Source organism: Castellaniella defragrans (assembly GCF_014203015.1).
Lineage (GTDB): Bacteria > Pseudomonadota > Gammaproteobacteria > Burkholderiales > Burkholderiaceae_B > Castellaniella > Castellaniella defragrans.
The window spans coordinates 112,254-162,475 of the sequence record NZ_JACHIB010000010.1 but is presented as its reverse complement, the minus strand read 5'-3'; the positions used below and the strand labels follow the sequence as shown (position 1 = coordinate 162,475).

The following is a 50,222-nucleotide window of genomic DNA, read 5'->3' as shown; positions in this document are numbered from 1 at the left end:
TCCACACACCGCTGATCCCTACTGCTTCATCGCCGGGGCAGCCTGCGCACCCAAAAATCGCTTCAGCAGGTTTGCTGAAGAAATCTTCGGGCTAGCTCGGCCGCTTCGCTTTTGATGTACTGCGCCTCATGCGACCCGCCTGCGAGGGGGGGCGGAGACATCCCAGCGAGGAGACCATGAGCAACCGCTACTCGATTTTCAGCCTGATCCGCAACGGGCTGAGCCATCATGAAAACTGGGGCCGGGCATGGCACAGCCCGGAGCCCAGGAAGGAATACGACGTCGTCATCGTCGGCGCCGGGGGCCACGGGCTGGCCACCGCGTACTACCTGGCCAAGGTCCACGGCGTGCGCAACGTGGCCGTGCTGGAAAAGGGCTGGCTGGGCGGCGGCAACACCGCGCGCAACACGACCATCGTGCGCTCCAACTATCTCTGGGACGAGTCCGCGCAGCTCTACGAGAAGGCCATGCAGCTCTGGGAAGGCCTGTCCCAGGACCTGAACTACAACGTCATGTTCAGCCAGCGCGGGGTCATGAACCTGGCCCACACCCTGCAGGAAGTGCGCGACACCCAGCGGCGCATCAACGCCAACCGCTACAACGGCGTGGACGGCGAATGGCTGACCCCGGCGCAGATCAAGACCATCGTCCCCAACATCAACCTGGACAGCCGCTATCCCGTGCTGGGCGGCTCGTTCCAGCGGCGCGGCGGCGTGGCGCGCCACGACGCCGTGGCCTGGGGCTTCGCCCGCGCCGCCGACCGGCTGGGCGTGCACATCATCCAGAACTGCCCCGTCACCAACATCCGCAGGAAGGACGGCGCGGTCGAGGGCGTGGACACCGGCAAGGGCTTCATCAAGGCGAAGAAGGTCGCCGTGGTGGTGGCCGGCCATTCCAGCGTGCTGGCCGACATGGCCGGCATCCGCCTGCCGATCGAAAGCCATCCGCTGCAGGCGCTGGTGTCCGAGCCGGTCAAGCCCTGCATCCACACCGTCATCATGTCCAACGCCGTGCACGCCTACATCAGCCAGTCCGACAAAGGCGACCTGGTGATCGGCGCCGGCATCGACCAGTACCTGGGCTACGGCCAGCGCGGCAGCTTCCAGAGCATCGAGCACACGCTGCAGGCCATCGTCGAGATGTTCCCCTCGCTCAGCCGCGTGCGCATGAACCGCCAGTGGGGCGGGATCGTCGACGTCTCGCCCGACGCCTGCCCGATCATCAGCAAGACCGGCATCAAGGGCCTGTATTTCAACTGCGGCTGGGGCACGGGCGGCTTCAAGGCGACGCCGGGCTCGGGCTGGGTGTTCGCCCACACGGTGGCGCATGACGAGCCGCATCCTCTGAACAAGGCCTTTTCCATCGACCGCTTCTACAGCGGCCACCTGATCGACGAGCACGGCGCCGCGGCCGTGGCCCACTGAGGAGACATCATGCTGCAGATCCAATGCCCCTGGTGCGGCGAGCGCGCCGAGAGCGAATTCAGCTATGGCGGCGAGGCCGGCATCGTCCGGCCCGTGGACAACGAATCGATGGACGACCGGCAATGGGGCGACTACGTCTTCATGCGCCGCAACACCTGCGGGCCGTTCCGCGAACAGTGGGTGCACGCCCACGGCTGCCGCCGCTGGTTCATCGCCGAGCGCGACACGCGTTCCTATGAATTCCAGCGCTACGAAACCTTCGGCCAGAACCAGGAGACGACATGAACCAGCCCTGCCGTCTGCCCCAGGGGGGGCGAGTGCGCCGCGGCGTCCCGGTGAATTTCACCTTCAATGGCAAGGCCTACGCGGGCTTCGAGGGCGACACCCTGGCCTCGGCGCTGCTCGCCAACGGCGTGCACTTCGTGGCGCGCAGCTTCAAGTACCACCGCCCGCGCGGCATCCTCACCGCCGGCGTCGAGGAGCCGAACGCCATCGTGCAGCTGGAAAGCGGCCCCTACACCGTGCCCAACGCGCGCGCCACCGAGGTCGAGCTCTACGAGGGCCTGCGCGCCACCAGCGTGAACGCCAAGCCCGACATCGAGCACGACCGCATGGCCGTCATGCAGCGGTTCGCGCGCTTCATTCCGGCCGGCTTCTACTACAAGACCTTCATGTGGCCGCGCAGCTGGTGGGGCAAGTACGAGGAACGCATCCGCGACGCCGCCGGCCTGGGCTCGGTGCCCGACACCCCGGACCCCGACCGCTACGAGAAGCGCTACGCCCATTGCGACGTGCTGGTCGTGGGCGCCGGGCCGGCGGGCCTGGCCGCGGCCTGCGCGGCCGCGCGCAGCGGCGCGCGCGTCATGCTGGTGGACGACCGCGGCGAGGCCGGCGGCAGCCTGCTGTGGACCGAGGAGATCATCGACGGCAAGCCGGCGGCCGAATGGGTGGCCGGGCGCGTGGCCGAGCTGTCCGCGCTGCCGGACGCGCGGGTGCTGATGCGCACGACCGCCTTCGGCTACCAGGACCACAACCTGGTCACCGCCTGCGAGCGGCTGCACGACCACCTGCCGATCCGGCAGCGCGCCGGCACGCGCGAGCGCGTCTGGAAGATCCGCGCGCGCCACGTCGTGCTGGCCACCGGCGCCCACGAGCGTCCGCTGGTCTTCGGCAACAACGACCTCCCCGGCATCATGCTGGCCGGCGCCGTGTCCGCCTGCCTCCATCGCTACGGCGTGCTGCCCGGCCGCCGCGCCGTGGTGTTCACCAACAACGACAGCGCCTACCAGTGCGCGATCGACCTCAAGCGCCAGGGCGCCGAGGTCACCGTCGTCGATCCGCGCGTGGCGAGCGAGGGCACCCTGCCGGGCGAGGCGGTCCGGCTGGGGATTCCCGTGATCCACCAGGCCGTGGTCGCCGAGGCGCGCGGCGGCAGGCACGTCGCCGGCGTGCGGCTGCGCGGCCTGGGCGCGCGCCTGCCCGAAGGCGCGGACACGCTCGCCTGCGACCTGCTGGCCGTGTCCGGCGGCTGGAACCCGGTGGTCCACCTGTACGCGCAGTCGCGCGGCAAGCCGCGCTGGTGCGAGGAGCGGGCGTGCTTCGTGCCCGGCGAGCCGGCCCAGCCGCAAGGCAGCGCCGGCGCGGCCAACGGCGACTTCGGCCTGCAGGAGGCGCTGGACGGCGGCGTGCGGGCCGGCCTGGCGGCGGTCGCGGGGCTCGCCTCGGTCCGGCCGGCCGAGGCGCCGGCCTGGTCGGCGCGGCCCGTCCGGTCTTCCCCCCTGATGCCCCTGTGGTCGGTCGACAAGGGCGAACGGGCCAGCCGCGGCCCCAAGCAGTTCATCGACTACCAGAACGACGTCTCGGTGTCCGACATCCTGCTCGCGGTGCGCGAGGGCTACCATTCGGTGGAGCACGTCAAGCGCTACACGGCGATGGGCTTCGGCACCGACCAGGGCAAGCTGGGCAACATCAACGGCATGGCGGTGCTGGCCGAGGCGCTCGGGCAGAGCATCCCCGAGACCGGCACCACCACCTTCCGTCCCAACTACACGCCGGTGAGCTTCGGTGCCATCGCCGGGCGCGAGCTGGGCGACTGCTTCGATCCGGTCCGCAAGACCTGCCTGCACGACTGGAACGTGGAGCACGGCGCGGTGTTCGAGGACGTGGGCAACTGGAAGCGCGCCCACTACTATCCGAAGCCGGGCGAGGACATGCACGCCGCCGTGCGGCGCGAATGCCTGGCGGTGCGCAACGCCGTCGGCCTGCTGGACTACAGCACGCTGGGCAAGATCGACGTGCGCGGCCCCGACGCGGTGGAATTCCTCAACCGCCTGTACGTCAATTCCTGGACCAAGCTGCAGCCCGGCCGCTGCCGCTACGGCCTGCTGCTCGACGAGAACGGCATGGTCATGGACGACGGCGTCAGCATCCGGCTGGCCGAGGATCATTTCCTGCTCACCACCACCACCAGCGGCGCCGCGCGCATCATGAGCTGGATGGAGCGCTGGCTGCAGACGGAATGGCCCGACCTGCGGGTCTACCTGACCTCGGTGACCGACCAGTACGCCGTCGCCACCGTGACCGGGCCGCAGGCGCGCAAGGTGCTGAGCGCCGTGTGCGACGGCATCGATTTCGGCAACGAGGCCTTCCCCTTCATGAGCTTCAGGGAAGGCACCATCGACGGCGTGTTCGCCCGCGTGCTGCGGGTCAGCTTCTCCGGCGAACTGTCGTACGAAATCTACACGCCGGCCAACATGGGCCGCCACGTCGCCGAGCGGCTGATGCGGGCCGGCGAGCCCTATGGCATCACGCCCTACGGCACCGAGACCATGCACGTGCTGCGCGGCGAGAAGGGCTACATCATCGTCGGCCAGGATACCGACGGTTCCGTCACGCCCATGGACCTGGGCATGGGCGGGATGGTCGCCAGGAACAAGGACTGCCTGGGCAAGCGTTCGCTCATGCGCAGCCATACGAACGGCGCCGGACGCAAGCAGTTCGTCGGCCTGCTGGCCGACGACCCGGCCTGCGTCCTGCCCGAAGGCGGCCAGATCCTGCAGGGTCCCACCCAGGCCGCCATCGCGCCCATGTTCGGCCACGTGACGTCCAGCTACATGAGCCCGGTCCTGGGCCGCTCGATCGCCCTGGCCCTGCTGAAGGACGGCCAGGAGCGGATGGGCCAGTCCGTCACCGTCGCCACCGCCGACGGCCGCTTCATGCCGGCGCGCGTCTGCAGTCCCGTGTTCTATGACCCCGAAGGAGCCCGTCAGAATGTCGAGTGAAACCCTCCAACAGCAGACCCCGCTGGCGGGCCTGTACGCCGACTTCGGCCAGCCGCTGCGGCACGGCTCCGCCGGGCAGGTCCTTTTGAACGAACTGCCCCTGGTCGGCCTGGCGAACCTGCGCGCCGATCCCGGCTCCGGCGCGATCCTGGACGCCTTGCGTTCCGGCCTGGGGCTGGATCTGCCGCTCGTGCCCAACACCGTGGCGCAGGGCCGGGATGCGATGGCGCTGTGGCTGGGCCCCGACGAATGGCTGCTGCGGGCGCCATCCGGCGCCCCGGCCGACCTGGCCGCGCACGTGGAGGCCGCCCTGGCGGGCCACTGGTTCGCCGTCACCGACCAGACCAGCGGCCATTCCGTGGTGCGGCTGCGCGGGCCCGGCGCGCGCGACGTGCTGAACGCGGGCTGCCCGCTGGACCTGCATCCCCGCGTCCTCACGCTCGGCCAGTGCGCCCAGTCCCATTTCTTCAAGGCGAGCGTGCTGCTGCGCCCGCTGGACGGACATGGGGACGGCTGGGAGCTGATCGTGCGCCGCAGTTTCGCCGACTACGTCGTGCGCATGCTGCTGGATGCGATGCGGGGGTAAATCCTGGCCTCCGGGGAGTCTCTCGCGGGCTCTCCGATCTCGCCAGGGCGGGAAATGTCACGCGTCGCGCCGCAGCTCGAATGAGTCGAACAGCGCCGCCAGCGTGTCGGCGACCGCCGCGCCGGGCCAGTCGCGCAGGGATGGGCCGCGGACGTTGAGGGCCTCGTCCGCGCAGCCCTGCGGACGGAACACCTGCACCGCGTAGCGCCGCACCCCCATGTCCGCCAGCCGCCGCCCCAGCGCCAGCAGGCCGTCGGCGTCGATCAGGTCGGGGTGGGCGGTGGTGCGGCACTCGAAGGCGGCGCCGCCGTCGAGCAGCGCCCGCAGGCTGGCCAGGGCGGGCGCGCCGCTGCCGGCCACCCGGGTGACCCGGGCGTAGTCGTCGAAATCCGCCTTGATGTCCAGGCCGACCCAGTCCACGTCGGGCAGTACCTGCGCCAGGCGGCGCGGGTGGGTGCCGCCGGTGTGCAGGCCGATCTGGTAGCCCATCGCCCGCACCTGGGCGATGGCCGCGCCCAGGCCCGGATCCATGGTGGGCTCCCCGCCGCTGAAGACCACGCCGTCGATCAGCCCCACCCGCCGCCGCAGGAAGGCCAGGATGTCGTCCCAGTCCAGCGGACTGCCGGCCGTGCGCGGCTGCAGGTGCGGGTTGTGGCAATAGCCGCAGCGCCAGGGGCAGCCCTGCACGAAGACCACGGCCGCCAGCCGGCCGGGGAAGTCCGTGGCGGTGAAGGGGACGAGCCCGCCGGCCTTCAGGCGCGGGGCGGGGCCGCGCCCGGCCCGGATGCGGACCGGGACGCGGGCGTGCGGCGGGGGAAGGAGATCGGCGTGCATGTCGGGCGGGGGCGTCCTGCGGCGGGGAGTGCGGTGTGCCTGCCTCAGGCGGCCTGCCGGACGGGCGCCTGGCCGGTGCGCCGTTCGACGAAGAAGCGGCGTTCGTGGAATTCGCCCTTCTTGCCGATGTTGAAGGACGACATGGGACGGTGGTAGCCCATGACGCGGGTCCAGATTTCGCAGGGCTGGCGTTCGGCGTCGTTCAGGGTGACGGGGGTCGGGTTCATGGAATGCTCCTGTTGAGGGTGGGTGAAAAAAAGGGCAATCGGCGCGTGGCGGATCAGGCCGCCGCCACCTGCGCGGCCGCATCGGCCGCAGCCGCGGCCGGCGCATCAGCCGTGGCCGCCCGCCGCTTGCGGGCGATCAGCTCGTCGTCGCAGTGCGGGCAGAAGTCGTGCCGGCCCGGCAGGTAGCCGTGCCTGGGGCAGATGGAAAACGTCGGCGTGACCGTGATGTAGGGCAGCGAGAAGCGGCCGAGCGTGCGGCGCACCAGCTCGCGGCAGGCGTCGGCCGAGGACAGCGGCTCGGTCATGTACAGATGCAGCACGGTGCCGCCGGTGTACTTGCGCTGCAGTTCGTCCTGGCGCTCCAGGGCCTCGAAGGGGTCGTCGGTGAAGCCCACCGGCAATTGCGACGAGTTGGTGTAGTAGGGCATGTCCGGCGTGCCGGCCTGCAGGATGTCCGGCCAGCGGGCGCGGTCTTCCTTGGCGAACCGGTAGGTCGTGCCCTCGGCCGGAGTGGCCTCCAGGTTGTACATGTGGCCGGTGGCCTCCTGGAATTCGACCATGCGGGCGCGCACGTGATCCAGCAGGCGCACGGCGAAGGCGTGGCCCCAGGGGCTCGTCAGGTCGTGCGCGTCCGCGGTGAAATTGCGGATCATCTCGTTGATGCCGTTGACCCCCAGCGTGGAGAAGTGGTTGCGCAGGGTGCCCAGGTAACGGCGCGTGTAGGGGAACAGGCCGTTGTCCATGTGCTCCTGGATCACGCGGCGCTTGATCTCCAGGCTGTCGCGGCCCAGTTCCAGCAGTTCGTCCAGGCGGGCCATCAGGCCGGCCTCGTCGCCGGCATGCAGGTAGCCCAGGCGCGCGCAGTTGATCGTCACCACCCCCAGCGATCCGGTCTGCTCGGCCGAGCCGAACAGGCCGTTGCCGCGCTTGAGCAGCTCGCGCAGGTCCAGCTGCAGGCGGCAGCACATGGAGCGGATCATGTTCGGCTTGAGTTCCGAATTGATGAAGTTCTGGAAGTAGGGCAAGCCGTACTTGGCGGTCATCTCGAACAGCCGTTCGGCGTTGGGGCTGTGCCAGTCGAAGTCGGGCGTGATGTTGTAGGTGGGGATGGGGAAGGTGAAGGCGCGCCCGCGCGCGTCGCCGGCCATCATGACCTCGATGTAGGCGCGGTTGATCATGTCCATCTCGGCCTGCAGCTCGCCGTAGGCGAAGGGCATTTCCTCGCCGCCGATCACCGGCACCTGCTCGCGCAGGTCCTCCGGGCAGACCCAGTCGAAGGTCAGGTTGGTGAACGGCGTCTGGGTGCCCCAGCGCGAGGGCACGTTCAGGTTGAAGATCATTTCCTGGATGCACTGGCGCACCTGGCCGTAGTCCATGGCGTCCTTGCGGACGAAGGGCGCCATGTAGGTGTCGAAGGAGCTGAAGGCCTGCGCGCCGGCCCATTCGTTCTGCAGCGTGCCCAGGAAGTTGACGATCTGCCCCACGGCGCTGGACATGTGGTGCGGCGGGCCGGACTCGATCTTGCCGGGCACGCCGTTCAGGCCTTCGTTCAGCAGGGTGCGCAGCGACCAGCCGGCGCAATAGCCCGACAGCATGTCCAGGTCGTGGATGTGCAGGTCGCCCTGGCGGTGCGCCTGGCCGACGGTCTCGGGGTAGACGTGGCTGAGCCAGTAGTTGGCGATCAGCTTGCCCGAGGTGTTCAGGATCAGGCCGCCCAGCGAATACCCCTGGTTGGCGTTGGCGTTGACGCGCCAGTCCTGCTGGCGCAGGTATTCGTCGATGGAGCGGATCACGTCCACGTGCGGGACGGGGCGGGCGGCCCGGGCGTGGGCCGCACTCTGGATCGGGGTGGGGTTCATCCTGGATATCTCTATATATTGTGTACAGACGAATCGTAAACACAATATATGGTGGTATCAAGGCATCCGGCGTCTTTTTTTGATAGGCTTGATGAAAGTCAAGAACAGCAGGCCCGGGCGCGGGGCCGTGCGCGCGCCCGGGCCGGGCATGCTCCGGCCGGGGCCGGGTCGTTCAGGTCTTCCTGCGGGTCCCGCCGCCGAGCGCCGCCTTCGACAGCCGGTCCAGCAGCAGCGCCACCGCCACGATCGCCAGGCCCGCGCGCAGCCCCAGGCCCATCTCCATGCGCGTCAGGCCGCGGGTGACCTCGGCGCCCAGGCCGCCCGAGCCGACCAGGCCGGCCAGCACCACCATCGCCAGCGACAGCAGGATGCACTGGTTCAGGCCCACCAGCAGCGTGGGCATGGCGGCCGGGACCTCGATCTTGAACAGCACGGTGCGCGGCGGCGCGCCCAGCGCCTGGCCGAGTTCCAGCAGGTCCCCGGGGATCTGATCGAACGCCAGCGTGGTCAGCCGCAGCATCGGCGGGATGCCGTAGACGATGGTGGCGATGATGGCCGGGACGCTGCCCAGGCTGAAGAGGATCACGGCCGGGATCAGGTACACCCAGGGCGGCACGGTCTGCATGATGTCCAGGATGGGACGCAGCACGGCCGCGAGGCGCGGGTGGCGGGACGCCAGCACGCCCAGCGGGAAGGCGATCGCCACCGACAGGGCGACGGCGACCGAGACCAGGGTGATCGTCTGCATGGCTTCCTGCCACAGGCCCACGCCCCAGCAGAAGCCCAGCGCCAGGGCCGTGACGGCGGCCGGCCGCCGGCCCAGGGTCCACAGGGCCAGTCCCGCGGCCGCGAGGATCAGGCCCCAGGGCGGCAGGATCAGCAGCAGCGCCGTGGCGCCGTCCAGGACGGCCTGGATGACGTCGCTGATGAAGGCGAAGAGCGGATGCCAGTGGGTGTTCAGCCAGTCCACCGCCGGGGTCAGGAAGGCGCCGGGCGAGAAGTGGGTCGGGGTCGGGTTCATGCCTTTCTCCTTCTGGAGCCGGAGCGGCCGGCGCTCTGGCTGAGCCGGTCCAGGATCATGGTCAGAATGACGATGGCGATGGCCGCGTCGATGGACTTGGCGATGTCGAGCTTGCGGATCGCGTCGTAGATGGTCTGGCCCAGTCCGCCCGACCCGACGATGCCGGCGATGACGACCATGCCGAAGGCCATCATCAGGCTCTGGTTGATGCCGGCCATGATGCTGGGCAGGGCGAAGGGCAGCCGGATCTTGGCGAACATCTGCCAGCGGGTCATGCCGGTGGCCATGCCCAGTTCAATGTATTCGACGGGCGCCATCCGCATGCCCAGCGCGGCCAGGCGGAAGGCCGGCGGGACCGCGACGACCAGGGTGGAGACCAGCGCGGTCGCGGGCCCGTAGCCCAGCAGCGCGATCCCGGGCAGCAGGTAGATGTACGGCGGCAGGGTCTGCAGCAGGTCCAGCACGGGGGTGGCCAGGCGGTCCAGCGCCGGGACGTAGCCGCTCAGGATGCCGGCCGGAATGGCGATTGCCAGGGCCAGCAGCGTGGCGGCGATCACCAGGGCCAGCGTGCCGATGGTCTCGGGCCAGAGATTCATCAGCTCGCAGACCGCCAGGGCGGCGGCGGCCAGGGCGCCGAAGCGCCAGCCGACCAGGCGCCAGCCCAGCAGGCCGATGGCGAGCGCCACGACGTAGGACGGCGCCAGGCCCAGCAGCCACAGGATGGCGCCGTAGAAGCCTTCCAGGCCGCCCTGGATCGCGGCGAAGACCTGGCTGGAGCTGTCCGTCAGGTGGGCCAGGGCCTCGTCCATCCAGCCGTCGAACGCGGCGATGGGATCGGTATCGTTCATGGTGTGAACCCTCCTGGTCCGGCGTCAGTGCGCCGCGGGGCGGCCGGCCTGGTCGCCCTGGATGCCCCTGAGCAGGTCGCGGGGCGATACGACGCCGACGGGGCCGCCGTCGTCCATGATCGCAACCGATTCCAGGCCGGTCCGGGTGGACAGGGCGATCAGTTCGGCGATGTCGGCTTCGGCCGCGGCGCGCGGCAGCGCGTCGAGGGCGACGTCCGGGTGCGCGGCGCGGAACTCGGCGACCGTGCCCATGATCGAGCGGGCCTTGACCAGATTCAGGCGCGAGATGCCGGCCACGAATTCCGCCACGTAGTCGTCGGCCGGATTGCGGACGATTTCCTCGGCGGTCCCGACCTGGATCAGGACGCCGTCCTTCATGATGGCGATGCGGTCGCCGATGCGGATCGCCTCGTCCAGGTCGTGCGTGATGAAGGCGGCCGATTTGCCCAGCTGCTTGGTCAGCGTGCGGAATTCGTCCTGCAGTTGGCGCCGGATCAGCGGGTCGAGCGCGCTGAACGGCTCGTCCATCAGGATGATCTCGGGGTCGGCCGCGATGGCGCGCGCCAGCCCGACGCGCTGCTGCATGCCGCCGGACAGCTCGTCGGGGTAGTGGTTCTGCCAGTCGGCCAGGCCCACCTTTTCCAGCGCCTCGGCCGCGATCCGGTTGCGTTCTTCCTTCGCCACCCCCTGGACCTCCAGCCCGAAGGCGGTGTTCTCCAGCACGGTGCGGTGGGGCAGCAGGGCCACGCTCTGGAACACCATGCCGATGTGGTGGGCGCGCATGTCGCGCAAGGCGGCCGCGTCCAGGGTGGCCAGGTCCTTGCCCTTGACCAGTACGCGGCCCTGGGTGGGCGCGATGAGCCGGTTGAGCAGGCGGATCAGCGTCGATTTGCCGCTGCCCGACAGGCCCATGATGCAGAAGATCTCGCCGCGCCTGACCTGCAGGCTCACGCCCGAGACGCCGACCATGCAGCCGAATTTCTGCAGGATGTCCCGTTTGGACAGGCCCTGTCCGGTGATCGCCTTCATCGCTTCGGGCGCTTTTTCGCCGAATATCTTCCAGACCGACTGGCAGTCGACCAGGATTTCATCGGCCTGGGTGTGGGGTGTCGTCATGCGATGCTCCGGGTGCGCGGATGGCGCGCACGTGGGGGGTCTTTCATCCCTGTTCCCGGGCCCGTTTCCGCCGGACGGCGGCGGGGCCCGGGCGCGGTCGTCTCAGTACTTCTTCATGTTTTCCCAGCGCTTGACGCGGTCGGCGTTTTTGGCGATCCAGGCATCGCTCGCCTGCTGCACCGTCTGGCCGTCGTTCATGCCGACGTTGATCTCGGCGATGGCGCTCAGGGGAATGTAGATGCCCGCCAGCGCCTCGCGCGCGCCCGGATGTTCCTGGGCGAAGCCCTTCTTGCCGATCCAGTAGTAGCCCTGCGGCCCGGGGAAGACTTCCTTGGGATCCTTGAGGAACTTCATGTCGTACTTCATCATCATCCAGGTCGGATCCCACAGCGTCACGGCGATCCATTCCTTGCGGTCGACCGCGGATTTCAGCGCCGCGGTCATGCCGGCCGTGCTGCCGTCGATCAGCTTGTACTTCAGGTCGTAGGCCTTGACGGCCTTGGCGGCGTCGCTCATCAGCCCCGAGCCGGGCTCGATGCCGACGATCTTGCCGCCGAACCGGTCGACGTGCTCGTTGAGCTGTTCCATGGAATCGATCGTCACGTATTTCGGCACGGCGACCGCCTGGTACAGCCCGAAGGAGACGGGTGAGAGCTTTTCCAGCCGGTTCTTGTTGCGGTTCCAGTAGTCCTGGCCGGCGTAGTTGATCTGCGAGGCCATGATCTGCACGTCGCCCTTGACCAGCGCGGCGTAGGCGATGCCCCATTCGGAGAACTCGGTCACCTTGACCTCGTAGCCCGCGTCCTCCAGCACGTGCTTGGTGACGTAGGTGATGGGGGTCAGGTCTTCCCATGACATCGTCCCCATGGTGATGGTCTCCTTGGCCGCGTGGGCGGTGGAGGCCATGGCGCCGGCCATCGCGGCGGCGCAGAGCAGTTTCCTGAAAATGTTCATGTCGTGTCTCCTGGTTTCATTATGGTAGGGTCGGTTTGCTGCGGTTGGCTGCGGTTTGCTGCGACTTGCCGCGGTTTGCTTCGGCTTGCCGCGGTGTCCTGCGATTGCTGCGGTTTGCCTCGGCTTGCCGCGGTATCCGGGGCGCAGGCCGCCCCGGTGTGCGTCGCCGGGAGTTCAGCCCTCCCGGCCGGCGCGCAATTGATGCCATCGGATGACGGAATGGATGCCCAGCCAGGCGATGGGTTCGGGCGGCAGGCGCGCCGGGGGCGGCTGCCGCCGGAATTGCCGCAGGGATTCGCTGTCGGTGCCGGTGGCCAGCTCCGCGGCCATCATCCCGGCCAGGGTGCTCTTGACCGTGCCCAGGCCGTTCTCGCAGCAGGCGGAATAGAGCCCGGGCTCGATTTCCCCGAAGGCGGGCACGTGGTTCGTGCTCAGGCACAGCGCCCCCGCCCAGCTGAATTCCATCGGGACGCCCTTCAGCGCGGGAAAGCGCTCGTCGAAGGAGCGCCGTTCCTGGGCGGCGATCCGCGCCACCTGCCGTTCGGAGACCCGGATGTCCGGGTTGTAGGTGAAGTGCGTCCGCACCACGATGCGCGATTGCCCGCCGTGGCTGATCTTGCGCAGCGTGGCGCCCATGGGGTCGGCGGGCAGCAGGGCCCAGCGCTCGGCGCCGGCGCCGCCCGGGAATGCGGCCGTCATGGAGGCGTAGGTGTAGACGTGGATCAGGCGGCGGCGGAAATGCCCGAAGCTCTCGACGTGGCCGTTGACGGCCAGGATGACCCGCGGCGCCTGCACGCTGCCCCGCGTCGAGACTGCTTCCCAGACCGCGCCCTTGCGGCCGAGCGAGAGCACGGGCGAGTTCTCGAACAGGTCCACTTCGCCCGCCAGGCCCGCGGCCAGGCGGCGGATGTAGTCGGCCGGCTGGATCATCACCGCGCCCGGCGTGCGCACGCCCCCCAGGTAGTAGTCGGAGCCGGTGATCTCGCGCATCTGCGCGGCGTCCAGGGTTTCGCTGGGCTCGCCGATCTGCCGCAGCGAGCGGGCGAAATCGCGGTTCAGCCTCAGCCCCCGCTCCGTGGCGGCGGCGTTGATCTTGCCCGAGGGATCGAAGGTCGTGGCGGGCATGCCGTATTCTTCCGCGATCCCGGCGGCGAAGGCGATGGCCATGCGGTTCTGGCTGATTTCCAGCAGGCTGGAGGCCGCGCCGCCGACGGAATAATTGCCCGACGTCAGGTTGTGGGGCACGTCGATCATGAAGCCGGAATTGCGCCCGGCCGCGCCGATGGCGACCTCCTGCGCGTCGAGCACGACGATCCTGTCCTGGGGGCGCAGCTGGCGCAGCCGCCGCGCCGCCGACAGGCCGCCGAAGCCGGCGCCGACGATCAGCCAGTCGGCCGACTGGCCGCCCTCCAGGGCGCGCGCCGGGAACCGTCGGGGCGCCAGGGCCTCCCAGCCCGAGACGCCGGTCTCGACCGGCTGGCGGCGGATGGTGCGGGCGCTCATCGCGCGGCCTCCGCGGGCGCCGAGGTGTCGATCCAGATGGTCTTCAGCTCGGTGTACTGGTCGTGCGCCCAGATCGACTTGTCGCGGCCGCCGAAGCCGGATTCCTTGTGGCCGCCGAAGGGCGTGGTGACGTCCCCTTCGCCGAAGCAGTTCACCGTCACGATGCCGGCGCGGATGGCGCGCGCCAGCCGGATGGCGTGGCGCAGGCTGCCGGTATGGACGGAGGCCGCCAGGCCGTAGTGCGTGTCGTTGGCCAGGGCGATGGCCTCCTCGATCGTGTCGAAGGTCGTCACGGCCAGGACCGGCCCGAAGATTTCCTCGCGGAACAGGGGGCTGTCGCGGCCGACGTCGACGATCACGGTGGGCTCGATGTAGATGCCGCCGTGCGCGGCCCCGCCCGCCGCCACCGCCAGCGACTCCGCCCGGGCCCGCGCCAGGAACGACTGCACCTTCTCGAAGTGCGCCGGGCTGACCAGGGCGCCCATGCGGTTCGCGGGGTCCAGCGGATCGCCCATCTTCCATTCGCGCATGGCGCGCAGGACGCGCCGCAGCAGTTCGTCCTTGATGGACGCATGGACGATCAGGCGCGAGGTGGCCGAGCAGTTCTCGCCCATGTTCCAGAACGCGCCGTTGACGACGTGTTCCGCGACGCGGTCCAGGTCCTCGGTGTCGGCGAGCACGACGGCGGGGTTCTTGCCGCCGCATTCCAGCACGACGCGCTTGAGGTTGGAATCGGCGGCGTAGCGCAGGAAGCGGCGGCCGGTGGCGGTCGAGCCGGTGAAGCTGACCATGGCGATGTCCGGATGCAGGCCGATGGGCGCGCCCGCGTCCTGGCCGCTGCCGGTCACGACGTTGAAGACGCCGGGCGGGATGCCCGCCCGGCTGGCGAGTTCCGCCACGCGCAGGGTGGTCATGGAGGTCTGCTCCGCCGGCTTGACGATGACCGAGCAGCCGGCCGCGAGGGCGGGACCGATCTTCCAGGCCAGCATCAGCAGGGGGAAATTCCACGGCAGGACCAGGCCGACCACGCCGATGGGCTCGCGCGCGACGAGGGCCAGGGCGTCCGCGCCCACCGGCGCCGTGTGGTCGTAGATCTTGTCGATCAGCTCGGCGTGCCAGCGGATCGTGCGCAGGGTTTCGGGCAGATCCACGGCATGGCATTCGCCCACCGGCTTGCCGCTGTCCAGGCTTTCCAGGACGGCCAGCTCGTGCCAGTGCGCTTCCATCAGGTCGGCCAGCGCCAGCAGGACGGCCTTGCGCTCGGCCGGCGCGCGCAGGCGCCAGCGGCCGTCCTCGAAGGCTTCCCGGGCCGCGGCGGCGGCCAGGTCCACGTCGGCGGCGTCGCAGGCCGCCAGGTGGGCGAGGACCGCGCCGGTCGCCGGATTGACCGTGGGAAAGGTGCGGCCGCAGACCGCGGGCCGGTAGCGGCCGTCGATGTAGGCCTCGCGGGGAAAATCCAGCGTCCCGGCGAGCCGCGCGTATTCGGCGGCGGTCAGCGCATCAGGCATGGCCGGCTCCCGCGACGATGGCGGCGATCTCGCGCCGGAGTTCGGCGACGATGGCCTGGAAGCGGGCCTTTTCCGCTTCGTCCAGGGGCTGCAGCGGCGCGCGCGCCGGGCCGGCCGCCAGCCCGTTCAGTTCGCAGCCGTACTTGATCGACTGCACGAACTTGCCCGCGTCCAGGAAGTTCATGAAGGGCATCATGGCCCCCATGATCCTGCGGCCCCTGGCGAAGTCGTTGTCCAGCACGCAGGCCCGGTACAGGGCCAGGTGCTCGCGCGCCAGGAAGTTGGAGCCGGCGCAGACCCAGCTGCGCGCGCCCCAGGCGAAGAATTCCAGCGCCTGGTCGTCCCAGCCGCAGGACATCTCGATCTGCGGGAATTCCCCGGCCAGCAGGTGGACGCGGTTGATGTCGCCCGAGCTTTCCTTGATCGCCACGACGTTCTTCGAGCGCGTGACGCGGTTCAGGTAGTCGAGGCCCATGTGCACGCCCATGCGGCCCGGGTAGTTGTAGAGCATGATGGGCAGGCCCGCGGCCCGGTCGATCGCCAGCGCATGGTCGGCATTTTCCGCTTCCAGGGGCAGGGCGTAGGGCGGCGAGCCCACCAGGATCGCGTCCGCGCCCAGGGCGCGGGCGGCCTGGGCGTATTCGATGGATTCCTCGGTGCGCGTGGCGCCCGTGCCGACCACCAGCGGCACGCGGGTGCCGATGACTTCCTTGGCGTAGGTGGCCAGGTCGATCCGCTCCCGGCCCGTCTGCGCGTAGTACTCGCCGGTGGAGCCGGCGACGACGATGCCGTGCACGCCGGCCTCGATCAGGGATTCGAGCAGTTCGGCGAACGCCGCCTTGTCGATCCGGCCGTCGGCCTCGTGGGGGGTGATGGCGGGGGTGTAGATGCCTTCAAACATGCGCTTGCTCCTAGGTCGACAGGGTTTCCGCACGTTCGTGCGGCAGATGCGGATCGAGCCCGGCGGGCGTGATGAACATTTCCATGTTCTGGCGCGACAGTTCCCAGTGCTCGAAGGTGATGCGGACGATGGCGTCCTCGTCGTGCGCCGCGAGGGCGTCGATGAACTGATCGTGGTGCCCGGCGGCCAGCCGCTGGCGTTCGGCCATGTCTCCGTCGTGCGACAGGTAGAACGTATGGCCGATGCGGGCGTGGTCCACCAGCAGGCGGTTCAGGCTGGCCTGCAGATAGATGTTCCCCGACATCTCGCCCATGATTTCGTGGAAGCGGTTGTTCTTCAGGACCAGGGCGGCCATGTCGCCCGATTCCCCGGCCTGGCGGAACTGCTCCTGCGTGTCCCGCAGCAGGGCGAGCTGGGCCGGCCTGAAATGGCGCGCCGCCAGGCGGCCGGTCGCGGCGTAGATCATCGGGGCGGCCAGGAAGAAATGCCGCAGCGTGGCGTGGTTCATGGGCGCGACGCGCGCGCCGGCGTTTTCGCGGATGTAGGCGTAGCCCTCGCCGCTCAGGCGGCGGAAGACCTCGCGCACGGGGGTGCGCGACAGGCCGTAGCGGCGGCACAGATCGAGCTCGTCCAGGTCTTCGTCGGGACCCAGCTGCAGCGTGAGGATCTGGTGCTTGAGGTCTTCGTAGAGCCTGGCTTTGCGATTGCCCTTGCCTGGCGTCGCCGCGGATCCGGGCTCCCGGGAACGGGAATTCTCCATGGCTTGTCTCGTTCGTATTTATTGTGTATTCAATTTGTATTTTATTATAGTTAAAAAAGAATTCTGGTCAAATACATTTTTTGAGGTGTGCGGGCGCGCGGCCGCGGACCTCGATGGATGCGGCAAGGGAAGGGCGGAGAGGGACGGCCGGAGACGGAAGCCGTAGCCAAGCCGGGCGAGCCGGAGATGCGGCGAGCGCGGGGCCGGGAAGGACGGAGGGGATGGCCCGATGCGGGAAGCGGATCAGGCCGGACGGACCGAAGACGCGGCGAGCGCGGGGGCCGCACGGGGGTGCGGCGGGGGACGGCCCGATGCGGGAGACGACCCGGGCCGGGAGGATCAGAGCGACTGCGGCGGTTCCGGCTTCAGGCCCGGCGGCATGATGAACAGTTCCATGTGCTCGCGCGAGAGTTCCATGTGCTCGTAGGACAGCCGCGCGATGGCGTCCTCGTCGCGCGCGACGAGCGCGTCGATGAACTGGTCGTGATGGTCGATGGACGCCTGGCGGCGCCGAGCCGTGTCCTCGTCGTGCGGCTGGTAGAAGGTGCGGCCGATGCGCGCGTGATCGATCAGCAGGCGGTTCAGGCTGGTCTGCAGGTACACGTTGCCGGACATCTCGCCCATGATCTCGTGAAAGCGGTTGTTCTTCAGGACCATCGCCTGGATGTCGCCAGCCTGGGCCGCCTGGCGCAGCTGCGCCTGCGTCTCCTTCAGCTCGGCCAGCTGGCGGGCGGTGAAATGGCGCGCCGCCAATCGGCCCACCGCCGCGTAGATCATCGGCGCCACCAGGAAGAAGTGCCGCAGCGTCGAATGGTTCATCGGCGAGACGCGCGCGCCGCGGTTCTCGCGGATGTCCACGTAGCCTTCGCCGCTCAGGCGGCGGAAGACCTCGCGCACGGGGGTGCGCGACAGGCCGTAGCGTTCGCAGAGCGCGACTTCGTCCAGATCCTCGTCCGGGCCCAGCTCCATCGTCAGGATCTGGTGCTTGAGGTCTTCAAACAGCTGCGCCTTGGCGCTCTTCGCGGATTTCGCCTGGGTCATGTCGGGTATCCGGCGGCCGGTGGCGGCGGCTGCCGCCCGGGCGCGCATCCGGAGGTATGCGATGAATATCGGGCGTCATTGTAAGCCGGACTTCCGTGCGGGCTCTCCGGCCGGGCTCGCCGCGCCCGGACCGGGCAAGATCCTGACACACATGCGCCCGTTCCGCGCCTGTTCGGGCGTGGGCAAACCCGCTATCGTGTGACGCATGGGCATGGATTCGATGGAGGAACGGAAATGCGCTGGTTCGGATGGCTGCTGGCGGCCTGGACGGGGATCGTCCCGGCCGGCGTCCTGGCGGCGGGGGTGGCGACCGTGCAGGCGGGCGACCGGACCCTGACGGTGTCCTTCGACGGGACGGACGCGCGGGTCGATGTCTCGGGCGTGGACCAGGGCTATCTGCTGATGCGCGGCGGCAAGCTGTATTCCGTCCTGCAGGCGGGCGGCCGGCCGCTGGTCATGGAAGGCGACGCCGCGGCCCGGCTGCTCGGGGCCCGTGCCCTGCAGGTGGCGCCCGACATGATCCGCACGCTGAGCCGGATCGAGCCGACCGGCGCGCGCAAGACGGTGGCCGGCCGGGTGGGCGCCGTCTACGCCGTGTCCTACCGCGACGAGCAGGGGCGCGCGCGTTCCGGGCAGGGCGTCCTGGGCGGCCAGCCCGAGGTGCGGGAATTGACCCGCGCCCTGGGGCGGATGGCCGTCCTGCTGCAGACCTCCGCCGGGCAGTTGCCCGACGGCGCGCGGCAGGTGCTGGATGCGCTGGAAGCCCGCAACCTGGGCCTGCTGGCCTACGAAAACCAGTTCCGCGTGCAGCGGCTGGCCGCCACGGCGCCCGCGCCGGGCAGCCTGGAGCTGCCGGCGCAGCCGGCGCAACTGCCGCCGGAACTGGGCCAGTTGCTGCAGGGGCTGCGCCGGCCGTGACCGGGCCCGCGGAATGACGAAAGCCACCCCTCGCGGGTGGCTTTTTTGCGGCGCCTCATGCCGGATGCCGGGCGCATTGCGACGTTTCATGCGGGGCGCATCGTGGCGTTTCATGCCGGGCGGCGCGCAGGCATGGAAAAGGCCGCCCTTCGAGGCGGCCTGCGGCCTGGCGTTTGTGGCCTGCGCACCGGATGCCCGGGACGCGGCCGGCGTGCTCAGGGCACGATGTGAAAATCGATGACGATTTCGCCGGGATTGCGGGCCAGGTACTCGAACTGGATGTTTTCGCCGAAGTGGTTTTTCAGCTGCTGCAGCAGCGGCAGGGGATCGTGGTCGTTGCAGAAGCGCATGGTTTCCCCCGGCTGCAGCGCCGACAGCGCGCCGAAGATGGCGGCATGCCGGAAGCGCTTGGCGATGCCGCGCGCATCGAGGGGGTAGGTGTTTTCTGCGAACATGGGGATAGCGTCGGAAGCCACGGTGCGTCATTCCTGGAGAGATGGGTCGAGCTTCCGATTATAGGAACGCGCCGCGGGAAAACCCCCGGGAACCCTATGCCCAGCAAGGTTGTCGGCAGGGCGGACGGAAAAATGCCGGGCCGCCGGGCATCGATGCGGGCGCTGGGTGCCGGACGCGCGGCCGGCGCGCCGGGCCCCGCCACGGATCCGGTTCAAGGTTTCGGGCTCAGGCTTCCGGTTCGGGTTTCCGGCGCCGTGCCGGCACGCGCGCTCTGGCGCGCTTCCCAGTCTTTCACTGCCTGCTGCCAGGCGCGCCTTTCCTCGGCGTAGGTGTCGAACACGCAGGGCGTGCAGCCGTTGCCGCAGCATTCGTTGAGGTCGGGCTCGACGGGTTCCTCGGGGCGGGGATCGTCGGCGGGGCCGTCCGGCAAGCTCATGGGGCCGTCCTCAGACGCAGGCCAGGTTGGCCTGGTTGCTGCGCCGGACGTCCTCGGGGATCTCGATGGTCCGGCCGGACTGGGGCCGGCCGTCGACGAACATCACCAGCTCGCCCGGCTGGAAGGCGGTCCAGGTCTCGTTGTCGGTCAGCGGCTTGGTCGTGATGACCGAGACGCAGTCGCCGCGCGCGTTGGTCTGGGAAAAGTCCACCGACATGTCGGTGTCCACCAGGTGCGCCACCTGGAAAGGCCAGGCGCGCACGATGTAGTACAGGTTCGTGGAGCAGTGCGCCAGCATGCAGCGGCCGTTGGACATCAGGAAATTGAACACGCCGTGGCGCGTCAGGTCGGCCGTCATGTCGGCCACGGCGGCGAACAGTTCCGTGTCTTCCGGCTCGCGGGTGCCGAAACGGGCGCGCAGCCCTTCCATCATGGTGCAGAAGGCCCGTTCGCTGTCGGTCTGGCCGATCGGCAGGTGGTCGCCGCGCAGGTCGGGCTCGAAGTCCTTCAGGTCGCCGTTGTGGGCGAACAGCCAGTGCCGGCCCCACAGTTCGCGCACGAACGGGTGGCAGTTTTCCAGTTCCAGGGCGCCCTGGGTGGCCTTGCGGATGTGGGCGATGACGTTGCGCGACTTAATCGGGTAGCGCTTGATCAATTCGGCGACCGGCGACCGGCAGCAGGGCGCGTTGTCCAGGAAGCAGCGCGACCCCCGGTTTTCGTAGAAGGCGATGCCGAAACCGTCGGCGTGGTGGTCGGTGCCGCCGCCGCGCGCGGCGAACCCCGCAAAGGAAAACGTGATGTCCGTGGGCGTGGCGCAATTCATGCCCAATAACTGACACATGGCAGGCAGATTCCAAGCAAACCGGGGCGGATGCCGCCCCGAATGGTTCATGCCTGAATTGTAGTCTTGCCGGAACGGATATAACCGTCGCTTGGTATGAGAATCGGCGATGAGCTTATGCAGTGTCCTTTCTTCGCCACGAAACGCGACCGGCCGGGGGGAGCTGACGCGGCGCCCCGGCCGGTCCCGGTTCAGTCGTGGCGCAATTGCAGCATCGCCTGGCGGTAGCCGCTGGCCGGGTAGATCGCCGGCATGGGCGGCTGCTCGGCGACGGGCTCCAGGGCGCGGGTGCCCGCCAGCAGGGCCTGGATCATGGCTTCGATTTCCAGGCGCGCCAGCGGCGCCCCCGGACAGGCGTGGATGCCGGCGCCGTAGAGCAGGTTCAGCGACGGATCGCGGTCCAGGCGGAATTCGTCCGGGTCGCCGAAGACGGCCTCGTCGCGGTTGGCCGAGGCCCAGATCAGCGTGACCCGTTCGCCGGCCGGGATCTGCGTGCCGCCCAGGCGCACCGGACAGGTGGTCGCGCGGCGGTTGGCGATCAGCGGTGCGTGGATGCGCAGGATCTCGTCGTTGGCGGGCCGCACCAGTTCCGGCTGGCTGCGCAGGCGGTCCTGCAGGTCCGGGTGGGACGCCAGGTAGTGGGCGATGATGCCGACGCTGGAGGCCATGGTGCCCAGCTCGCCGACGGTCCAGTTGCGCAGGATGCTGACGATCTCGTCCTCGGCCAGCGGGCGGCCGTTCACGGTCTCGCGCAGCAGGCGCGTGGTGGCGTCGTCCGGCGCCTGGTCGCCGGCGTCGCGGCGGACTTTCAGCAGGGCGCGGATGGTCTCGTCGAATTCGGTGGCCACGGCCGCGATCGCGTGCGCGTCGCCCGAGAGCGTGGCGACGTTCTTCTTGTGGATCCACTGCCGCAGGGGTTCGTGCAGGCTGTCGGGCCAGCCCAGGAAGGCGCACTGCATGCGCAGGGCGAAGGGGTGCGCCAGGCCGAACATGATCTCGACGCGCTCGTTGCGCGGCAGCGCGGCGACCAGTTCCGCGCACAGGCGGCGACAGGCCGGCTCGAAGGCCGCCATGCGCTCCGGGGCGAAGTAGGGCTCGATCAGCCGGCGGTAGGCGGTGTGTTCCGGGGGATCCATGCTGTTGGGCACGGAGACGTGGCGCGACGCCTGGCTGCTGAAGGTCTCGTGGTCCAGCAGGATCCGCATGACGTCGGCGTGGCGGAACACGGAATGGTGCAGGTAGTCGCTGTGGGCCACCGGGCAGCGGCGGCGCATGCGGTCGTAGGCGGCGATCGGGTCGGCGAGGACTTCGGGGGCGCGGGGGTCCCAGTCCTGGGGGGTGTTCATGGGCTGTCCTTGGGGCGATGGAGCGAGGACCTCGGACAAGGTCCGGGGGACTGTATCATAGGGTTTGCCCTAGGTTCAATAAAATCCATGCGAATCAGATAGTTATTGCTTAAAGCATTGGTCCGGGCGGCGGCCGGGGCCGGCGGCGGACCCATCCGGTCCGATGCCGGGCCGCTGCCCGGGCCGCCGCCCGGGCCCTGCCGGCCGGCGCGTCTCCGGGCGCCCGCGCCGCTTGAAAACCGGTGTTTCATCCGCATATACCGAGCATCGGGGCGCGACGCCCCCTCCCATTCAAGGGATACACCCATGCGATTCGACAAACTCACGACGAAGTTCCAGCAGGCGCTCGCCGATGCCCAGAGCCTCGCGGTGCGCCACGACCATTCCTACATCGAGAACGCCCACCTGCTGGCCGCCCTGCTGGCCGATCCGGACAGCGGCGCGGCCAGCCTGCTGGCCCGCGCGGGCGTGGCCGTGCCGCGCCTGCAGACCGAGCTGGACCGCCAGATCAAGGCCATGCCCACGGTCCAGGGGGCCGAGGGCAACGTCCAGGTCGGCCGCGAACTGCAGGCCGCCCTGGCGCGTACCGACAAGGAAGCCGGCCAGCGCGGCGACGCCTACGTCGCCAGCGAACTCTACCTGCTGGCCCTGGCCGACGACAAGGGCGAGGTCGGCCGCGCCCTGCGCGAGGCCGGCCTGCAGCGCAAGGCCCTGGAGGCCGCCATCGAGGCCGTGCGCGGCGGCGCGTCCGTGACGGGCGCCGAGGACGAGGACAACCGTCAGGCGCTGAAGAAATACACCCTGGACCTCACCGCCCGCGCGCGCGAAGGCAAGCTCGACCCGGTGATCGGGCGCGACGACGAGATCCGCCGCACCATCCAGATCCTGCAGCGCCGCACCAAGAACAACCCCGTGCTGATCGGCGAGCCCGGCGTGGGCAAGACCGCCATCGTGGAAGGCCTGGCCCAGCGCATCGTCAACGGCGAGGTGCCCGAGACGCTGAAGGGCAAGCGCATCCTGGCGCTGGACCTGGCCGGGCTGCTGGCCGGGGCCAAGTACCGCGGCGAGTTCGAGGAACGCCTCAAGGCCGTGCTCAAGGAACTGTCCCAGGATTCGGGCCAGACCATCGTCTTCATCGACGAACTGCACACCATGGTGGGCGCGGGCAAGGCCGAGGGCGCCATGGACGCCGGCAACATGCTCAAGCCCGCGCTGTCGCGCGGCGAACTGCACTGCGTGGGCGCCACCACCCTGGACGAATACCGCAAATACATCGAGAAGGACGCCGCGCTGGAGCGCCGCTTCCAGAAGGTGCTGGTGGACGAGCCCGACGTGGAATCCACCATCGCCATCCTGCGCGGCCTGCAGGAACGCTACGAACTGCACCACGGCGTGCAGATCACCGACCCGGCCATCGTCGCGGCGGCGGAACTGTCGCACCGCTACATCACCGACCGCTTCCTGCCCGACAAGGCCATCGACCTGATCGACGAGGCGGCGGCGCGCATCCGCATGGAAATCGACTCCAAGCCGGAAGTCATGGACCGGCTCGACCGGCGCATCATCCAGCTGAAGATCGAGCGCGAGGCCGTCAAGAAGGACAAGGACGAAGCCTCCGAACGCCGCCTGAAGGCGATCGAGGACGAACTGGAATCGCTGCAGCGCGAATACAACGACTACGAGGAAATCTGGAAGGCGGAAAAGGCCGCCGTCCAGGGCTCGCAGGCCGTAAAGGAGGAAATCGACCAGGTCCGCGCGGAAATGGCCGAACTGCAGCGCAAGGGCCAGTACGACAAGCTCGCCGAACTGCAGTACGGCCGCCTGCCCGAACTGGAAGCCCGCCTGAAGGCGGCGGAATCCGCGCCCAAGGCGGAAGAGGCCGGCAAGCCGCGCCTGCTGCGCACCCAGGTCGGGGCCGAGGAAATCGCCGAGGTCGTGTCGCGCGCCACCGGCATCCCCGTGTCGCGCATGATGCAGGGCGAGCGCGCCAAGCTGCTGGGCATGGAAGCCGTGCTGCACGAGCGCGTGGTGGGTCAGGACGAGGCCGTGCGCCTGGTGTCCGAGGCCATCCGCCGCTCGCGCGCCGGGCTGTCGGACCCGAACCGTCCGTACGGCTCGTTCCTGTTCCTGGGGCCGACCGGCGTGGGCAAGACCGAGCTGACCAAGGCGCTCGCCCGCTTCCTGTTCGATTCGGACAGCCACCTGGTGCGTATCGACATGAGCGAGTTCATGGAAAAGCATTCGGTGGCCCGCCTGATCGGCGCGCCCCCGGGCTACGTGGGCTACGAGGAAGGCGGCTACCTGACCGAAGCCGTGCGCCGCAAGCCCTACAGCGTGATCCTGCTCGACGAGATCGAGAAGGCCCACCCGGACGTGTTCAACGTGCTGCTGCAGGTGCTCGACGACGGCCGCCTGACCGACGGCCAGGGCCGTACGGTGGATTTCCGCAACACCGTGGTCATCATGACCTCGAACATCGGTTCGCAACACATCCAGAACATGGCCGACCAGCCCTACGAGGTCGTCAAGGAAGTCATCCGCGACGAGCTGAAGACGGCGTTCCGGCCGGAATTCCTGAACCGCATCGACGAGATCGTGGTCTTCCACGGCCTGGACGCCACGCACATCGAGCCGATCGCGCGCATCCAGTTGAAGCGCCTGGCCGAACGCCTGGCGCAGCAGGAAATGCGCCTGGAGGTGTCCGACGCGGCCGTCACGGAACTGGCCCGCGCGGGCTACGACCCGGTGTTCGGCGCGCGGCCCCTGAAGCGCGCCATCCAGCAGTACGTGGAAAACCCGGTGGCGCGGCTGATCCTGGAAGGCAAGTTCGGGCCGCGCGACGTGGTGCCGGTGGACTGGGACGGCGAGAAGTTCGTGTTCGAGCGCACTTTGCAGTAAGCGCCCGGCGTTCCGGGTCCGCGCAGCGCCGGACCGCCCTCCGTGCGTCGCGTCCATTCCGGGACGCGGCGGCCGGGGAGCGGTCCGGCGTTTTCATTTCGCGCCGCGGTGGTGCCTCGGTCCCCGGCTTTCAGCGAAGCAGGAGGACCGCCAGGACACCCAGCGCGAGCAGGATCAGGACGATGCCGGACATGCGCTCCAGCCAGGGCAGGGACCGCGCGAAGCGCCGCAGCACGGCCCGGTTGCCGATCATGGCGGCCACCAGCACGTCCCAGACCAGCACCGCGCCGAACATCCAGGCGCCGTAGAACGCCTTCCAGCCGGCGCTCGCGTGCGGGCCGGTCAGCAGCGCGGCCAGGCTGGCGTAGAACAGCGCATTCTTCGGGTTGAGGATGCCGGAGAGAAATCCCATGCCGGCGGATCTTCGCCAGGCGGCGGAAGAGCAGCCGGGTCGGGCCGTCCGGCCGTCCGGCAGGTCCAGGCGGCCGCGGCCCGCGTGGCGGACGAACAGGACGCCCAGGTACAGCAGATAGGCGCAGCCGGCCGCTTGCAGGCCGATGAACAGGGGGCCGTTGGGCCGCAGCGCGGCGGTGCCGGCGAACGCGGCGACGATGAACACCCCGTTGGCCAGCGCGATGCCCGCGCAGGCGCCGCTGGCGACACGCCAGCCGGCGGACAGGGAGGTCCTGGCGATCAGGAAGAAATCGGGGCCGGGGGAAAGCAGCGCCAGGAAATGCGCCGCGGCGATGATCAGGAATTGCTGCATTCGGAGCACATGCGTGTTTTTCCGCAGTGTGCCGGTGCGCGCGCGTTCCGTATTGAAGGAAATTGCGGCCGCGCCGCGCTTTCGGGGCGGCCCGGCCCGGCATCAGGCCCGGAAGCGGCCGGGCGTCACGCCCGCATAGGCCTTGAAGACCCTCTGGAAGTGCGCTTGGTCCGCGAAGCCCAGCTGCAGCGCGACTTCCGCGATGCCGGCGCCTTCCCGGATCCGTTCGCGGGCCAGGTTGACGCGCTGGTTCAATTGCCAGGCGTGCGGCGTCATGCCGGTGACGGCCCGGAAGGCGCGGATCAATTGGTAGCGGCTCATGTCCGCCAGGCGCGCCAGTTCTTCCAGGGGCGCGTCGCAGTCCGGGGCAGCGCGCAGGCGGTCCAGGGCCGGCCGGAGCCTCCCGGCCAGTCTCGACGGGACGGCCGGCGCCTCGATGCGCAGGCCCGCGCCGGCGTCGGTGTCCCCCAGGAATTCGATCAGCGCCGATTCCTTGCCGCGCGGGTCGGCATTGGAGAACAGCAGCGCGTTGAGCCGGCGGAAGCGTTCATAGGTCTCCGGTTCCGTCGAGATGCGCACCGGCTCGGTCCCGTCCAGGGCGGTCTGGACGTATTCCCGCCGGACGGCGCGCAGCCAGGCGGCGTCCAGGTGCAGCATCTGGTAGCTCCAGGCGGTGCCGGGGACCGGGTTGCAGGCATGCACGCGTTCGGCCGGCACGAACACCAGCGTGCCGGGGCGCAGCGTGACCGGGCCGTGGGCGGCGCCGGTGAACAGGCTGCGGCCCTCGTCCACCGCGCCGATGGAAAAGGTCGGATGGCGATGCGGCACGTAGCAGGCGCGGCTGTGGCACGCCCGGCGGCTTTCGACGAAGGGCAGGGCTGGATCGCGCCAGAACGATGCGGAGGCATCGCGGCGAGGAACGGCGGGAGAGGGCCTGGTTTCCGGTGCGTTCATTGCATTTCCCCCTGCTCGATCGGGCGCAGGCGCCGCGAGAGGGGCAGGGGCGGGGACGGGGCGCGTCCGGCCGGCGAGGGTTCGACCGGCGCGGATCTGCCCGGTGCGGATCTGGCTGACGTGGCTTCGGACAACCACCTGGTGCGCATCGGCATGAGCTCGGCGTTCCGGGGGTGGCGCCCCCCGGAAGCGCATCAGGCGGTCACGTAGAAGGCAATGCCTTCGTAGCTGAAATAGCCGCTTTGCATCACGGCTTCCTTCTCGGCGATGTCCGCCGTGTAGAAATGGGTGCCGGATTCGGTATTCAGGAAGCGGTAAAGCGCCGTCGTGCCGTCCGCCTGGGTGCCGTAGGCATTGAAGGCCCGCCCTTCGTACTGCCAGGCCCCGCCGATTTCCATGAGATGACGGGCCTCGTCCGCTCCGGCGGTGTAGAAATGGTCGCCCGTGGCCTGATTGTAGAAACGCTGCACGGCCACGGTGTCCGCATCGGGAATGCCGGCCCCCTCCACGCTCCGGCCAAAACCCACGCCCTCATAGACGAAGCCGTTCATCCGGGTGACGGCCGTGGCTTCGTCGTTATTGGACGTATAGAAATGCAGGCCCAGGCCGGCATTGTAAAAACGGTAGACCGCCGGGGTCAGATCGTTCAGATCGCCCCCGGCACCGTTGAAATTGGCGTATTCGATATTGATCAGCGTATCGGTGCCATCCCGGCCCGCCGTCATGTCCACCACCGTGTATTCCCGGCTGAACACGTCGTAGCTCAGGTCGTAGCCGGGCAGCGCCCCGCTGAACATCGCGCTGTCCTGCCCGGCCCCGCCGTCCAGATGGTTGTCGGCGGAATTCCCTATCAGCACGTCGTTGCCCGCGCCGGCCACGGCGTTTTCGATGAGGGTTGCCTTGGCGATGGCGAGATTGTTGGTCATGCCGTTGACGGAAGAATACTGGCCCGGGTTCAGATCGATCAGGCTGTCCGTCCCCCAGCCGCTGAGGTTTATTGTGTCCACTCCGCCTGCATCGTAAATCGTCAGGATGGGATGCTGGTTGATGGAAAAATCGTAAATCTGCGCCAAAGGACCCTGGATGTTGGAACCGAAGCCATAGACCGTATTGCCTTCCCGGGTGGTGGTGTCGGCCCCATACAACCGCTGGATCACCATGATGTCGTTGACCATCGGAGTCTGGGGCGAATACCCCTCGCTGCCGATGTCGGATGCGAACCAATCGCCCCAGGCCACCAGGCCCTTGCCCCCATTCATGCCGGGGCCGTAATACGACATGATCGACAGCATGTCGCTGTCCTGGTAGGACGACGGACCATTATCGTCCTCGCCGTTGTAATCGCCCATGTGGTTCAAACCCAGCGCGTGGCCGATTTCATGCAAAAAGGTGACGAAGCCGTCTTTGCCGATCTCCGGAGATTGAAGAAGGTCTTCCTTGGAGGAAAACCAGACCGTGCCACCAGAGACGGCGAAGGCATAGCCGTCCGTACTGGACGTATTGCTGAGCATGATATCGGCGTCATGCACGGACCCCTGGACGATGTCGCGGGCGATCAGGTCATCCCACAGCATCATGGCCAAATGGACCAGGGGCTGCTGCGCCGTGTTCAGGGGCGAAAACCCGGCGAAATGTTCGGCTAGATCCGGGTCAAACACGCTGCTGGACTGGGGAAAGGCATACGTGATGAGCGAACTGGTCCACGTGCTGCCGGAATTCATCTGATCGAAGACTTGCTGGTCGGTCCATTGAGGAAGGGCCATGTCCACGCTCCTGTTGAGTTATGACACTGCTGTAAAAAAGGTTACTGTCCGCTCATTCTACAGATGAACCGGGTGCCCGGGCGCCCATCGGGCGTTGCCTCGAAGGGCGGGGCGGGATCGCGCCGGCACGCAGCGAAGGCATCGCGGCGCACGGCGGGAGGGGAGGCGGGAGCCCGTGCGTTCATTGCGTCTCCGCCTGCCGGATCCTGGGCAGGTTCAGCTCGATCCAGTCGGCCAGGGTCCGCACTTTCTCGGCCGCCTCGCGGCCCAGCGGAGTCAGGCTGTATTCGACGTGGGGCGGCACGACCTCCAGGGCGGTGCGCAGCACCAGGCCGTCGCCTTCGAGCCACTGCAGGGTCTGCGCCAGCATGCGCTCGCTGACCCCGCCGATGGCGCGTCGCAGTTCGCTGAAGCGGTGCGTTCCGCCTTCCAGGACGATCAGCACCAGCACGCCCCAGCGGCTGGTGACGTGCTTGAGCACCTCGCGCGAGGGGCAGTCGGCGGCCAGCAGGTTGCCGGGGCGCAGGCGCTGCGACAGGGACAGGGGCGGGGACGGGGCGCGTTCGGCCGGCGCGGGTTCGGCAAGCGTGGATCTGGCTGGGGCGAGGGGCTTCGTGGTCATGGGCGGATGATTGCGCGGGGAGGGAGGCAGTCGGCGGGAATGGAACAATACTAACATTTCTGTGCGTACTTACTAAAAGTTTGTTCATGGGGTAGAGTGACGTCACCCTCCGATCTTCATGTCGCTCTTCACTTTTCACGTCACCCTTTTTTTCAAGGACGCACCCTCATGACCATTGCCATCACCGGCGCCACCGGCCAGCTCGGCCGCCTCGTCATCCAGCACCTGAAGACCCGCGTCGCTCCCGACCGCCTGCGGGCGCTGGCGCGCACGCCCGCCAAGGCGGCCGACCTGGGCATCGCGGTCCGCGCAGCCGACTACGACCGGCCCGCGAGCCTGGCGCCGGCGCTGGCGGGCGTGGACGCGCTGCTGCTGATTTCCTCCAGCGAAGTCGGCCGCCGCGCCGCGCAGCATCGCCATGCGATCGAGGCGGCCCGGGCGGCGGGCGTGCGGCACATCGTCTACACCAGCCTGCTGCATGCCGACGTCTCGCCGCTCAGCCTGGCGGACGAGCACCGCCAGACCGAGCGGATGCTGAAGGACTCCGGCCTGGCCTGGACGATCCTGCGCAACGGCTGGTACACCGAGAACTACATGGGCGCCATGGCGGGTGCGCTGGCGGGCGGCGCGCTGGTCGGCAGCGCCGGCCAGGGCCGCATCGCCTCGGCCGCGCGCACGGACTACGCCGAAGCGGCCGCCGTGGTGCTGGCCGGCGCCGGCCACGAGGGCAAGACCTACGAGCTGGCGGGCGACACCGCCTACACGCTGGACGAACTGGCCGCCGAGATCTCGCGCCAGGCGGGCCGCACCATTCCCTACCGCAACCTGCCCGAGGCCGATTACGCCGCCTTGCTGGCAAGCCATGGCCTGCCTGCGGAACTGGCCCGGGCGATCGCCGGCTGGGACGTCGATGCGTCCCGGGGCGCACTGTTCGACGACGGCCGCCAGCTGTCGTGGCTGATCGGCCGGCCGACGACCCCGCTGGCCGATTCCGTGGCGGCGGCGCTGCAGCAGGCCTAGGGCGAAACGCCTGGGTCGCTCCCGGCGTTCCAGCTGATCGGCGCCATCGCCGGATCGCGCTTCAGGCTGCGATGGACGTAGGCCAGCAGCGCCAGGCACAGCCCGATGCACGCCAGGTTGGTGCCGGCCCACCCCAGCCCCTGCAGCAGCAGGGCGGGCAGGAAGGCGCCGGCGGTGGCCATCACGGAAAGGCCCAGGTCGTTCAGGCCTTGCACCTCGATCGCATGGGGCTGTTCCCCCAGCACCCGGGCGAGCAGGGCGCTGCCGCCCACGTAGGTGAAGTTCCAGCCCAGGCCCAGGACCACCAGGCTGGCGACCAGCATGGCGTAGCCGTCGGACAGCAGGTTCAGGACGCTGGCGGTGATCAGCAGGAGGATGCCGCCGACGATCACCGCCCTGAGCCCGAGGCGGCCGATGATCGCGCCGGTGAAGAAGGACGGCGCGAACATCGCCACCACGTGCCACTGGATGGCCGTGCCGACCGCCGAGAAGTGCATGTGCAGGCTGGCCATGTGCAGCGAGGCCTGCACCATCAGCAGGTTCATGATGCCGTAGCCCAGCGCGCCCACGGCGATGGCCGCCCCCAGGGCGGGCGAGCGCCGGACGGCGCGCCAGGCCGCGCCCGCATGCCCGTCCGCTCCGCCATGCCCGCCCACTCCGGCATATCCATCCGCACCCGCTTGTCCGTCCGTCCCCCCATGCCCGCCCCCGGCCGCCGGAAGCCGCGCGGGGCCGGGCGCTTCCCGCACCGCCAGGTGGACCAGGAAGGACAGCAGCGCCAGGCCGGTGAAGGCGGCGTAGCACAGCGCGAAGGGCGCGTAGCCGGCCACGTCCTTCAGCCGGTCCGCCAGCAGCGGGCCGGCCAGCGCCGCCAGGACCCCGCCCGCCACGACCAGCGAGATGGCCCTGGGCTTGAGCCGCGCGTCCAGGCCGTCGGTGGCCGCGAAGCGGTTGAAATTGGCGAAGGCGATGTAGCTGCCCAGCAGCGCGTGCGCCACGATCAGCAGCGCGAACGAGCTCCGGTCCACGGCCAGGTAGCCCGCCGCGCCCGACAGCGCCAGGGGGAGGGCCGCCAGCAGGAACGCCGGCTTGCGTCCGATGCGTTTCATCAGCCGGGAGGCGGGCACCGTCATCAGCATCACGCACAGGAACTGGAAGCCGTAGGGCACGGTGGACAGCCAGAGGCTGGGCGTCAGCGACGCCCCCACGATGGCCGCCATCGCCACCGACATGACGGCGGTGGTCAGGTTGATGGATTGCGCCAGGAAATACAGGTAGGTGGCGAAGGGCAGTTTCGAGCTCATCGGGTCGCGTCCGGTTGCATGTCGTCGGAACGCATTGTGTCATCCGGCGCCTGCCCCGCCGGAAACACCCGTGCGCTTTTCCCGTAAACTGTTCGGGTTTTTTCCTGACAGTTGGGCGGGCCGTGATGGGCTTCTACGACGACATCCGGGCGGACCTGCTGGCGGGCCGGTGGGAACGGGGCCAGCGGCTGCCTTCCATCCGGGCGATGGCGGCGCAGCGGCGGGCGAGCCTGCACACGGTGGTCAGCGCCTATGGCCGCCTGGTGGGCGACGGCCTGCTGGAGGCGCAGCAGGGCCGCGGCTATTTCGTGGCGGTCCAGGGCCCCCTGGCCGCGCCGGCGGCCCCCGCCGTGGAGCCGGCCCTGCCGGACGATCCGCTCTTCAGGCTGCTGCAGGCGCCGCCCGGCAGCGCCGTCAAGCTCGGCTGCGGCTGGCTGCCGCTGCCCTGGCGCGACACCGACCTGCTGGCGCGCGCCATCCGCCGCACCGCGCGGCTCGGCCGCAGCGGCCTGGTGGAATACGGCGACATCCAGGGCTACGTGCCGCTGCGCCAGCTGCTGTCCGCGCATCTGCGCCAGGCGGTGCGGCTGGATGCCGCGCCGGCGCAGATGATCACCACCCTGGGGGCCACGCAGGCGCTGGACCTGGTGGCGCGGCACCTGCTGTCGCCCGGGGACCGGGTGCTGGTGGACGAGCCGTGCAACGGCAACCTGGTGCGGCTGATCCGGCTGTGCGGCGGCGAGCCGGTCGGCGTGCCGCGCCGGCAGGACGGCCCCGACCTCGGCTTTCTGGACGAGGTCCTGGCACGGCACCGCGTCCGCGCCTTCTTCTGCAACAGCACCTTCCATAATCCGACCGGCGCGGGGCTGACGCCCCAGGCGGCCTTCGGCGTGCTCAGGCGCGCCGTGGAGCACGATTTCCTGATCGTCGAGGACGACGTGTACGGCGACTTCCATCCCGGCGGCCGCCAGACCTTCGCGGAACTGGACGGCCTGGAGCGCGTCGTCTACATCGGCAGCTTTTCCAAGTCTCTTTCGGCCTCGCTGCGGATCGGCTACCTGGCCTGCCCGCAGGACCTGGTGGCGCCGCTCGTCCGCCTGAAGCTGCTGACGAGCGTGGCGGTGCCCGGCTTCTGCGAGCGCTTCGTGCACACCATCCTGGCCGACGGCACCTACCTGCGGCACGTGCGCGCCATCCAGCGGCGGCTCGCCACGCAGCAGCAGCTGACGCAGAAGGCGCTGCGCGAGCGGGGCTGGCGCTTCGAGGTCGCGCCCGCCGGCGGCATGTTCCTGTGGGCCGGCCATCCGGACCTGCCCGACCTGGCCGGATTCATCGAGGGCCTGGAGAAAAAGGGCATCCTGCTGCTGCCGGGCCCGGCGTTCGCCGTGACGGCCGATTACCGCGCCATGACCCGCATCAACGCCGCCCATTTCTCGCCCGAGCTGGCGCGGGCGTTCCGGGCCGGCGCTGCGTGACGCGAATGCCGCCGGCGCTAGCGGAGGGACGGATCCCAGGCCGGCGCTAGCGGGTGACGGATCTCAGGTACCGTTGCGGCGGCTCGCCCAATGTGCGGCGGAACATCGCGCTGAAGGCGTTGGCATTGGCATAGCCCATGTCGCGCGCCACGCTGTTGACGGAAAATCCGAGCGACAGCTGGCACACGGCCTCGGTCAGCCGCAACTGCGTGCGCCACTGCCCGAAGGTCAGGCCGGTTTCCTTCCTGAACAGGCGATTGAGCGTGCGAACGCTGGTGCCCACGCGGTCGCACAGCAGGGTCATGGTGTCGTTGTTGGCCGGCGAGCACATCAGGATCTCGCAGATCTTCACCAGGCGTTTGTCCTGGGGCAGGGGCAGCTTGCCGTGTTCGATGAGGTCGGCCTCGCGCAGCTTGCGCAGCAGCAGGGGGACGATCAGCGCCGCGTTGCTGTCGGGCGCATAGTGGGCGGGGTCGTCCAGCATCGCCAGGATCAGCTCGCGCAGGAGCGGGGTGACGCGGATCAGCCGGCACGCCGTCCATAGCCAGGGGGCCGCGTCCGGTTCGATGCGCAGGTCGCGCATGGTCACTTCGCCGATCATGTGCAATTCATGATCCACCCCGGGCGCGATCCAGAGCGCCTGGCGCGGCGTGACCGTCCATGCGCCTTCCGGTGTCAGGACCCGCACCAGCCCCTTGGTGGCATGCACGAGCTGGCCTTGTTCGTGGCTGTGCCAGATCTGCCGGCTGCCGTGCGCGTAGTCGGCCCGGATGGCCATGACCGGGCGTTCCTGCTTTTTATAGCCGTTGGAAAAGCGCTGGCGCCAGATCTTGTCCATTTTGGATTCCTATCCGGAAATAATCCTTGATCACGCCAAAACATGACGTGTCCGGACATGTTTTTGGCCACCTGCCTGAGAGCATTGCGATTTCTAATAATAACAATTCTCATTCTTGAGATTCTTCTTCCTCATCCTTTTCCTGAAATCCGACTGGAGCCCCGCCCATGAATCCTCCTCCCGCCTCGCGCCTGCCGGTGCTCTCGATGGTGGCCGCTTCCCTCGCCCTGTGCTGGGGGGCGGCCGCGCACGCCGGGCAAGCCGCGTCTGCGGCCGGCGCCGCGCAGCAGGCGGGCGAACCCGAAACCCTGCCCGGCATCACCGTTCATGGCGCCAGGCAGACGCTGCGGGGCGAGCTCCCCGCGGCCTATGCGGGCGGCCAGGTGGCGCGCGGGGCGTCGCTGGGCATGCTGGGCAATGCCGATTTCATGGATACTCCGTTCAGCGTCACGAGCTACACCGCGCAGGTCATGCAGGACCAGCAGGCGCGCAGCCTGAATGACGTCGTGAAGAACGACGCCTCGGTGCGGACCTTGTGGGCGGACAGCAGCTACAACAGCCAGTTCGCGGTCCGCGGTTTCGCCGTGTCGGGCCAGGATATCGCCGTAAACGGCGTCTATGGCATCGTGCCGCCCCAGCTGACCAACAGCCTCGGAATGTTCGAGCGGGTGGAGGTGCTGCGCGGCCCCAGCGCGATGATCAACGGGATGGCGCCTTTCGGCGCCCTGGGCGGAACCCTCAATCTGGTAACCAAGCGGGCGACCGACGCACCGATCGCCCAGGTGACGGCGAGCCATGCCTCGCGCGGCCAGTTCGGCATGGCGGTGGATCTGGGGCGCCGGCTGGGCGAGGAGCACCAGCTGGGCATCCGCTTCAACGGCTCCTGGCTGAGTGGCGACACGGCTGTCGAGGGCCAGAGCCAGCGCGTCGGGTCGGCGGCGCTGGGCCTGGATTACCGCGGCGATCGCGTGCGGCTGTCGGCCGATGTCGGCTACCAGGATTTCCGGGTCGATGATCCCAGCCGCCCGATCTATACGCAGACCGGCGATTTCGACATCCCGAACGCTCCTTCGGGGAGGCGGAGTTTCGGGCAGCCCTGGTACTACGCCAAGTCGGAAGACGTATTCGGCATGCTGCATGGCGAAATCGATCTGATGCCGAACCTGACCGCCTATTTCACGGCGGGCGGACGGCGCAACCGCTTCCTGGGGCTGTACAACTTCCTCTACCTGCAGAACGGGCAGGGCGACTACCAGGCCAGGCAGTACTACCAGCCGAACTATTCGGATACTTGGACCGCCCTGGGCGGGCTGACCGGCCGGGTGGTCACGGGGCCGGTGCGCCATACGCTGAATCTTTCTGTCAGCACGCTGGACATCGAATCGGGCAATCTGGTGCAGACGCCCCAGCCTTCGCCGTATTCCGGCAATCTGGCCAATCCTCCCTCGCTGCCCGGCGCGAGCCTGGCCGGCTTCGTCGACGAGGCGCCGCGCACGGCGCATAGCGTGCTCAGCAGCATGGCATTGGCCGATACCTTGTCGATGTTCGACGACCGGCTGGCGCTCACGCTGGGGATCCGCCATCAGGACGTGACCACGTCGAACTACAACGCGGTCAGCGGCGCGCGGGCCAGTCGCTATGACGAGGGTGCCTATACGCCGGCCTTCGCGGTGGTCGTCAAGCCCCTGGATTCGCTCTCGCTCTATGCCAATTACGTCCAGAGCCTGAGCCAGGGGCCCACCGCGCCGACCCAAGCCGCCAACTCGGGGGAAATGTTCGCGCCCGTCAAGTCCGAGCAGTATGAGATCGGAGCGAAGGTCGACCTGGACGGATTCGGCGGATCGATCAGCTATTTCGAGATCCGGCAGCCCAGCGGGATCATGGATCCCGTCACCCGGGTGTATGGGCTGGATGGCGAACAGCGCAATCGCGGACTGGAAATCAATGCCTTCGGGCGGGTGGCGCAAGGCGTGCGGCTGCTCGGAGGCGTGGCGTTCATGGACGGGCGGCTCGTCAAGACCCAGGGCGGCGCCGCCGATGGCAACAAAGCGGTGGGCGTGCCCGATGTCCAGCTCAACCTGGGCGCCGAGTGGGATGTGCCGCATGTTCCGGGTCTGACCGTATCGACCCGCTACATCCATACCGCGTCCCAGTATTACAACGCCGCCAATACGCAGTCGATTCCGAGCTGGGACCGGATCGATGTCGGTGCGCGCTACAGGACGCGTGTCGCCGGCCATGACGTGACGTTGCGGGCCGGTGTGGAAAACCTGTTCGACCGGGATTATTGGGCGGCTGCCTCGGCCAGCTACGGATTGGCGCGCGGCAATCCGCGCACCTACCTGCTGTCTGCGACGATGAGCTATTGATGGCGCAGCCGCATGCGCACGCCGGATGCGCAGCCGCATCCGGCCGGGCCGGGCCGGGGGTGCCGCCCCTGCCGGCGCAGCTCCCCTTGCCGGGCGCACGCCGGCGCTTCTGCCTGCTGGCGGCGCTGCAGGGGCTGCTCGCGTGCGTGCCGGACCGGGCCATGGCCGGATCCGCTCCCAGGGTGGCGTGCATCGACTGGGCCGCCGCGGAAAGCCTGGCCTGGCTTGGATGCATGCCGGTCGCCGTGCCGGACCTGGTCACATACCGCCGCTGGCTGCCGGAGCCCGCGCTGCCCGCCACCACGATCGACCTGGGCATGCGCAACGAGCCCAATCTGGAATTGCTGGCGGCGGTCCGGCCGGACCGGATCCTTCTTTCCAGTTGGCAGGCGGGCATGCGGGCGCAGTTTTCCCTGATCGCGCCGGTGGACTTGGCCGTGGTTTTCGATGAGCGCAGGGATCCCTGGTCGAGGATCCGGGAACTGCTGCTGCAGGCCGGCGGGCTGGCGGAGCAGGCGCAGGGAGCAAGGCAGCGGCTGGCCGGATTCGACGAGGCTCTGGCCGGGCTGCGCCGGGCCGTATCGGCGCGGCCGCGCCGTCCGGTCTATGTCGCCGTGCTGGATGAGCGCGGCTCACAGGCCTTCGTGTACGGCAAGGGGAGCTGGGTGGACGCGGTCATGGACCGGATCGGCCTGCGCAACGCCTGGAGCGGGCCCACGTCCTTCTATGGCAACAGCTTGGTGGAAATCGCCCGCTTCGCTGCGGACGCGGAGGCGGCCATCCTGTACCTGGACCAGGGCGACCGGACCCGGCGTGCCGAGGCGAACCTGCGCGCCAGCACCTTGTGGCGGGGCCTGCCTGCGGTGGCGGCTGGCCGGGTCGCGGCCGTTCCCGCCTTCTATCCGCTTGGCGGGATCCCATCGGCCTTGCGCTGCGCGCGCATCCTGGCCGACGCCGTGCGCGGCATCGCGGGCTGAGATCATGGCGCCGTCTTCCTGGTCGACGACCCGGCCCGCGGTCCGCTGGACGGCCCTGGCGGCGCTGGGGGTCGCCTTGCTGCTGCTCAGCGCGCATACCTTGTCCCTGACCGCGCCCGCGTCGTCCTGGCCATCCATTCTGGCGGGCCGTCCGCCCGACCCGGTCAGCGGCCTGATCTTCGGCCAGGCGGCCTTGCCGCGCCTGGTGATCGGCTGGCTGCTGGGCGCCGCGCTGGGCCTGGCGGGCGTGCTGTTCCAGCAGGCATTGCGCAATCCGCTGGCCGATCCGGCCATGATCGGCGTTTCCTCCGGCGCGTATCTGGCGCTGGCGGCCGCCGTCCTCTACGCGCCGGGGCTGCTGGCGTGGGGGATGGAGGCCGTGGCCCTGGCCGGGGGCGCCGCCGCATGCGCCCTGGTCATGATCGTGGCCTGGCGTTCGCGGTTCTCCGTCATCCACGTGATCCTGGCCGGATTGATCGTCTCGCCGCTGTGCGGCGCGGCCGGCGCGGTGCTTGCCCTGATCCACCATGAATCGCTCAGCGGCCTTTTCATCTGGCAATCCGGATCGCTCGTGCAGAATGGCTGGCAGGGCGTCCGGCGCCTGGCCCCGCAGCTCGCCGTCCTGGCGGTCTGCGTCGTGTCGCTGCGGCGCCCGCTGACCATGCTATCGCTGGACGACGCGCGAGCCATGTCGCTCGGGGTGCGCGTGCCGGCGACGAGATTCGCCGCCATGGCCCTGGGGGTGGTCCTGAGCGCGGTCACCGTGGCCGGCGCCGGCGTGCTCGGTTTCATCGGCCTGATGGCGCCGAACCTGGGCCGCATGCTGGGAGCCCGCACCTTCGGCCAGAACCTGGCGGCTGCTCCCTTGATCGGCGCCTTGCTGCTATGGGCCGCCGATCAGGCCGTGCAGCTGGCGGGACCTGCCGCCGGCCAGGTGCCCACCGGCAGCGCCTGCGCCCTGGTGGGGGCGCCGCTGTTGCTCTGGTTGTTGCTCAGGCGGCGGATCGTTTCGGCGGATCGTCCCGCCTCGGAAGGTTCCGTGGTCCTGCGCCACCGGCCGGCTTCCCGCCGGCTGGTGGCGCTGTTCGCCCTGGCGTGCCTCGCGTGCGCGGCGGTCGCCCTGCTGCTGGGCCGCACGCCGCAGGGCTGGGCCTGGGCGTGGGGGGACGGATGGCCGGTGGCGCGGGACTGGCGGCTGCCGCGCGTGATGGCGGCGGGCGTCGCCGGCGCGCTGCTGTCCATGGCGGGCTCCCTCCTGCAGCGGCTCACGGGCAATGCCCTGGCCAGCCCCGAAGTGCTGGGGGTGTCCACGGGCGCCTCGCTGGGAGTCGTCGGGATGCTGCTCCTGGCGAATTCGCTGCATCCGGCGGGCCTGCTGGCCGCGTCCGGCCTGGGCGCGCTGATCAGCCTGATCGCCATCCTGGCGCTGAACTGGCACTCCGGCTTCGCGCCGCAGCGGCTGCTGCTGGCGGGTGTCGCGCTGTCCACGCTGTTCACCGCCTGCGCCGCCTACCTGCTCTCCAGCGGCGATCCGCGCGCCTTCATGCTGCTGACCTGGATGTCGGGGTCCACCTACCATGCGACGATGGCCGCGGTCTGGCCGGGAGTGTTTCTGCTGGCGGCAAGCCTGTTCCCGGCGGTGGCGGCGCGGCGTTGGCTGGCTATCCTGCCGCTGGCGGAGCCGTCCGCGCGGTCCCTGGGCGTGCGCGTCGCTGCGGCACGCTCGTATTTCCTGATGATCGTCGCCGTGGCGACCGCGGGCGCCACGATGCTGGTCGGCCCGCTGACCTTCGCGGGCCTGCTGGCACCGCACCTGGTCCGGGGCCTGGGGCTGCGGCGGCCGGGCCTGGACCTGGCCGGATCGGCCCTTGCGGGGGCGGCGCTGATGATTCTGGCCGATTGGGTCGGGCGGGTCGCGGCGTTTCCCTGGCAGGTGCCGGCCGGCCTGGTCGCCATGATGATCGGCGGACCCTTTTTCCTGTGGCTGTTATGGAGAAGAAATGACTGTGCTTGAGCCGGAGGCGCCCGCGCCATCGCAGCGATCGCTGCTCAGGGAGATCGTGCGGCTGCTGCGCCCGTTCTGGAAGGTCGCGGTGTTCGCGACGATCATGGGCGCGTTGAGCGGGCTGTCTACCGCATGGCTGCTGGCGACCGTGAACAGGGCGCTGCATGCGGCGGAGGGCGTGCGGGCGGATGGAATGCCGGCGGACCTCCTGCTGTCGTTCGCGGCGCTGTGCGTCCTGATCGTCGCGGGAGAAATCGCCTCCGATCTGGGCAACGGCCTCGTGGGCCAGAACGTGGTGGCGGGTTTGCGCGCGGACCTGTCGCAGAGGATCCTGTCGGCGCCCATCGCGGAGATCGAACGTTTCCGCGCGCATCGGATCACGACGGTGCTGAACCAGGACATCGATACGATCAGCACCTTCACATTCGGTTTCTCCAGCCTGGCGATCGCCGCGGCCGTCACGCTGGGCTGTTTTGCCTATCTGGCGCTGCTGTCGCCGCCGCTGTGCCTGATCGTGGCCGTCGCCATCGCGCTGGGCAGCTGGGCGCACGCGTTTGCCCGGCGGCTCGGGCGGCGCGGCTTCGAGGCCGCGCGGCAGGCCCAGGACGAACTGCAGGGGCAGTACCGCGCCATCACCGAAGGGGCGAAAGAGCTGCGGATCGACCGCCGGCGGCGCCGGCACGTGCGCGACGCGCAGCTGATGGTCACGATCGAGCGGATCCGCAGCCTGCGGGTGCGCGCCATGCGCGTCTTCATGTCCGCCAATGCGTTCGGTTCGGTGCTGTTCTTCGCGGTCATCGGGCTGGTGCTGCATCTGCAGGGCCGGCTGCCGGTGGACGCGCCGGCCCTGTCGGGCTTCGTGATCGTGCTGCTCTATGTGAAAGGGCCGCTGGCGCAGCTGATCGGCGCCTTGCCGCTGCTCGGGCAGGCCCAGGTGGCGATGCGGCGGGTGGCGGAGCTTTCGCTGCGCTTCTCCAGTCCGGAGTCGGGGCTGTCCAGGCAGGGAACGGAGAACCGGGAAATCCGCGCTCCCCGGTCGATTGACATGCGGCGGGTCGCCTATTCGTATCCCGCAGGCCCGGGCGCCAGCCGGTTCACACTGGGGCCCATCGATCTCCGGATCCGTGCGGGAGAGATGCTGTTTCTGGTCGGCGACAACGGCAGCGGCAAGACGACGCTGATCAAGCTGCTGCTGGGCCTGTACGACCCTCAGGAGGGGGTGATCCTGATGGATGGCGAGCCCGTGGTGGCCGGCAACCGGGATGATTACCGGCAGTTGTTCGGCACCGTGTTTTCCGATTATTACCTGTTCGACGACGTGGTCGTGCGCCCGGGCCGGGAAGCCGAGGCTGCCGCCTACCTGGACCGCCTGGAGCTGGGCCACAAGGTGTCCTTGAAAGCGGGGCGGTTTTCGACCCTGGACCTTTCCACGGGCCAGCGCAAGCGCCTGGCGCTGGTGCATGCCTATCTGGACAAGCGCCCCATCCTGGTGTTCGATGAATGGGCGGCGGACCAGGATCCGGCCTTCCGCCAGGTGTTCTACACGGAGATCCTGCCCGAACTCAAGCGCAGCGGCCGTACGCTCGTCGTCATTTCGCACGACGACCGGTATTTCCATGTGGCCGACCGGGTCGTCCATCTGGCCGACGGCCGGATCGTGGAGGACGCGGCCGCGCCGGAGCTCGTGCGATGAATCGCCGGTGCGCGGGCCGGGCCGGGCCTTCTTCGCCGCCGGCCGACGCGGCGGGCGCGGCGGCGGCATTGCTGGAAGCCAGGCAGGTGGGATTCCAGATCGACGGGCGGGCGGTGCTCCATCCGGTCTCGCTCACCCTCTCCGGCGGCAGGATGATCGGCGTCATAGGCGCGAACGGCTCGGGCAAGTCCACCCTGGGGCGCATCCTGGCGCGCCAGGCGGAGCCGTCGTGCGGCCGGCTCCTGGTCGGCGGCCGGCCTGCGGGCTCGATCGCGGCCCGCCGGTTCGCCTGCGAAGTGGCCTACCTGCCCCAGGACATTCCCGCGGCGGCGGGAATGATGGTCGAGGAACTGGTGGCGCTGGGGCGCTATCCCTGGCTGGGCGCGTTCAGGTCGCTGGGCGCGGCCGATCGGGCCTGCGTCGAGGAAAGCATGGCGATCACGCGGGTGTCCGGACTGTCGCGGCGCTTCGTCGATGCCCTGTCGGGCGGCGAGCGGCAGCGGGTATGGCTGTCGATGCTGGTCGCCCAGCAGGCCAGGGCGCTGGTGCTCGACGAGCCGACCTCGGCGCTGGACATCCGCCACCAGGTCGAAGTCCTGTCGCTGCTGCGCGAGCTGTGCCGGTCGCGCGGGCTGGGGGTGGTCATCATCCTGCACGACATCTATATGGCGGGCCGGTATTGCGATGAAATCGTGGCCCTGCGCCAGGGGCGCGTCGTCGCGCAAGGAAGCGGCGAAAATGTGCTTCGGCCCGAGGTGCTGAAGGCGATCTACGACGTGGACATGGACGTGATGGTCCATGGCCCATCGGGCGATCGGGTGGCCTGCCTGCGCGCATGACGTCGATCGGCGCGTCCATGCCTCCGGGGCGCTGTCGGAGCCCACCCCCACATCCCCGGCGGAGCCGCCAAAATGCGACCTGCGCCCCGGGGGCATGGATGCGCCGATGAGCTTTACGAATCCATCCCTCCCAACACCACTTCCCACAGCTGGCCCACCGCCTCGCGCTCGCGCATGAATTCCGCCTGCGGCACGCGCGCCTTGTCGGCGCCCTGCAGGCGCAGCGCGTGCTGGCGCCGGCGAAAGACCCGGTAGGCGTTCGCCGCCTCGGCCGCCAGCGTCCCGGGGATCAGGCCGGCGCGCGCCGCCAGGCCCAGCAGGGCGATGTTGCCCAGATTGTCCAGCAGTTCGGGGTGGGCGCCGGCCTGGCTCAGCACCAGGAACTGGGTGATGAACTCGATGTCCACCATGCCGCCCCGGTCGTGCTTCAGGTCGAAGTCGCCGCTGCGGTTGGGGTGCCCCTGGGAAATCTTGTCGCGCATGGCCAGGACCTCGCGGCGCAGGGCCTCGGGGTCGCGCGGCAGCAGCAGGATGCGCCGGCGGATGTCCTCGAAGCGGGCGCCGATGGCGGCGTCGCCCGCCACGAAGCGCGCCCGGGTCAGGGCCTGGTGTTCCCAGGGCCAGGCCTGCGTCAGCTGGTAGTGCTCGAAGGCGTCGATGGGCAGGGCCAGCAGCCCGGCGTCGCCGTCCGGGCGCAGGCGCAGGTCGATCTCGTAGAGCCGGCCCGACGAGGTCAGGGTGGACAGCCAGGACGCCACCCGGCGCCCCAGCTTGGCGTAGCGCTCGCCGGCCTCCTGGTCCGGGTCGTCGTAGAGGAAGACCAGGTCCAGGTCCGAGGCGTAGCCGATTTCCTTGCCGCCCAGCTTGCCGTAGGCAATGATGGCGAAGCGCGGCTCGCCCGGGTCGGCGCGGCGTTCGCGCGGCAGCACCTGGGGCCAGACCCGGCGGATGGCCTCGGCCAGCATCAGGTCGGCCAGGGCCGACAGATGGTCGGCCAGCCCCTCGACGCTGATGACGTTCTCCAGATCCTGGGCCAGCAGCTGGAAGGTGATCTGGTGCTGCACGTCGCGCATCAGGTTCATCTGCTGCTCCACGTCGGGCTGGCCGTCGGGCAGCAGGCAGGCGTCCAGGTCGCTGCGCAGCTGTTCGGCCAGGGCGGGGAAGTCGGGCGCCTGCATCAGGCTGCGCCATTCGATCAGGCTGTCGAGCAGCAGGGGGTAGCGGGTCAGGTATTCCGAGGCCCAGGGGCTGGCCTGGACGATGCGCGCCACGCGGGCCAGGGTTTCCGGATATTCGGCGAGCAGCGCCAGGTAGGCGCTGCGCTGGGCGATGTGCTCCACCAGGTTCAGCAGCCGCTGCAGCGCGACGAGCGGATCGTCGGTGCGCGCCGCCGCCCGGGTCAGGCCCGGCAGCAGGGCGTGCAGGCGCTGCAGGCTGGCGCGCGGCAGGCTGCGGATCCGGTGGCTGTCGAGCAGGGCGTCGATGCGCGCCTGCATGGCGTCGGCCAGGCTGTCCGGCAGCGCCGCCTCCGGCGGCTCGGCCTGCGGGGCTTCAGGCTCCTGCGCATCGCCGCCCATGCCGGCGATGCGGAAGGCGTCGCGGAAGCACTGCGAGACGCAGGCGCGGTGCCGGTCCAGCTCGGCCAGGAAGCCGGCCGCATCCGTGCAGCCCATGGCCCGGGCCAGGGCCGCCATGCCCTCGTCCGTGCGCGGCAGCAGGTGGGTCTGCTCGTCCTCGCGGTATTGCAGCATGTGCTCGACCCGCCGCAGGTGGACGTAGGCGGCCTCCAGGCCGGCGGCCTGGGCCTCGTCCAGGATGCCGGCGCGGCGCTGCTTGTGCAGGGCCGCCAGCAGGTTGCGCTGCTGCAGGGAGGGCTGGCGGCCGCCCCGGATCAGCTGGTTGAGCTGGACGACGAACTCGATCTCGCGGATGCCGCCTTCGCCCAGCTTGATGTTGTGGCGGGTGTCCAGGCCCTTGCGCGCCTGGGCGCGGCGCTGCCAGTCCATGCGGATGCGCTCGCGCAGGCCGCGCAGGGCCGAGAGCGCGTCGAAATCGAAGTACTTGCGGTACACGAAGGGCCGCCGCAGGGATTCGACGTCGCGCGCCTGGGCGGCGAAGGCCGCCTCGTCGAACAGCGGGCAGGGGATCAGGCGGGCCTTGAGCCAGGCGTAGCGTTCCCATTCGCGCCCCTGGACCACCAGGTAGTTCTCCAGCGCCGCCAGGCTCCAGGCGAGCGGCCCGCCGTCGCCGTCCGGGCGCAGGCGCAGGTCGGTGCGAAAGACGATGCCGTCAGCGTCGGGCTCCGACAGGATCGGCATCATCAGCCGGCAGACCTTGCCGTAGAACTCGTGGTTGCTGATGCGCCGCCGGCCGTCGGTCTCGCCGTCGGCGTCGTAGAGCATGATCAGGTCGATGTCCGAGGAGACGTTCAGCTCCTTGCCGCCCAGCTTGCCCATGCCCAGGATCAGCATGTCCTGCGGCGCGCCGGTGTCGGCATGGCGGGGCGTGCCGTGCGTCTCCATCAGCGTGTGCATGGCGCAGGCGTAGGCCTCGCCCACCGCCAGGTCGGCGAGCTGCGACATGGCCGCCACGACCTCGTGCAGGGGCGCCAGCCCGGCGACGTCGCGCACCGTCAGCGTGGCGAAGACCCGGGCGCGCAGCCGCCGCAGGGCGCGCCGCAGGTCCGCCTGGGGAATCGGCCGGGTGGCGCCGGGGCCGAGCAGCTCCGCGTACCAGTCGGTGAGGGTCTTGCGGGTGACGGGCTGGGCGGCGTCGGCCGCCAGGCGCGATTCCTGCTCCGGGTGGGCCGTGAGATGGCGCCGCAGGGCGCCGGACCATTGCAGGGCGGGCTTGAATATAATGGTCTCGGACATGGGGACGGCCTGCGGTGGGCGGGACCGGCTCGGCGCGGCGGCGGCCGCGTGGCGGGTTCCGGAGGTTTCCAAAGGGTTCCTAACATACTGCAAAAGGTGGCATGCGCCAATCCATTTCACGCCGTGGCTCCTCCTGGGGCCGCCGGCTCCTGGCGGTCGCCGTCGGCCTGTATTTCTGCCTCGGGATCGCGCTGCTGGCCTTGCGCTATGCCGTGCTGCCGCAGATCGACGCCTGGCGTCCCCGCATCGACGCGCGGCTGTCCCAGGCGCTGGGCATCCAGGTCGAACTGGGCCCCATCCAGGTCCGCTGGCATGGCTGGAAACCCGAATTCGACGTGCGCGGCACGCGCCTGCGGGCCGCCGACGGCCGCGACCTGCTGACCCTGCCCGAGGCGCGCGTCCGGCTGGACTGGCGGGCCGCCCTGCCGGGCCGCCGCGGGCTGCTGGACCTGCGGGTGCGCGGCATGGACCTGACGCTGGACCGGCTGCCGGACGGGCGCCTCAGCCTGCTGGGCCAGATCCTGGATCTCGGGGGGACGCAGGACCTCGGCGGCGCGCCCGCCCTGGGATGGCTGCTGGCCCAGCCCCGCATCGCCTTTCTCGACACGACCCTGCGCTGGGTGGACCAGGCGCGCGCGGCGCCCGAACTGCGCCTGGAAGGCGTCGAGGCCGTGCTGGCCCGCGAAGCCGGGGGCGCGCTCGGCGTGTCCCTGAGCGCCCGGGTGCCGGACGCGGCCGACGCCCGGCTGGACCTGCGCGCGCAACTGGCCGATCCCGACGGGCTGGCGCACGGCCGCCTGCCCTCGGACTGGCAGGCCTGGCTGCGGGTCGGGCCGGTCCGGTCGCGGGCCTGGCGTCCCTGGGTGGAGCTGCCGGACGCCCTGTTGCAGGGCGGCGTGCAGGCGCAGGCCTGGGTCCAGACGCGGCGCGGGCGGCCCCGCCTGACCCTGCTGCTGGGGACCGATGCCGTGCGCTGGGCGGCGGACTCGGGCCTGTCGCTGGACATGCCCCGGGCCGGAATCTGGGCCGCCGGCGCGCTGGACCAGTGGCAGGCCCTGGGCCAGGGCGAGCCGATGCCCGACGGCCTGGATTTCCAGGTGCGCTCCCAGGGCGCGCGCGGCACCGTGCCGGCCCTGTTCGCCCAGCCCCTGTCCCTGGGCTTCCTGGAGATCCGGGGCCGGCTGCGCCATGCCGACGCCTGGACCCTGAACCTGGAAGAGCTGGCCTGGCGCAATCCCGACATCGCCTTGCGGGGCGCGGGGACCTGGCGGTCGGGCGGACCCGCCGGCCAGGTCGATTTCCAGGGCACGATCGCCCGCGCCCGCCTGGACGCGGTCCACCGCTACCTGCCGCTCGAGGTCAGCCCGGAGGCCCGCGAGTGGCTGGCGGGCGGCCTGCACGCGGGCGAGGTCGTGGACGCCCGCTGGCGGCTGCAGGGCGACCTGACGGAATTCCCCTTCGGCCTGCAGCCGCAGGCGGGCGATTTCCGCCTGCAGGGAAACTTCCGCGGCGCGCGCATCGAGTTCGTGCCCGGGGCGCCGCAGAAGGAGGCCTGGCCGCTGCTGGAAGACGTGGCGGGCACGCTGGACCTGCATCGCACCGACTTGCGGCTGACGGCCTCCACCGCGCGGATGCGCCCCGACTCCGGCCACGAGATCGCCCTGTGGGGGGTGAAGGCCCGGATTCCGGACCTGGAGCACGACTCCACCCTGCAGGTCTCGGGCCGGACCGCCGCCTCCGGCGAGGCCTACATGGCGCTGATCCGCCACTCGCCGCTGGCCGCGCTGCTGGACGGCGTGTTCGACGAGGCGAGCGCCGGGGGCGATTGGGAAGTGCCCCTGTCCCTGACCATCCCCCTGCTGCACGGCGAGGACACCCAGGTCCAGGGGCGCGTGGACCTGCGCCAGGCGAGCCTGCAGTTCCTGCCGCACGCGCCGGCCTTCCAGGCCATCGACGGGCAGCTGCATTTCAGCGAGCAGGGCGTGCGCATCGCCCGGCCCCTGGCCGCGCGGCTGCTGGGCGGGGACGTGAAGATCGGCGGCAGCCTGGGCGGGCCGCAGGACACCGGCCTGGACCTGCAGGGCCGCATCGGCGCCCGGGCGCTGGCGGACTACGTGGGCGTGCCGGGGATGCGGCGGCTCGAAGGCGCGCTGGACTATCGGGCCACCCTGCGCAGGCGGGGGCACGAGACGGCCTTCGTCCTGGAGTCCGACACCCGCGGCCTGGCGCTGGATTTTCCCGCGCCGCTGGCCAAGCCGGCCGAGCAGGCCCGGACGCTGCGCATCCAGTGGTCGGACGCCGACTCCCGCTCGGACCGGCTGACGGCGCAGTACGGCGAGGCGTTGCGCCTGGACCTGCGGCACGAGCGCAAGACCCGCGGCGGGCCCTATTTCCAGGGCGCGTCCGTCGGGGTGGGGCGCGCCGCCGACGCCGACGAGGACGGCCTGCGGGTCGAGGTCGCCTATCCGCTGTTCGACCTGGACCTGTGGAACCGCATCGTGGACGAGTTTTCCATCCCCCGGCGCGGCGGGGCTGGAGCCGGGACCGGGGCCGGGGCCGGGGGCGACAACGGCGCGCGGCGCAAAGCCGGCCGGCCGCTGTGGCCCGACCTGACCCTGCTGAGCATCCAGGCCGACCAGTTGCGGCTGCTGGGCACGCGCCTGGACCAGGCCGTGCTGCGGGTGGTGCGTTCGCCCGAGGAGCAGTGGTCGATGAACCTGCGCTCGGAGCAGAGCAGCGGCACCCTCAAGTGGCAGGAGCGCGACGGCCGCGTGCTGGGGCGCATGTCGGCGCGCTTCGCCCGCCTGAGCCTGGGCGACGACGCGAACGACGCCGGCTCCCTGCTGCCCGAGGCCGGGTCCGACGAGGACGCCTCGTTCGACGACGACCTGGAGATTCCGGGCATCGTGCTGCAGGCCGACGAGCTGCGCCTGTACGGGCACTCGATGGGCGCCCTGTCCCTGGAAGGCGTGCGCGACGGCGCCCATCACGTCTGGCAGCTGAACAACCTGCGCTTGGGCGACGACGATGCCCGCCTGCGCGGGTCGGGCATCTGGCGCCTGCGCGGAGCGGACCGCGGGCTGGAACTGAACGCCTCGGTCCAGGCGCGCAGCCTGGGCGCCTGGATGGACCGGGCCGGCTGGAAGGACGTGATGTCGGGCGGCGAGGGCACGCTCAATGGGCGGTTCCAGTGGCGCAACCTGCCCTGGACGCGCGAAAAGGCGGACCTGAGCGGCAGCCTGCGGATCGAGCTGGACAAGGGGCGCTTCCAGAAGATCGGCTCGCACACGGCCAAGCTGCTGGAGTTCCTGTCCCTGCAGTCCATCACCCGGCTCACGAAGCTGGACCGCGGACTGGCCGGCCTGCCGCAGGACGGCTTTCCCTTCGACCAGCTGCGCAGCGCGCTGGAGCTGGACCGGGGCAAGGTGAAGATCAGCGACTACAAGGTGATCGGGCCGGTGGGCACCATCCTGCTCGAAGGCAGCACCGACATCCTGCACGAGACCCTGGACATGCAGGCCGTCATCGTGCCCAACCTGGACGTCAGCGGCGCGGCCCTGGCCGCCGGCATCGCGGTCAATCCGCTGGTCGGCCTGGGCGCCTTCGTCACGCAATGGCTGCTGAAGGCGCCGCTGGCCAAGAGCATGACGGCGCGCTACCGGGTGACGGGGACCTGGGACGAGCCCAAGGTCACGGAGATCCCCACCGAGGCGGGCGTCCAGGACGCCGGCGGCGGCTGAACGGCCGGCGCGGCGCGCGCTCAGTGCAGCTGCAGGGTCTTCAGGTGCAGGCTGGTCTCGGTGGCCGAAATGCCCTTGATCAGCCGGATGTGCTCCAGCGCCTCGGAGAGCTGGGCGATGTTGGTGACGCGGAGTTCCGCCAGCAGGTCCCAGCGGCCGTTGGTGTCGTGCAGCGCCCAGACCGCCGGCTCGCCCGAGAGGGCATGGATGATGCGCGAGGCCTCGTGGCCCTCGATGGCGATGCTCATCCACGCGACGATTTCCTGCGGCTGCGAATCGGGCCGCACCCGCACGGTATAGCCCAGGATGACGTGGTCGCGCTCCATGCGGGCGATGCGGTTGCAGATGGTGCCGCGCGAGACGCCCAGCTTCTTGGCCAGCGTGGCGACCGAGATGCGCGCGTCGCCGCGCAGGTAGGAAAGGATCTGGTGATCGAGGGAATCCATGGCAGGCCTCGTTGCGATCGCCGTGAGGGTCATGGCCATTGCGATCGTTTTGATGGAATTGTCAGCACAAATATAAAAACTGTTCAAAATACTATCATTTATTGTAGAAAATTGACGCTATGAATTGGCCTCCCCATCGAGAATAATGAGTCCAGCCCCACCGGGAGCGCCCCGGCCAGGCTTCCGGTCCCGCCGGCCCCCGCGGCCCGCGGCGCATCGGCAGCCGGTCCGGCGCGGCGCTCCGGCGGCGGGCACGGACACGATAATCAGACAAGGAGACCCCATCATGGCATTGATGCTGACGACGACCGACGTATCCACGCTGGTCGGCCGCCTGACCGTCCGCAAGGCGCTGGACCTGCTGTCCCGCTACATCCAGGACGATTTCGTGCGCTGGGAATCGTTTGAAAAGACGGCCCGCGTGGCCAGCCACTCGGCGGTCGGCGTGATCGAGCTCATGCCCACGGCCGACGCGGACCGCTATGCCTTCAAGTTCGTCAACGGCCATCCGTACAACCCCGTCCAGGGTCTGCCCACCGTGATGGCCTTCGGCGCCCTGGCCGAGGTCGGCACCGGCCTGCCGCTGCTGCTGAGCGAACTGACGCTGACGACCGCCCTGCGCACGGCCGCCACCTCGGTCGTGGCCGCCCGCGTGCTGGCGCGCCGCGACGCCCGCGTCATGGCGCTGATCGGCAATGGCGCCCAGAGCGAATTCCAGGCGCTGGCGTTCCATCATCTGCTGGGCATCGACGTCCTCAGGGTCTACGACGTCGATCCCGAGGCCACCCGCAAGCTGGTGCGCAACCTGGCCGGCGTTCCGGGCCTGGAGGTCCGGCCGGTGCGCAGCGCCCGCGAGGCCGTGGCCGGGGCGGACATCGTCACGACCGCCACGGCCGACAAGACCAATGCCCTGATCCTGACGCCCGACATGGTCGGGCCGGGCGTGCACGTCAATGCCGTGGGCGGCGACTGTCCGGGCAAGACCGAGCTGCACGCCGACATCCTGACGCGCGCCACGACCTTCGTGGAATTCGAGCCCCAGTCCCGGATCGAGGGCGAGATCCAGCAGATGTCCGCCGATTACCCCGTGGTCCCGCTCTGGGAAGTCCTGGCGGGGCGGCGCCCCGGGCGGCGTTCCGGCGACGAGATCACCGTGTTCGATTCCGTGGGCTTCGCGCTGGAGGATTTCTCCGCCCTGCGCTTCCTGTGGGACCAGGCGCGTGCGCTCGGGATCGGCCGCGCCTTCGAGCTGGTCCCGGAAGCCGGGGACCCGAAGGACCTGTTCGGCGCCATGCGGCGCCTGGACGCCGGCCCGGCGCCGCGGGGCGCCGAAGCGCGGGCGGACGAGGCGGCGCTGGCATGTCCGCACGAAGCCTGAACGCTCGCGGAGCACCATGATGACGGAAAAAGTGGCGGCCCTGATCGGCGTGCCGACCGATGTCGGGGCGGGCGTGCGCGGCGCGTCCATGGGGCCGGAGGCCCTGCGCGTGGCCGGCCTGGCGCGCGCCCTTGCCCGGCAGGGGCTGCGCGTGGAGGACACCGGCAACCTGGGCGGCCCTTTCAATCCCTGGCAGCCGCCGCTCGACGGCTACCGGCATCTGCCCGAGGTGCTGCAGTGGAACCGCGCCGTGTTCGATGCCGTGACGGCACAGCTGCAGGCGGGCCGCATGCCCGTGATGCTGGGCGGCGATCACTGCCTGGGCGTGGGCTCGGTGGGCGCGGTGGCGCGCCACTGCCGCCGCGGGGGGCGTCCCCTGCGGGTGTTCTGGCTGGACGCCCA

Annotated in this window: 40 protein-coding genes (1 of these 40 only partly in view); 16 read left to right on the top strand and 24 right to left on the bottom strand. The window is 69.8% G+C overall.

The window, feature by feature from the left end; translation table 11 throughout:
- The first annotated feature begins 176 nt into the window (after positions 1-176).
- Genes HNR28_RS10035 through HNR28_RS10020 form a run of 4 tightly spaced genes read left to right on the top strand, consistent with a single transcriptional unit; the run spans position 177 to position 5,291 of the window.
- The gene (locus HNR28_RS10035; RefSeq protein ID WP_151025617.1) at positions 177-1,424 is read left to right on the top strand and encodes a sarcosine oxidase subunit beta family protein; all 1,248 of its coding nucleotides are present in this window, start codon (positions 177-179) and stop codon (positions 1,422-1,424) included.
- A gap of 9 nt (positions 1,425-1,433) precedes the next feature.
- Positions 1,434-1,709 carry a sarcosine oxidase subunit delta gene (locus HNR28_RS10030; RefSeq protein ID WP_151025616.1) on the top strand — a complete coding sequence of 92 codons (276 nt, stop codon included), beginning with the start codon at positions 1,434-1,436 and terminating at the stop codon, positions 1,707-1,709.
- Complete coding sequence (locus HNR28_RS10025) at positions 1,706-4,705, top strand: sarcosine oxidase subunit alpha family protein (RefSeq protein WP_184142829.1); 3,000 nt, start codon at positions 1,706-1,708, stop codon at positions 4,703-4,705. The genes HNR28_RS10030 and HNR28_RS10025 overlap by 4 nt, the downstream gene beginning before the upstream one ends.
- A complete protein-coding gene (locus tag HNR28_RS10020) occupies positions 4,695-5,291 on the top strand; it encodes a sarcosine oxidase subunit gamma (RefSeq protein WP_151023783.1) in 597 nt (198 codons plus the stop codon). The genes HNR28_RS10025 and HNR28_RS10020 overlap by 11 nt, the downstream gene beginning before the upstream one ends.
- Before the next feature lie 57 nt (positions 5,292-5,348).
- Here the strand turns inward: HNR28_RS10020 and HNR28_RS10015 are convergent, their stop codons facing one another.
- The 12 genes from HNR28_RS10015 to HNR28_RS09960 all read right to left on the bottom strand — a co-directional run bounded on the left by HNR28_RS10015 (position 5,349) and on the right by HNR28_RS09960 (position 17,863).
- The gene (locus tag HNR28_RS10015; protein ID WP_151023784.1) at positions 5,349-6,125 is read right to left on the bottom strand and encodes an anaerobic ribonucleoside-triphosphate reductase activating protein; all 777 of its coding nucleotides are present in this window, start codon (positions 6,123-6,125) and stop codon (positions 5,349-5,351) included.
- Between the two features lie 44 nt (positions 6,126-6,169).
- Positions 6,170-6,352, bottom strand: a complete 183-nt coding sequence (nrdD, locus tag HNR28_RS10010) for an anaerobic ribonucleoside-triphosphate reductase (protein ID WP_151023785.1) — start codon at positions 6,350-6,352, stop codon at positions 6,170-6,172.
- A gap of 53 nt (positions 6,353-6,405) precedes the next feature.
- A complete protein-coding gene (locus HNR28_RS10005; RefSeq protein ID WP_151023786.1) occupies positions 6,406-8,211 on the bottom strand; it encodes a ribonucleoside triphosphate reductase in 1,806 nt (601 codons plus the stop codon).
- 172 nt (positions 8,212-8,383) lie between these two features.
- Positions 8,384-9,232, bottom strand: a complete 849-nt coding sequence (locus tag HNR28_RS10000) for an ABC transporter permease (protein WP_151023787.1) — start codon at positions 9,230-9,232, stop codon at positions 8,384-8,386.
- A complete protein-coding gene (locus tag HNR28_RS09995; protein WP_043681740.1) occupies positions 9,229-10,080 on the bottom strand; it encodes an ABC transporter permease in 852 nt (283 codons plus the stop codon). The genes HNR28_RS10000 and HNR28_RS09995 overlap by 4 nt, the downstream gene beginning before the upstream one ends.
- A gap of 24 nt (positions 10,081-10,104) precedes the next feature.
- A complete protein-coding gene (locus HNR28_RS09990) occupies positions 10,105-11,196 on the bottom strand; it encodes a quaternary amine ABC transporter ATP-binding protein (protein ID WP_043681743.1) in 1,092 nt (363 codons plus the stop codon).
- A 102-nt stretch (positions 11,197-11,298) separates the two neighbouring features.
- Entirely contained in the window at positions 11,299-12,150 is an 852-nt protein-coding gene (locus HNR28_RS09985) for a glycine betaine ABC transporter substrate-binding protein (protein WP_043681746.1), read from the bottom strand.
- Between the two features lie 174 nt (positions 12,151-12,324).
- Positions 12,325-13,653: an NAD(P)/FAD-dependent oxidoreductase gene (locus tag HNR28_RS09980; RefSeq protein WP_151023788.1), complete on the bottom strand. Its 1,329-nt coding sequence runs from the start codon at positions 13,651-13,653 to the stop codon at positions 12,325-12,327.
- Positions 13,650-15,161 (bottom strand): aldehyde dehydrogenase, encoded by a 1,512-nt coding sequence (locus tag HNR28_RS09975; protein ID WP_151023789.1) that lies wholly within the window; start codon positions 15,159-15,161, stop codon positions 13,650-13,652. The genes HNR28_RS09980 and HNR28_RS09975 overlap by 4 nt, the downstream gene beginning before the upstream one ends.
- Positions 15,154-16,062, bottom strand: coding sequence for a dihydrodipicolinate synthase family protein (locus HNR28_RS09970; RefSeq protein WP_151023790.1), 909 nt, complete (start codon positions 16,060-16,062; stop codon positions 15,154-15,156). Before HNR28_RS09970 ends, HNR28_RS09975 begins: the two co-directional genes overlap by 8 nt.
- Positions 16,063-16,072: 10 nt before the next feature.
- The gene (locus HNR28_RS09965) at positions 16,073-16,822 is read right to left on the bottom strand and encodes a GntR family transcriptional regulator (protein ID WP_151023791.1); all 750 of its coding nucleotides are present in this window, start codon (positions 16,820-16,822) and stop codon (positions 16,073-16,075) included.
- Between the two features lie 339 nt (positions 16,823-17,161).
- Positions 17,162-17,863 (bottom strand): GntR family transcriptional regulator, encoded by a 702-nt coding sequence (locus tag HNR28_RS09960; protein WP_151023792.1) that lies wholly within the window; start codon positions 17,861-17,863, stop codon positions 17,162-17,164.
- A 234-nt stretch (positions 17,864-18,097) separates the two neighbouring features.
- On the opposite strand from HNR28_RS09960, the gene HNR28_RS09955 reads away from it, so the two are divergent.
- Positions 18,098-18,781 (top strand): hypothetical protein, encoded by a 684-nt coding sequence (locus HNR28_RS09955; RefSeq protein ID WP_151023793.1) that lies wholly within the window; start codon positions 18,098-18,100, stop codon positions 18,779-18,781.
- Between the two features lie 215 nt (positions 18,782-18,996).
- Here HNR28_RS09955 and HNR28_RS09950 read toward each other — a convergent pair whose 3' ends face one another.
- The 4 genes from HNR28_RS09950 to HNR28_RS09935 all read right to left on the bottom strand — a co-directional run bounded on the left by HNR28_RS09950 (position 18,997) and on the right by HNR28_RS09935 (position 21,860).
- Positions 18,997-19,236 carry a DUF2249 domain-containing protein gene (locus tag HNR28_RS09950; RefSeq protein WP_043681763.1) on the bottom strand — a complete coding sequence of 80 codons (240 nt, stop codon included), beginning with the start codon at positions 19,234-19,236 and terminating at the stop codon, positions 18,997-18,999.
- 212 nt (positions 19,237-19,448) lie between these two features.
- Positions 19,449-19,673, bottom strand: coding sequence for an oxidoreductase-like domain-containing protein (locus HNR28_RS09945; RefSeq protein ID WP_151023794.1), 225 nt, complete (start codon positions 19,671-19,673; stop codon positions 19,449-19,451).
- A gap of 10 nt (positions 19,674-19,683) precedes the next feature.
- Positions 19,684-20,514, bottom strand: a complete 831-nt coding sequence (locus tag HNR28_RS09940; RefSeq protein WP_043681767.1) for a class II glutamine amidotransferase — start codon at positions 20,512-20,514, stop codon at positions 19,684-19,686.
- A gap of 191 nt (positions 20,515-20,705) precedes the next feature.
- A complete protein-coding gene (locus tag HNR28_RS09935) occupies positions 20,706-21,860 on the bottom strand; it encodes a cytochrome P450 (RefSeq protein ID WP_043681770.1) in 1,155 nt (384 codons plus the stop codon).
- 306 nt (positions 21,861-22,166) lie between these two features.
- Between HNR28_RS09935 and clpB the strand changes: the two genes are divergently transcribed.
- Complete coding sequence (clpB, locus tag HNR28_RS09930; RefSeq protein WP_043681779.1) at positions 22,167-24,758, top strand: ATP-dependent chaperone ClpB; 2,592 nt, start codon at positions 22,167-22,169, stop codon at positions 24,756-24,758.
- Positions 24,759-24,888: 130 nt separating this feature from the next.
- On the opposite strand, the gene HNR28_RS09925 is transcribed toward clpB, so the two are convergent.
- The 4 genes from HNR28_RS09925 to HNR28_RS09910 form a co-directional block, all read right to left on the bottom strand.
- On the bottom strand, positions 24,889-25,524 hold the full coding sequence (locus HNR28_RS09925) for a LysE family translocator (RefSeq protein ID WP_043681782.1): 636 nt from the start codon (positions 25,522-25,524) through the stop codon (positions 24,889-24,891).
- Positions 25,525-25,626: 102 nt separating this feature from the next.
- Complete coding sequence (locus HNR28_RS09920; RefSeq protein ID WP_151023795.1) at positions 25,627-26,478, bottom strand: helix-turn-helix transcriptional regulator; 852 nt, start codon at positions 26,476-26,478, stop codon at positions 25,627-25,629.
- Between the two features lie 194 nt (positions 26,479-26,672).
- Entirely contained in the window at positions 26,673-28,241 is a 1,569-nt protein-coding gene (locus HNR28_RS09915) for a M10 family metallopeptidase C-terminal domain-containing protein (RefSeq protein WP_052355691.1), read from the bottom strand.
- Between the two features lie 181 nt (positions 28,242-28,422).
- Positions 28,423-28,863 carry a winged helix-turn-helix transcriptional regulator gene (locus HNR28_RS09910; RefSeq protein WP_084330574.1) on the bottom strand — a complete coding sequence of 147 codons (441 nt, stop codon included), beginning with the start codon at positions 28,861-28,863 and terminating at the stop codon, positions 28,423-28,425.
- Positions 28,864-29,031: 168 nt separating this feature from the next.
- On the opposite strand from HNR28_RS09910, the gene HNR28_RS09905 reads away from it, so the two are divergent.
- A complete protein-coding gene (locus HNR28_RS09905) occupies positions 29,032-29,883 on the top strand; it encodes an SDR family oxidoreductase (RefSeq protein WP_151023796.1) in 852 nt (283 codons plus the stop codon).
- Here the strand turns inward: HNR28_RS09905 and HNR28_RS09900 are convergent.
- Entirely contained in the window at positions 29,880-31,187 is a 1,308-nt protein-coding gene (locus tag HNR28_RS09900; RefSeq protein WP_151023797.1) for an MFS transporter, read from the bottom strand. The genes HNR28_RS09905 and HNR28_RS09900 overlap by 4 nt on opposite strands.
- A gap of 125 nt (positions 31,188-31,312) precedes the next feature.
- On the opposite strand from HNR28_RS09900, the gene HNR28_RS09895 reads away from it, so the two are divergent.
- The gene (locus HNR28_RS09895; protein WP_151023811.1) at positions 31,313-32,662 is read left to right on the top strand and encodes an aminotransferase-like domain-containing protein; all 1,350 of its coding nucleotides are present in this window, start codon (positions 31,313-31,315) and stop codon (positions 32,660-32,662) included.
- Between the two features lie 46 nt (positions 32,663-32,708).
- Here the strand turns inward: HNR28_RS09895 and HNR28_RS09890 are convergent, their stop codons facing one another.
- Positions 32,709-33,500: an AraC family transcriptional regulator gene (locus HNR28_RS09890; RefSeq protein ID WP_170288406.1), complete on the bottom strand. Its 792-nt coding sequence runs from the start codon at positions 33,498-33,500 to the stop codon at positions 32,709-32,711.
- A 167-nt stretch (positions 33,501-33,667) separates the two neighbouring features.
- Here HNR28_RS09890 and HNR28_RS09885 point away from each other — a divergent pair, with 167 nt between their 5' ends.
- From HNR28_RS09885 to HNR28_RS09865, 5 genes are all read left to right on the top strand, one after another.
- Positions 33,668-35,869: a TonB-dependent receptor gene (locus HNR28_RS09885; protein ID WP_151023798.1), complete on the top strand. Its 2,202-nt coding sequence runs from the start codon at positions 33,668-33,670 to the stop codon at positions 35,867-35,869.
- An 86-nt stretch (positions 35,870-35,955) separates the two neighbouring features.
- A complete protein-coding gene (locus tag HNR28_RS09880) occupies positions 35,956-36,846 on the top strand; it encodes an ABC transporter substrate-binding protein (RefSeq protein WP_244978260.1) in 891 nt (296 codons plus the stop codon).
- A 4-nt stretch (positions 36,847-36,850) separates the two neighbouring features.
- A complete protein-coding gene (gene fhuB / locus HNR28_RS09875) occupies positions 36,851-38,860 on the top strand; it encodes a Fe(3+)-hydroxamate ABC transporter permease FhuB (RefSeq protein WP_151023800.1) in 2,010 nt (669 codons plus the stop codon).
- Positions 38,847-40,544 carry a cyclic peptide export ABC transporter gene (locus tag HNR28_RS09870; protein WP_151023801.1) on the top strand — a complete coding sequence of 566 codons (1,698 nt, stop codon included), beginning with the start codon at positions 38,847-38,849 and terminating at the stop codon, positions 40,542-40,544. The genes fhuB and HNR28_RS09870 overlap by 14 nt, the downstream gene beginning before the upstream one ends.
- Positions 40,541-41,383, top strand: coding sequence for an ABC transporter ATP-binding protein (locus tag HNR28_RS09865; RefSeq protein WP_151023802.1), 843 nt, complete (start codon positions 40,541-40,543; stop codon positions 41,381-41,383). Before HNR28_RS09870 ends, HNR28_RS09865 begins: the two co-directional genes overlap by 4 nt.
- Before the next feature lie 113 nt (positions 41,384-41,496).
- Here HNR28_RS09865 and glnE read toward each other — a convergent pair whose 3' ends face one another.
- Complete coding sequence (gene glnE / locus HNR28_RS09860) at positions 41,497-44,256, bottom strand: bifunctional [glutamate--ammonia ligase]-adenylyl-L-tyrosine phosphorylase/[glutamate--ammonia-ligase] adenylyltransferase (RefSeq protein ID WP_151023803.1); 2,760 nt, start codon at positions 44,254-44,256, stop codon at positions 41,497-41,499.
- 101 nt (positions 44,257-44,357) lie between these two features.
- Here glnE and HNR28_RS09855 point away from each other — a divergent pair, with 101 nt between their 5' ends.
- A complete protein-coding gene (locus HNR28_RS09855) occupies positions 44,358-47,996 on the top strand; it encodes a YhdP family protein (RefSeq protein ID WP_151023804.1) in 3,639 nt (1,212 codons plus the stop codon).
- 20 nt (positions 47,997-48,016) lie between these two features.
- Here HNR28_RS09855 and HNR28_RS09850 read toward each other — a convergent pair whose 3' ends face one another.
- Positions 48,017-48,442: an Lrp/AsnC family transcriptional regulator gene (locus tag HNR28_RS09850; RefSeq protein ID WP_043681802.1), complete on the bottom strand. Its 426-nt coding sequence runs from the start codon at positions 48,440-48,442 to the stop codon at positions 48,017-48,019.
- A 286-nt stretch (positions 48,443-48,728) separates the two neighbouring features.
- Here HNR28_RS09850 and HNR28_RS09845 point away from each other — a divergent pair, with 286 nt between their 5' ends.
- Both HNR28_RS09845 and rocF read left to right on the top strand, forming a co-directional pair.
- Entirely contained in the window at positions 48,729-49,820 is a 1,092-nt protein-coding gene (locus HNR28_RS09845) for an ornithine cyclodeaminase (protein WP_151023805.1), read from the top strand.
- A 16-nt stretch (positions 49,821-49,836) separates the two neighbouring features.
- Positions 49,837-50,222, top strand: the 5' portion of a protein-coding gene (gene rocF, locus HNR28_RS09840; protein ID WP_409360329.1) for an arginase. 550 nt of this gene lie beyond the right edge of the window; 386 of the gene's 936 nt are visible here — the first part of the coding sequence; its start codon is at positions 49,837-49,839; its stop codon lies beyond the right edge, outside the window.

Bases quoted from the DNA above. Each gene is read 5' to 3' on its own strand.
- HNR28_RS10035 (WP_151025617.1), top strand. From the start codon at position 177: ATGAGCAACCGCTACTCGATTTTCAGCCTGATCCGCAACGGGCTGAGC.
- HNR28_RS10030 (WP_151025616.1), top strand. From the start codon at position 1,434: ATGCTGCAGATCCAATGCCCCTGGTGCGGCGAGCGCGCCGAGAGCGAA.
- HNR28_RS10025 (WP_184142829.1), top strand. From the start codon at position 1,706: ATGAACCAGCCCTGCCGTCTGCCCCAGGGGGGGCGAGTGCGCCGCGGC.
- HNR28_RS10020 (WP_151023783.1), top strand. From the start codon at position 4,695: ATGTCGAGTGAAACCCTCCAACAGCAGACCCCGCTGGCGGGCCTGTAC.
- HNR28_RS10015 (WP_151023784.1), bottom strand. From the start codon at position 6,125: ATGCACGCCGATCTCCTTCCCCCGCCGCACGCCCGCGTCCCGGTCCGC.
- nrdD (WP_151023785.1), bottom strand. From the start codon at position 6,352: ATGAACCCGACCCCCGTCACCCTGAACGACGCCGAACGCCAGCCCTGC.
- HNR28_RS10005 (WP_151023786.1), bottom strand. From the start codon at position 8,211: ATGAACCCCACCCCGATCCAGAGTGCGGCCCACGCCCGGGCCGCCCGC.
- HNR28_RS10000 (WP_151023787.1), bottom strand. From the start codon at position 9,232: ATGAACCCGACCCCGACCCACTTCTCGCCCGGCGCCTTCCTGACCCCG.
- HNR28_RS09995 (WP_043681740.1), bottom strand. From the start codon at position 10,080: ATGAACGATACCGATCCCATCGCCGCGTTCGACGGCTGGATGGACGAG.
- HNR28_RS09990 (WP_043681743.1), bottom strand. From the start codon at position 11,196: ATGACGACACCCCACACCCAGGCCGATGAAATCCTGGTCGACTGCCAG.
- HNR28_RS09985 (WP_043681746.1), bottom strand. From the start codon at position 12,150: ATGAACATTTTCAGGAAACTGCTCTGCGCCGCCGCGATGGCCGGCGCC.
- HNR28_RS09980 (WP_151023788.1), bottom strand. From the start codon at position 13,653: ATGAGCGCCCGCACCATCCGCCGCCAGCCGGTCGAGACCGGCGTCTCG.
- HNR28_RS09975 (WP_151023789.1), bottom strand. From the start codon at position 15,161: ATGCCTGATGCGCTGACCGCCGCCGAATACGCGCGGCTCGCCGGGACG.
- HNR28_RS09970 (WP_151023790.1), bottom strand. From the start codon at position 16,062: ATGTTTGAAGGCATCTACACCCCCGCCATCACCCCCCACGAGGCCGAC.
- HNR28_RS09965 (WP_151023791.1), bottom strand. From the start codon at position 16,822: ATGGAGAATTCCCGTTCCCGGGAGCCCGGATCCGCGGCGACGCCAGGC.
- HNR28_RS09960 (WP_151023792.1), bottom strand. From the start codon at position 17,863: ATGACCCAGGCGAAATCCGCGAAGAGCGCCAAGGCGCAGCTGTTTGAA.
- HNR28_RS09955 (WP_151023793.1), top strand. From the start codon at position 18,098: ATGCGCTGGTTCGGATGGCTGCTGGCGGCCTGGACGGGGATCGTCCCG.
- HNR28_RS09950 (WP_043681763.1), bottom strand. From the start codon at position 19,236: ATGTTCGCAGAAAACACCTACCCCCTCGATGCGCGCGGCATCGCCAAG.
- HNR28_RS09945 (WP_151023794.1), bottom strand. From the start codon at position 19,673: ATGAGCTTGCCGGACGGCCCCGCCGACGATCCCCGCCCCGAGGAACCC.
- HNR28_RS09940 (WP_043681767.1), bottom strand. From the start codon at position 20,514: ATGTGTCAGTTATTGGGCATGAATTGCGCCACGCCCACGGACATCACG.
- HNR28_RS09935 (WP_043681770.1), bottom strand. From the start codon at position 21,860: ATGAACACCCCCCAGGACTGGGACCCCCGCGCCCCCGAAGTCCTCGCC.
- clpB (WP_043681779.1), top strand. From the start codon at position 22,167: ATGCGATTCGACAAACTCACGACGAAGTTCCAGCAGGCGCTCGCCGAT.
- HNR28_RS09925 (WP_043681782.1), bottom strand. From the start codon at position 25,524: ATGCAGCAATTCCTGATCATCGCCGCGGCGCATTTCCTGGCGCTGCTT.
- HNR28_RS09920 (WP_151023795.1), bottom strand. From the start codon at position 26,478: ATGAACGCACCGGAAACCAGGCCCTCTCCCGCCGTTCCTCGCCGCGAT.
- HNR28_RS09915 (WP_052355691.1), bottom strand. From the start codon at position 28,241: ATGGCCCTTCCTCAATGGACCGACCAGCAAGTCTTCGATCAGATGAAT.
- HNR28_RS09910 (WP_084330574.1), bottom strand. From the start codon at position 28,863: ATGACCACGAAGCCCCTCGCCCCAGCCAGATCCACGCTTGCCGAACCC.
- HNR28_RS09905 (WP_151023796.1), top strand. From the start codon at position 29,032: ATGACCATTGCCATCACCGGCGCCACCGGCCAGCTCGGCCGCCTCGTC.
- HNR28_RS09900 (WP_151023797.1), bottom strand. From the start codon at position 31,187: ATGAGCTCGAAACTGCCCTTCGCCACCTACCTGTATTTCCTGGCGCAA.
- HNR28_RS09895 (WP_151023811.1), top strand. From the start codon at position 31,313: ATGGGCTTCTACGACGACATCCGGGCGGACCTGCTGGCGGGCCGGTGG.
- HNR28_RS09890 (WP_170288406.1), bottom strand. From the start codon at position 33,500: ATGGACAAGATCTGGCGCCAGCGCTTTTCCAACGGCTATAAAAAGCAG.
- HNR28_RS09885 (WP_151023798.1), top strand. From the start codon at position 33,668: ATGAATCCTCCTCCCGCCTCGCGCCTGCCGGTGCTCTCGATGGTGGCC.
- fhuB (WP_151023800.1), top strand. From the start codon at position 36,851: ATGGCGCCGTCTTCCTGGTCGACGACCCGGCCCGCGGTCCGCTGGACG.
- HNR28_RS09870 (WP_151023801.1), top strand. From the start codon at position 38,847: ATGACTGTGCTTGAGCCGGAGGCGCCCGCGCCATCGCAGCGATCGCTG.
- HNR28_RS09865 (WP_151023802.1), top strand. From the start codon at position 40,541: ATGAATCGCCGGTGCGCGGGCCGGGCCGGGCCTTCTTCGCCGCCGGCC.
- glnE (WP_151023803.1), bottom strand. From the start codon at position 44,256: ATGTCCGAGACCATTATATTCAAGCCCGCCCTGCAATGGTCCGGCGCC.
- HNR28_RS09855 (WP_151023804.1), top strand. From the start codon at position 44,358: ATGCGCCAATCCATTTCACGCCGTGGCTCCTCCTGGGGCCGCCGGCTC.
- HNR28_RS09850 (WP_043681802.1), bottom strand. From the start codon at position 48,442: ATGGATTCCCTCGATCACCAGATCCTTTCCTACCTGCGCGGCGACGCG.
- HNR28_RS09845 (WP_151023805.1), top strand. From the start codon at position 48,729: ATGGCATTGATGCTGACGACGACCGACGTATCCACGCTGGTCGGCCGC.